This is a genomic window from Actibacterium sp. MT2.3-13A (assembly GCF_018139985.1).
Taxonomy (GTDB): domain Bacteria; phylum Pseudomonadota; class Alphaproteobacteria; order Rhodobacterales; family Rhodobacteraceae; genus JAGSOU01.
In genome coordinates, this window is record NZ_JAGSOU010000011.1 from 56,082 (window position 1) to 109,605 (window position 53,524).

The following is a 53,524-nucleotide window of genomic DNA, read 5'->3' on the forward strand; positions in this document are numbered from 1 at the left end:
GCGCGGATGCCACCGGCCGCCCCTTTCGCATCGCCGAGGTTCACCGCGACCGGCTGACCGGCCTCTCGCCCGAGGGCGAGGCGACGCTCATCTGCGGCGCCGGGCTCAGCACCGGCGACATCGCCGTGGGCGACTGGGTTCTCGCCGACGCGGCCGGGCGGATCACCCGCCTGCTCGACCGGCGGACCGAGATCAAGCGCCGCGCCGCCGGCACCGACGCCCAGGCGCAGCTGATCGCGGCCAATGTGGACGTGCTGTTCCTCACCTCTTCCTGCAACGCCGACTTCAACCCGGCGCGGTTGGAACGCTATCTGGCGCTGGCCCGCAACGCTGGCGCCTTTCCGGTGCTGTTGCTGACCAAGGCCGATCTGAGCGAGGACGCCCGCGACTACACCCAAAGGGGCGGGCGGCTGGACCCGATGTTGCCGGTGCTGACCATCGACGCGCGCAACCCGGCCGATCTGGCGCAGGTCGCTGCTTGGGTGCGGCCGGGACAGACGGCGGCACTGCTGGGATCCTCCGGGGTGGGAAAATCCACCCTGCTCACCGGGCTCACCGGGGTGGAAGCGCCGACCCAGGGCATCCGCGAGGATGACGCCAAGGGCCGGCACACCACCACCGCCCGGGCGCTGCGGCGGATGTCCAATGGCGGCTGGCTGATCGATACGCCCGGCATGCGGGCGCTTAGGCTGACCGATGCCGAAAAGGGCATCGGCGCGGTTTTCGGGGATATCGAGGCGCTGGCGCAAAGCTGCCGATTCTCCGATTGCAGCCATGAGACGGAGCCGGGCTGTGCCGTGCAAGCGGCAATCGCCACGGGCGATCTCGACCCCGCGCGACTGGACCGCTGGCGCAAGCTGCACAGGGAGAACGCTCGCAACAGCGAAACCCTGGCGCAGGCCCGCGCCCGCGACAAGGATTTCGGCAAGATGCTGCGCCGGGTGAAATCCGACCTCAAGGGGCGCAAGGGCCACTGACGCCCGCCGCCTCTTTTCCCCCGCGCCCGCCCCCGGGCGCGGGGGCCACTGGACCTCGCGCCGCCCAGCCAATAGATTCACCGGACAGAATCCCCGACCCACAGGTAGCCTCTTGTCCGACAGCCCCGCCTATCAGGTCCTCGCCCGCAAATACCGCCCCGCCACCTTCGCCGACCTGATCGGGCAGGAGGCGATGGTGCGCACGCTGGAAAACGCCTTCAAGGCCGACCGCATCGCGCAGGCCTTCATCCTGACGGGCATCCGCGGGACCGGCAAGACGACCACCGCGCGGATCATCTCCAAGGGGATGAACTGCATCGGGCCGGATGGCACCGGCGGCCCCACGACCGAGCCCTGCGGAGTATGCGAGCATTGCGTGGCCATCGCCGAAGGGCGCCATGTGGACGTGATGGAGATGGACGCGGCCTCGCGCACCGGCGTCGGTGACATCCGCGAGATCATCGACTCCGTGCATTACCGTGCGGCCTCGGCGCGCTACAAGATCTACATCATCGACGAGGTTCACATGCTCTCGACCAGCGCGTTCAACGCGCTGCTCAAGACGCTGGAGGAGCCGCCCGCGCATGTGAAGTTCATCTTCGCCACCACCGAGATCCGCAAGGTTCCGGTGACCGTGCTCAGCCGCTGCCAGCGCTTCGATCTGCGCCGGATCGAGCCCGAGGTGATGATCGCGCATCTGCAAAAGATCGCGGGGCTGGAGGGCGCCGAGATCGCCGAGGACGCGCTGGCGCTGATCACGCGCGCCGCCGAAGGCTCGGTCCGCGACGCGATGAGCCTTCTGGATCAGGCCATCGCCCACGGCGCAGGCGAAACCACGGCCGAGCAGGTGCGCGCCATGCTGGGTCTCGCCGACCGCGGCCGGGTGCTGGACCTCTTCGACATGATCATGAAGGGCGACGCGGCGGGCGCGCTGTCCGAGCTTTCGGCGCAATACGCCGACGGCGCCGACCCGATGGCGGTCCTGCGCGACCTGGCCGAGATCACGCACTGGATCTCCGTCATCCAGATCACGCCCGAGGCCGCCGACGACCCCACCGTCTCGCCCGACGAACGCGCGCGCGGGCAGGCCATGGCGCAGGCGCTGCCGATGCGGGCGCTGACGCGGACCTGGCAAATGCTTCTCAAGGCTCTGGAAGAGGTCGCGCAGGCCCCCAACGCCATGATGGCGGCCGAGATGGCGATCATCCGGTTGACCCATGTCTCCACCCTGCCCTCGCCCGAGGAACTGGTGCGCAAGCTGCAATCGACACCCCCGCCCCCGGCCCCGCCGTCGGGCGGCGGCGGCGCGCCCGCCCCGGGCCCGGCCATGGGCGGCGGTCCGGCCATGGCCAGGTCGCGCGCGCCGGTCTCCTCCGGCGGCGGCCCGGTGGCCGCGCTGGCGCAGGCGCCCGACACCTCGCTCGCCCGCTACGCGCGCTTCGAACAGGTGGTCGAGCTGATCCGCGCCCAGCGCGACGTGAAACTGCTGGTCGAGGTGGAAACCACCCTGCGGCTGGTCAGCTACTCCCCCGGCCGGATCGAGTTCGAGCCGACCGAGGACGCGCCGCGCGACCTCGCCGCCCGGCTGGGCAGCCGGTTGCAGGCCTGGACCGGCGTGCGCTGGGGCGTGTCGGTCGTGGGCTCGGGCGGGGCCGCCACCATCGCCGAGGAGCGCGACGCCGAACGCCTCGTGCTGGAGGAAAAGGCCAAGGAACACCCGCTGGTGCAGGCCGTCCTTGCCGCCTTTCCCGAAGCGAAGATCACCGATATCAGAACCCCCGAAGCCCTCGCCGCCGAAGCGCAGGCCGAAGCCCTGCCCGAGGTCGAGGATGAGTGGGACCCGTTCGAGGAAGATTAAGGAGAACGACATGTTCAAAGGTTTGGGCGCCATGGGCGACATGGCCAAGATGATGAAGGCCGCCAAGGAGATGCAGGGCAAGGTGGCCGAACTGCAGGAACAGCTGCATACCATGACCGTGGTGGGCGAGGCCGGCGCCGGCCTGGTCAAGGCCACGGCAACCGCCAAGGGCGATCTGACCGGGCTCGACATCGACCCGTCGATCTTCAACCCCGACGACAAGGAAGTGGCCGAGGACCTGATCCTCGCCGCCATCAAGGACGCCCAGGCCAAGGCGCATGAGCGCGCGCAGCAGGAGATGCAGAAACTGACCGAGGGCCTCGGCCTGCCCGCGGGCATGAACATCCCCCTCTGAGCGCCATGTCCGACGCCACCCGCGACATCGAGACCCTGATCGAGATGATGGCCAGGCTGCCCGGCCTCGGCCCCCGCTCGGCCCGTCGCGCGGTGCTGCACCTGATCAAGAAGCGCGAACTGCTGCTGACGCCGCTGGCCGACGCCATGCATGTGGTCGCGGCCACGGCGCGCGAATGCGCGCGCTGCGGCAATATCGGCACCACCGAGATCTGCGACATCTGCCGCGACGAACGCCGCGCCACCGGCGAGCTCTGCGTGGTCGAGGACGTGGCCGATCTCTGGGCGATGGAGCGCGGGCAGGCCTTCAAGGGCCGCTACCATGTGCTCGGCGGCACGCTCTCGGCGCTCGATGCCATCGGGCCGGACGAGCTGCGCATCCCTCGGCTTGTCCAACGGGTGAAGGACGAGGGCATAACCGAGGTTATCCTGGCGCTCAACGCCACAGTCGATGGTCAGACCACCGCCCATTACATCGCCGACCAGCTGGAGGGGGCGGGCGTGCGCGTGACCTCTCTCGCCCAGGGCGTGCCCATCGGCGGCGAGCTCGACTATCTCGACGACGGCACCATCTCGGCCGCGCTGAAGGCGCGCAAAAGCTTCTGATCCGCGTCCTCGCGGCCTCTGGGCCGTCCTTGGGATCGGGCCCGCCCGGACAGCGCGACCACCATCGTCACCGCCTCCATGAAAAAACCCGGGCGCAGGGGCCCGGGTTCTCGCAGACGCGCAAAGGCGGGGCGCGATCAATCCTCGTCTTCGTCCTCGTCCTTGTCGTTCGGCAGGTTGAAGAAGCTGTCCGCGTCGGGCAGTTTGTCTTCCTTCTCGTCCTCGTCCCGGCCGCCCAGGGTAAAGGTCTCCAGCCCCGAGATCGCAGTCGGGATCCGCGGCTCGGTCTCCATGCCCAGCGACTGCTCGGTCGAGACCAGCTTGCGCCGTTCGTCATCGGTCATCACCGCGCCCTCGGCGGCCTTCTTGGCGGCGGCCTTCTGCACGGCGGAGTCGAGCTCCGACTGCTTGCACAGGCCCAGCGCCACCGGGTCGATGGGCTGGATGTTGGAGATGTTCCAGTGGGTGCGCTCGCGGATCGACTGGATCGTCGGCTTGGTGGTGCCCACCAGCTTCGAGATCTGGCCGTCCGTCAGCTCCGGATGGAACTTGACCAGCCACAGGATCGCGGCCGGGCGGTCCTGCCGCTTGGACAGCGGCGTGTAGCGCGGGCCGCGGCGCTTTTCCTCGCCCACGGCGGCGGGGTTGAACTTCAGCTTCAGCTTGTGGAGCGGATCGGCCTCGCCCTTCTCGATCTCTGCCTCGGTCAGCTGGTTGTTGGCGATCGGGTCGAAGCCCTTCACGCCCGCGGCCACGTCACCGTCGGCGATCCCCTGGATCTCAAGCTCGTGCAGGCCGCAGAAATCGGCAATCTGCTTGAAGCTCAGCGTCGTGTTGTCCACCAGCCAGACGGCGGTTGCCTTTGCCATAATCGGTTTGGCCATCAAAGCACTCCTTCAGATACGTCTCTCCCGTGCCGGGAAAACGGCGGGTCCGCTGGACCTGATCCTCGTTTTCAGGGAGAGTTCGATCCGTATATAGTGTTCCCGGCCCCCGGAGAAAAGAGGAAATGCGCTGGCTTGCCCTTCTGTTACTGAGCGTCAGCCTCGCCCGGGCCGAGGGCGAGGAGGCCGGCGACTTCGACTACTACATCCTGTCGCTCAGCTGGTCGCCGACATGGTGCGTGCAGGAGGGCGCAGCGCGGAACGCTCCGCAATGCGACGAGGACGCCGATTTCGGCTGGATACTGCACGGGCTCTGGCCGCAATACGCCGAGGGTTGGCCCAGCTTCTGCCGCTCGCCCCAGCGCGACCCCTCGCGCGCCGCCACCCGCGCCATGGCCGACATCATGGGCTCGTCCGGCCTGGCCTGGCACCAGTGGAAGAAGCACGGCCGCTGCTCCGGCCTCCCGGCCGAGGACTATTTCGACGCCGCCCGCCGCGCCTTCGAGGCCGTGAACCGGCCCGAGGTCTTCCGCCGGCTCGACCGTGCCGTCAGGCTGCCCGCCGCGGTGGTGGAAGAGGCGTTCCTGCAGGCCAATCCCGATTGGGAACCCGACATGCTGACCGTCACCTGCAAATCCGGCCGCATCCAGGAGGCCCGCCTGTGCCTGACCCGCGACCTGCGCCCCCGCCCCTGCGGGCCGGACGTGGCGCGCGACTGCACGCTCGACGACGCGCTGCTTGAGAACATCAAATAGCCCCGCCGCCTTCTTCTTGGCAAAAATACTCAAGGCGCGCCGCCCGCCACAGGCGCCCGGCCGACACCTTACGCGACCTTCAACACGATTTTTCCGATATGCGCGCTGGCCTCGAGCCGGGCATGGGCCTCGGCCGCCTCTTCCAGCGCGAATTCCGAATCCATCACCGGCGCCACCCGGCCCGCCTCCAGCAGCGGCCAGACCTGCGCGCGCAGCTCCTCCGCGATGCGCGCCTTGGCGAGGTCCGACTGCGGACGCAGGGTCGAGCCGGTGATCGTCAGCCGCCGCGCCATGACCTGCGCGAAATTCAGCGCCACCTTCGGCCCCTGCAGGAAGGCGATCTGAACCAGCCGCCCATCGTCGGCCAGCGCCCGCACGTTGCGCGGCAGATACTCGCCCCCCACCATGTCGAGGATCAGGTCGGCCCCGCCCTCGGCCGCCAGCACCTCAACGAAATCCTCGTCGCGGTAGTTGATCGCGCGCTCGGCGCCGAGCCGGGCGCAGGCCGCGCATTTCTGCTTCGAGCCGGCGGTGGCGAAGACCCGCGCGCCGAAGGCACCGGCCAGCTGGATCGCCGTCGTGCCGATCCCGCTGGAGCCGCCATGCACCAGGAACCGCTCGCCGGCCCTCAGGCGCCCGCGCATGAAGACGTTGGACCACACCGTGAAGAAGGTCTCGGGCAGGCAGGCGGCCTGTTTCAGCCCCATGCCGGCCGGCACGGGCAGGGCATGGGCGCCGGGCGTCAGCGCGTATTCGGCATAGCCTCCGCCGGGCAGCAGGGCACAGACCCGATCGCCCAGCTTCCAGCCCGCGCCCGGCCCCGCGGCAACCACCTCGCCCGCGCCTTCCAGGCCGGGCAGGTCGCTGGCGGTGGGCGGCGGCGCGTAGGAGCCCGCGCGCTGCAGGGCATCGGGGCGGTTCACGCCGGCATAGGCCAGCCGGATCACGATCTCGCCCGGCCCCGGCTGCGGCACGGGCCGTTCGCACGGGCGCAGGACCTCGGGTCCGCCGGGCTCGGAAATCTCGATGGCGCGCATGGTCTTGGGAAGGGTCATTGCTTCTCCTGATGATGGGGGGTGAGCGAGCCGGGCAAGTCGTCTCGGAACGGTTTTCGCGGCGCCTTGACCTGGCCCAACGCCCAGAGCGGCCCGGCGAACAGGCCCTTGAGCAGCGGGCTCTTGCGGATCTGCGCCTTGGCCTTCTCGATCTGCATCACGTTGTCGATCCGGCGATCGAGAAAGGCCCAGGTGTTTTCATGGCCGGGGCTGTCATCGCCCAGCCAGTATAGAACCGTCGCGCTGTAGACGCCGGCCAGCGTGGCGCGCTTGGTGTACCAGTTGACGTCCTCCGAGGTGTCGCCCAGCGCGGTCCAGATCGCGTCGCAGGTCTCCCAGATCGCCTTGGCGCCGTCGGCAGCATATTGCGGCAGCGAAAACAGCGTGGTGCCGCGGCGCACCAGTTCGCGGTCCTCCACCGCCTCAAGGCGGAAGCGCACCGCCGCCGCGATTCGGTCGCGGAACCGCATCCCCGACAGATCCTCCGTCGCCAGCCGCCTCAGCATCTCGGCATCACCGCGCCTGTGAAAGGCCAGCGCCAGATCCACCGCGCCGCGCGGGCAGAGCACGCGGGCCAGCGCCGGCGCCACCCCCGAATCGGTGATCGCGGCCCGGAAGGTCGCATCCGTCCAGCCGTCGAAGGGCACATGGGGCAGGGCTGCCTCCAGCAGCGCCTCTTTCGGGTCGCGATCCGCATCGGTCATGGCGGGCCTCCTTTCCGGTTGCCGCGATAGTAGACAAGCTGACCGGGCTTTGCTATACGGCCACCTCCTGCAACTTGACCGAAACTCCAAACTAGAAAGGTGGTGAAAACCACATGCAGGTTAGCGTTCGCGACAACAACGTCGATCAGGCTCTTCGTGCTCTGAAGAAAAAGCTTCAGCGTGAGGGTGTCTTTCGCGAGATGAAGCTCAAGCAACATTTCGAGAAGCCGTCCGAGAAGAAAGCCCGCGAGAAGGCCGAGGCCATCCGCCGTGCCCGCAAGCTGGCGCGCAAGAAGGCCCAGCGCGAAGGTCTCCTCTGAGATCATCGACATGCGAACGGGCGTTTCGCCCAAGAACGACCCCCGCGGCCCGGCCTCGGGGGTTTGTTTTTTTCCGATCGTCTACAGATTCCGGGAAGAGGCCGCGCGCCGGTCAGCCCCGGCGCGCGGACGTGCAGAACGCCCGGCGGCGGTCGTCAGCGGGCGTCCTCGAGGATCATCTCGCTGGCCTTCTCGGCGATCATGATGGTGGGCGAGTTGGTGTTGCCGCTGGTTATGGTGGGCATCACGCTGGCATCGGCCACGCGCAGCCCTGCGACCCCGCGGAAGCGCAGCCGTTCGTCGAGCGGCGCGGCCTCCTCGGAGCCCATCCGCACCGTGCCGACCGGGTGGAAGATGGTGGTGCCGATGTCGCCCGCGGCGCGCGCCAGATCCTCCGGGTCGTCCGAGGCGATGCCCGGCTTGATCTCCTCGGGGCGGTAGCGCTGCATCGGCGCCTGGGCCATGATCGCCCGGGCCTGCCGGATCGCGTCGACCGCCACCTGTCGGTCGCCCTCGGTCGAGAGGTAATTCGGCGCGATGCGCGGGGCCTCTTTCGGGTCGGGCGAGGCGATCTGCACCGATCCGCGGCTTTCCGGGCGCAGGTTGCAGACGCTGGCGGTGATCGCCGGGAAGTCGTGCAGCGGCTGGCCGAATGCCTCGATCGAGAGCGGCTGCACATGGTATTCGAGGTTCGGCGTCTCAAGGTCCGGGCGCGACTTGGAAAAGGCGCCGAGCTGGCTGGGGGCCATCGACATCGGCCCGCTGCGGCTGAGCAGGTATTCCAGCCCGATCCGCGCCTTGCCCACCAGCGAATTGGCCAGCGTGTTCAGCGTCGTCGCCCCGGTCAGCCGCCAGGCGCAGCGCAGCTGCAGGTGGTCCTGCAGGTTGCCGCCGACGGCGGGCATGTCGCGCTGCACCGCGATGCCGTGCCGCTGCAACAGCTCCCCCGGGCCGAAGCCCGACAGCTGCAGGATCTGCGGGCTGCCGATGGCGCCCGCCGCGAGGATCACCTCGCCCCGCGCGCGCGCGGTTTTCACCGTGCCGCGCTGGTCGTATTCCACGCCCACGGCGCGCCCGTCCTCGACGATCACGCGGCGGGTATGCGCCTGCGTCTCCACCTTCAGCCCCTGCCCGGTGGCGGTGCGCAGAAAGGCCTTGGCCGTGTTCACCCGCCAGCCGTTGCGCTGGTTGACGCGGAAATAGCTGACGCCCTCGTTGTTGCCGGTGTTGAAATCGCTGACCTGCGGCAGGCCCCAGGCCTCGGCGGCCTCGGCCCAGTGGTCCAGCACATCCCAATGCAGGCGCTGGTTCTCGACCCGCCATTCGCCGCCCGCGCCGTGCATCTCGGATGGCCCCTCGACGTAATCCTCGGATTTCAGGAACAGCGGCAGCACGTCGTCCCAGCCCCAGCCGGTCAGCCCCATCTGCCGCCAGCCGTCGTAATCCGACGCCTGTCCCCGCAGATAGAGCATGCCGTTGATCGACGAACACCCGCCCAGCACCTTGCCGCGCGGATAGAGCAGCGAGCGACCGTTGAGCCCCGGCTCCTCAATGGTGCGGAACATCCAGTCGGTGCGCGGGTTGCCGATGCAATACAGATATCCCATCGGGATATGCACCCAGTGGTAATTATCCCTGCCGCCCGCCTCCAGCAGAAGAACCCGCTTGCCCGCCTCGCTCAACCGCTTGGCCAGCACGCAGCCCGCGCTGCCCGCTCCGACGATGATGTAATCCCAGTCCATTGGCCTCCCCCCCAATTCGGTCCTGCCGGGAATACCAGCAGATCGCACGGCGGGGAAACAGCATTTTTCCCTTGGGTCGGCAAGAGCGGCGTGGGTACGGAACGGTCGGGTCGGGCGGATCTCCGATCAACGCGCCCGGTCTCTTGTCACCGCGATCCTCACACCGGCAGGGCGGTCGTCTTGAACACCGTGCGCAGCGCGAATGATGACTGCATCTGCACCACGCCCGGCAGGCGCGACAGATATTGGCGGTGGATGCGGGCGAAATCCTCGCTGTCGCTGGCGACCACCTTCAGCAGGTAGTCCGACTTGCCCGCCATCAGGTGACATTCCAGCACGTCGGGCACCAGCGCCACCTCGCGCTCGAAGGCGTCGAGCACCTCGTCGGCCTGCCCCGAGAGCGTGATCTCGACGAAGACGGTGGTCGGGCAGCCCAGCTTGCGCGGATCCAGCAGCGCCACATAATCGCGGATATAGCCTTCCTCCTCCAGCCGGTGCACCCGGCGGTGACAGGCCGAGGGCGAGAGGTTCACGCTCTCCGACAGCTCGGCATTCGAGATCCGGCCGGTCTTTTGCAGAACCTCCAGGATTCGACGGTCAATTCGGTCCAGTTCCATATTTGCGCCAGTTTGTTCGAAGATTAACGCCGATCGCGCACGATTCTTCTCCCACCACAGCATGCCACAGGCCAAATTTCCAAGGAAATTCGTCTCGAAAACCGGCACACTCGGCGAAAGCATGCAGGGAGGAGCGGCATGAAGATCGGTTGTCCTAAGGAAATCAAGGCACAGGAATTCCGCGTCGGGCTGACGCCCTACGCGGTGCACGAGGCGGTGGTCCACGGTCACGAGGTGATGCTGGAGGCCGGCGCGGGCCTCGGCGCGGGTTTCCCCGACGAGGATTACGCCGCGGCCGGCGCGCGCATCGTGGACGGCGCCAAGGAGATCTTCGCCTGGGCCGACATGATCGTGAAGGTGAAGGAGCCCCAGGCGGTCGAGCGCAGGATGCTGCGCGAGGGACAGATCCTGTTCACCTATCTCCACCTCGCCCCCGACCCCGAGCAGACCCGCGACCTGCTGGCCAGCGGCTGCACCGCCATCGCCTACGAGACGGTGACCGACGCCCAGGGCGGGCTGCCGCTTCTGGCGCCGATGTCCGAGGTGGCGGGGCGGCTGGCGCCGCAGGTCGGCGCCTGGACCCTGCAGAAGGCCAACGGCGGGCGCGGCGTGCTGCTGGGCGGCGTGCCCGGCGTCGGCCCGGCCAAGGTGGTGGTGATCGGCGGCGGCGTGGTGGGCACCAACGCGGCGCGGATCGCCGCCGGCATGGGCGCGGACGTGACGGTGCTCGACCGCTCGCTGCCGCGGCTGCGCTATCTCGATGACGTGTTCGGCGGGCTGTTCTACACCCGCTATTCCAGCGCCGGCGCCACGGCCGACCTGGTGGCCGATGCCGACCTGGTGATCGGCGCGGTGCTGATCCCCGGCGCCGCCGCGCCCAAGCTGGTCACCCGCGCACAGCTCAGCACCATGCGTCCCGGCGCGGCCATCGTGGACGTGGCGATCGACCAGGGCGGATGCTTCGAGACCTCGCGCCCCACCACGCATGAGGATCCGATCTACGAGGTGGACGGCGTGATGCATTACTGCGTGGCCAACATGCCCGGCGCGGTGGCGCGCACCGCGACCATCGCGCTTGGCAATGCCACCATGCCCTTCATGCTGGCGCTGGCCGACAAGGGCTGGCGCAGGGCCTGCGAGGACGACCCGCATCTGCTGAACGGGCTGAACGTCCATGCCGGCCAGCTGACCCAGTACGAGGTCGGCAAGGCGCTGGGGATCGACGTGATCGCGCCGACCCTGGCGCTGAAGTCCTGAGGGGGCAGAGGGGAGGCGCCGGGTTCGCGCCCGGCGCGTTTTCCGCAGTGTTAGTGACTGTTTTCCCGCCAACGCGGCGCGGAATTCGGCCGACGGGGCGCGGGCCGTCCGATCGCGGGCGAATGCCCGCCGGAAAGGACGGCGCCGCACCGGTTCGGCGCGTTTTCCGCCGGGTTAGTGACTATTTCGTCACCAGCGCGTCGCGGATCTCGGCCAGCAGGTCCAGCTCGGTCGGGCCGGCGGGGGCCGCCTCGGCCGGGGCTGGCTCTTCCTTCTTCAGGGCCATGTCCTTGACCTTGTTGACATAGCGCACCAGCAGGAACACCACGAAGGCGATGATCAGGAAGTTGATCACCGCCGTCAGGAAGGCGCCATAGGCGAACACCGCCGCCCCCGCCCCACGCGCCGCCTCGAGCGTGTCGAATTCGCCCTCGCCCAGCACGACGAACAGATTGGTGAAGTCGAGCCCGCCGAGGAGCAGCCCCAGGATCGGGTTGATCAGGTCATCGACCATGGATTTCACGATCGCCGTGAATGCCGCCCCGATGATGATGCCCACCGCCATGTCCATGACATTGCCCTTGGCGATGAAAGCCTTGAATTCGTTGAGCACGGTCTGTCCCTCCTTGCCGTTGCGCCTCGGCGCAGTATCGCACAGCTCTGGGCATGGACGTGCAGGCTTTTTTCGGGGAAGAGAGGGAGAGACCCTTCCCCGGCCGCAGCGAGGAGCGCCATGACCGACCTGACCGATTTCCGCATCACCAAGCGCTGGCCGCCGCGCAACCCGGAGGCCATCCAGCTCTATTCCCTGCCCACGCCGAACGGGGTGAAGGCCTCGATCATGCTGGAGGAAACCGGGCTTCCCTACGACACCCATACCGTCTCGTTCGAGCGCGACGATCAGCACACGCCCGAATTCCTGTCGCTGAATCCCAACAACAAGATCCCCGCGATCATCGACCCCAACGGCCCCGACGGCCAGCCGCTGCCGCTGTTCGAAAGCGGCGCGATCCTGATCTACCTGGCCGAGAAGACCGGCCGGTTCCTGCCGCAGGAGCCCGCCCGGCGCTACGAGGTGCTGCAATGGCTGATGTTCCAGATGGGCGGCGTCGGTCCGATGTTCGGGCAGATGGGCTTCTTCGTGAAATTCGGCGGCAAGGATGTCGCCGACCCGATCCCGCGCGAACGCTATATCGGGGAATCCAGGCGCCTGATGCGCGTGCTGGACAACCAGCTTGAAGGGCGCGACTGGGTCTGCGGCGACTATTCCATCGCCGACATCGCCATCGCGCCCTGGCTGCGGACCGTGCTGGTCAGCTACGAGGCGGGCGATCTGGTGGGCTGGAGCGACTTCCGCAACCTGCCCGCCTATCTCGACCGTTTCCTCGCGCGCGACGCCGTGCAACGCGGGCTGGTTCAGCCGCCGCGCGCGTGATCGGCGCGGATCATCTCCGCGGCCTTTTCGGCGATCATGATCGTGGGGGCATTGGTGTTGCCCCCGATCAGCCGCGGCATGACCGAGGCATCAACGACGCGCAGCCCCGCCAGCCCGCGCACCTTCAACCGCGGGTCCACCACCGCCATGTCATCGGCCCCCATCCGGCAGGTGCCGACGGGGTGGTAGATGGTGTCGGCGCGAGCACGGATATCGGCCTCAAGCGCCGCGTCTGAGCCGTCATGGGGATAGAGCCGCGCGCCCCGCCAGGGCGTGAAGGCGTCGGCCTCCAGGATCCGCTCCAGCAGCCGCGCGCCGCGCATCAGGCCGTCAAGGTCGGACCGGGCGCCAAGGAATCCCGGGTCGATCCGCGGGACGGAGCGGGGATTGGCATCGGCCAGCCCCACATGCCCCCGGCTTTCCGGGCGCAGCAGGCAGACATGAGCGGAATAGCCATCGGCGAGGTGGAGCCTGCGCATATGCTCATCCACGATGCCCACGACGAAATGCACCTGGAGGTCCGGCCGGTCGCGCCCAGGGGCCGAGCGCAGAAAGGCCCCGCCCTCGGCGAAGGGCGTGGCGAACAGCCCCTCGCCGGTCTTCCGCCAGCGCAGCGCCGCCCGCGCCATCCGTCCCAGCCCGCGCGGGTTCAGCCCCACCACGTCGCGCCGCCGCGAGCGGTAGCTGACCGTGTAATCGAGGTGATCCTGCAGGTTCCGCCCCACCCCGGGCAGTTCGTGCACGGGCGCGATCCCATGCGCGCGCAACTCCTCCACCGGGCCGATCCCGGACAACAGCAACAGCTGGGGCGAGTTGAAGGTGCCGCCCGACAGGATCACCTCGCGTCGCGCCCCGATCCGCCGGCCGCCGAGCTGGACCGCGGTCGCCCGCCCCTCCTCGACGATCACCCTTTCCACGAGGCTGCGGGTCAGCACCGTCAGGTTCGCCCGCCCCATCGCCGGAAAGAGATAGGCCGAAGCGGCCGAGCAACGCTCGCCCTTCCGGGCGCCCTGAAAATGCTGCGTGACCTGGTAGAGGCCCGCGCCCTCCTGCCGTGGCCCGTTGAAGTCGCCGTTGCGGGGAATTTGCAGGCCGGCGCAGGCTTCGACGAAGGCACGCGCGATGGGGCGCGGCGCGCTCTGGTCGCGGACCTGCAAGGGACCATCGGCGCCGTGCAGCCCGTCCGCGCCGCGCTGGTTGCCCTCGGCGCGGCGGAAATAGGGAAGCACGTCGTCCCAGCCCCAGCCCTCGGCCCCCAGTTCGGCCCATTCGTCGTAATCGCGCGGGTGCCCGCGCACATAGAGCATGGCGTTGATCGCCGACGAGCCGCCCAGGCAGCGCCCGCGCGGCTGGAACCCGCGCCGCCCGTTCAGCCCTGGCTGCGGCACGGTGCGCAAGGCCCAGTTGTTGATCCTCGGCCGGCCCGAGACCATCGCCGCCACCAGCGCCGGCGCGCGCACGAAGAGGCCGTCCCCGCCGCCGCCGGCCTCGATCAGGCAGACGGAGGCGGCGGAATCCTCGCTCAGCCGCGCGGCCAGGGCGCAACCGGCCGAGCCGCCCCCGACGATGACGTAGTCGAACTCCATGCGCGCCAGCCTACATCGGGGCAGGTGGCGGCAAAGCGGAACCTCGCGTCAGCCCGGCAGTTCGCCGGTCAGGACGTAGCGCAGGATCTCCACCACCTGGCGCGGCTCCTCCGCGACGGCGAGCGCGGCGGCGTCCACTTCTTTCAAGGCGTGCTGATGCTCGGGGCCGTGCAGCACGATCAGAGATTTCCCCAGGGCCGCGGCATAGCCCGCGTCGAAGGCCGCGTTCCACTGCTTGTATTTCTCGCCGAAGCGCACGACGACGATATCGGCCTCCTCGATCCCCTTGCGGGTGCGGATGGCGTTGAGCTTGGCGCCCTTGTGGTCGTGCCAGAACTTGTTGGGCTCCTCGCCGAGGATCGCCACGCCGCAATCGTCGCTGGCGTCGTGGTCGGTGACCGGGCCGGTGAAACTCACCTGGAGTTTCGACGCCCCCTCGATGATCTGGTCGCGCCAGTCGGTGTGGATCTCGCCCGAGAGATAGACGTTCAAACTCATGGTCTTGGCCTCATTCTGTTTTGTCGGTGTCTTCGCCCCAGGCCGCGCGCATGGCGGCAGCGACCGCCGCGTCGCTGACCTGGTCGAAACGGGAATAATGTGCGCCCACCGCCCAGAAGGGGCTGGGGGTTTCGAGGCAGATCAGGCGGTCGACCAGCGCCTCGAACTCGGGCAGCGTATCGGCGGGCGCCACGGGCACCGCCAGCCAGATCGCGGCCGGCGCGCGCTTGCGCAGCGCCTTGAGCGCGGCCTTGACCGTGGCGCCGGTGGCGATGCCGTCATCGATCACGATGGCGGTGCGCCCGGTCACATCGACCGGCGCGTGATCGCCCAGATAGACGCGGCGGCGGCGCTCGATCTCGGCAAGCTGCTCCTCGATCGCGGGTTTGAAATCCTCCTCGGTCAGGCCGAAGGAGGCCAGCAATCCGCTGTTGAACACCACCTCATGTGCGGGGCCGTCGACCACCGCGCCGCCGGCGAGTTCGGGCTGGCCGGGCATGCCCAGCTTTCGCACCATCAGCAGGTCCAGGGGCGCGCCCAGCCGTTCGGCCACCGGCGCGGCCACCGGGACCCCGCCGCGCGGCAGAGCCAGAACCACGGGCGCCTCGGGGGCTGCGGCCTCCACCGCATCGGCCAGAAGCATTGCGGCATGATCGCGGTCACGGAACATGGCGTCCTCCCTCGCTGGCGAACCGGACCGCCCCAGTATGACGGGACGGCCGGCCCGTGGCTAGTGGATCAGCCGCGCAGCGTACCGCCGGTGGCCTTGGCGACCTTCTCGATGATCGAGGCCGCGACGGCCTCGATCTCTTCCTCGGTCAGGGTCTTGTCGGTGGGCTGCAGGCGCACGGTGATCGCCAGCGATTTCTTGCCCTCGCCCAGGCTGCCGCCGATGAACTCGTCGAAGACGCGCACATCCTCGATCAGCCTCTTGTCGGCGCCTGCGGCGGCGTTGACCAGCGTCAGCGCCTCGACATCCGCATCCACGACGAAGGCGAAGTCACGCTCCACCGCCTGCAGGTCGCGCAGCGCCAGCGCCGGCCGGGTGGAGGTCTTGGCGCGCGGGAAGGGCGGCTCTTCGAGGTAGATCGCGAAGCCCACCGCCGGGCCCTTCACGTCCATCTTCGCCAGCACCTTGGGGTGCAGTTCGCCAAAGATGGCCATGACCTTTTTCGGGCCGAGGCAGATCTTGCCGTGCCGCCCCGGATGCCAGTAGTCGGGCGCGCCGCGCAGGATCTGCACCTTGGCCGGCGCGCCGATCGCGGCCAGCGCCGCCTCGGCATCGGCCTTGGCATCATAGACATCGACGGCGCGGCGGCTGCCATGAACGTCCTTGTCGCCGGTGTGGCCCACCAGCAGGCCGGTGGCCAGCAGGTGCTGCTCCTCCGGCTCGGCGCCGTGGAAGGCCGGACCGACCTCGAACAACGCCAGATCCATGAAGCCGCGCGCCTGGTTGCGGGCGGCGGCCTGCAGCAGGCCCGGCAGCAGCGCCGGGCGCATGTGGCTCATCTCCGACGAGATCGGGTTGTCGAGCATGGTCGCGTCCCCGCCGCCGCCGAACAGCGCCGCGGAGGCCTGGTCGATGAAGCTGTAGGTCACGCATTCGTTGTAGCCCAGCGCCGCGATGGTGCGACGGGCGATCTGCTCGCGCTTCTGCATGGGCGTCAGGATGCCCTTGGGCACGCCCACATGGACGCGCGGCAGGCGCAGCGCCTGCAGCTTGGTCAGCGAGGCGATGCGGGCGACCTCTTCCACCAGGTCGGCCTCGCCCAGGACGTCGGGGCGCCAGCTCGGCGGGATGGCCATGTCGCCCTCCAGGGCGAAACCCAGCGCGGTCAGCGTCCGGCGCTGCTCCTCGGCGGGGATGTCCATGCCGACAAGGCTCTGCACCCGGTCGGTGTCCAGCTTGTAGGCGCGCCTTGTGTCGGGGATCTCGCCCGCGACCACGACCTCGGAGGGCTCGCCGCCGCACAGGTCGAGGATCATCCGCGTCGCCGCCTCGATGCCTGTGGGCGTCCAGGCCGGGTCGATCCCGCGCTCGAAACGATAGCGCGCGTCGGAGTTGATCTTCAGCGCGCGGCCGGTCATCGCGGTGCGGATCGGGTCGAAATAGGCAGCCTCGAGGAAGACATTCACGGTTTCCTCGGTGCAGCCGGTCTCCTCCCCGCCCATCACGCCGGCCAGCGATTCCACGCCCCGGTCGTCGGAGATGATCGTCATGCCGGGCTGCATGACATATTCCTTCTCGTCGAGGGCGAGGAACTTTTCGCCGCCCTCGGCGGCATGCACGCGCAGCCCGCCCGACACCTTGTCGGCGTCGAAGACGTGCAGGGGGCGGTTCATGTCATAGGTGAAGAAGTTGGTGATATCGACCAGCGCCGAGATCGGGCGCAGCCCGATGGCGCGCAGCCGGTCCTGCAACCAGGCGGGCGACGGCCCGTTCTTCACCCCGCGAATGACGCGGCCGTAGAAGACGGGGCAGGCTTTCTCCTGCGTCTCGTCGTCGATGGTCACCGGAATCGGGCAGGCGAAGGTGCCCGGCACCGCGGCCACCTCGCGCGTCTTCAGCGTGCCCAGGCCGCGCGCCGCCAGGTCGCGGGCGATGCCGTGCACGCCCAGCGCGTCGGGGCGGTTGGGGGTGATGGCGATTTCGATCACCGGGTCGACCTTGGCCGGATCGTTCTCGGCCAGCCAGTCGGTGAATTTCTGTCCTACCTCGCCCGACGGCAACTCGATGATGCCGGAATGCTCGTCGCTGAGTTCCAGCTCGCGTTCCGAGGCCATCATGCCGTGGCTTTCCACGCCGCGGATCGTGCCCACCGACAGGGTCACGTCGATGCCGGGCACATAGTCGCCGGGCTTGGCCAGAACCACGGTGATGCCGGCGCGCGCGTTGGGCGCGCCGCAGACGATCTGCCTGTCGCCCTCGTCGGTTTCCACCACGCAGACGCGCAGCCGGTCGGCATCGGGGTGCTGCTCGGCCGATTTCACCTTGGCGATGGTGAAGGGGGCCAGCCTGGCGGCGGGGTCCTCCACGCCTTCCACTTCCAGCCCGAGATCGGTCAGGGCGTAGAGGATCTCATCGAGGCTCGCCTGCGTGTCGAGGTGATCCTTCAGCCAGGAGAGGGTGAATTTCATATCACTGTCTCATCTCGTAGGGTGGGTGAAACCCACCGGAATTCGGAAAGGTGGGTGGCACCCACCCCACTATTACCGCGACAACCCGCCATGCAGCGTCGGCACGTCCAGCGCGGCAAAACCGTAATGCCGCAGCCAGCGCAGGTCGGAATCGAAGAAGGCGCGCAGGTCAGGGATGCCGTATTTCAGCATCGCCAGCCGGTCGATGCCCAGCCCGAAGGCGAAGCCCTGGAATTTCTCCGGGTCGATCCCGCCGGCCTGAAGCACCTTGGGATGCACCATGCCACTCCCGAGGATCTCCATCCAGTCGTCGCCCTCGCCCACCTTCAGCTGGCCGCCCTCCCAAGAGCAGCGCAGATCGACCTCGGCCGAGGGCTCGGTGAAGGGGAAATGCGAGGCACGGAAGCGCAACTCGACCTCGTCCACCTCGAAGAAGGCGCGGCAGAATTCCTCCAGCACCCATTTCAGGTTGGCCATGGAGATGTCCTCGCCGATGGCGAGGCCCTCGACCTGGTGGAACATCGGCGTGTGGGTCTGGTCGTAGTCGCAGCGATAGACCCGGCCCGGCGCGATCACCCGGATCGGCGCGCCCTGCGCCTGCATGGCGCGGATCTGCACCGGCGAGGTATGGGTGCGCAGCACATGCGGCGGGCGGTCGTCGCCCGCGGCGCGCGACATGAAGAAGGTGTCGTGCTCCTGCCGGGCGGGATGCTCGGGCGGGATGTTCAGCGCGTCGAAATTATACCAGTCGCTTTCGATCTGCGGCCCCTCGGCCACGGCGAAGCCCATGTCGGCGAAGATCGCCGTCACCTCTTCGGTGACCTGGCTGACCGGGTGGATGGTGCCCGCGCGGCGCGGCCGGCCGGGCAGGGTCACGTCCAGCCATTCGGCGCGCAGCCGCTGGTCCAGCGCGGCGTCGGCCAGTGCCTCCTTCTTGGCGGCCAGCGCCGAGGTGATCTCATCCTTCAGCGCATTCAGCGCGGGGCCGGCCGCCTTGCGCTCCTCGGGCGACATCTTGCCCAGCTCGCGCATTTTCAGGCTGATCTCGCCCTTTTTGCCGATCGCCTGCACGCGCAGATCCTCGAGCGCGGTCTCGTCGCCGGCGTTCGCGATGGCGTCCAGATATTTCTGCCGCAGATCATCCATTGCAGCGCCCCTCCAAATTCTTCCCCGTCCTGCTATCCACAAGCGCCGCCGAATGCAACCGGCGCCCGCCGCCCGGGCTCCGGCCCGGACTTGTCAGCGTGAGCGCCGGCGGGCGCTCTCCTCCTGAAAACCGGCCAAGAAAAAAGCCGCGCGCCCGACCGGGCCCGCGGCTTTTCCGAATTCTTAGCCGTCAGAGGCTCAGGCCAGCGCGGCTTTGGCTTTTTCGACGATCGCGCCGAAGGCCTCCGGCTCGTTCACGGCCAGATCGGCCAGAACCTTGCGGTCCACGACGATGCCGGCAGTGTTCAGGCCATTGATGAAGCGCGAATAGGTCAGCGCCTCGTCATGCGCGCGGACGGCTGCGTTGATCCGCTGGATCCACAGCGCGCGGAAGTTGCGCTTGCGCTGCTTGCGGTCGCGGGTCGCGTACTGGTTGGCCTTGTCGACAGCCTGCGTCGCGGTGCGGAAGGCATTGCCGCGGCGGCCGTAGTAGCCTTTGGCGGCCTTGATGACCTTCTTGTGACGGGCGTGGGTGGTGGTGCCGCCTTTAACTCGAGACATGTCCGTTCCTCCTTAGCGCGCGTAGGGCATCATCGACTTGATGATTTTCTCATCAGGAGCCGACAGGGTGGTGGTGCCGCGTGCGTTGCGGATGAACTTGGTGGTGCGCTTGATCATGCCGTGGCGCTTGCCCGCCTGGCCGGTCTTGATCCGGCCGTTGGCCGTCACCTTGAACCGCTTCTTGCAGCTCGACTTGGTCTTCATCTTGGGCATTTCCGTCTCCTTGAAGATGAACGGTTGTATGCGCGACTCGGCATGCCACTCGGCCGGTCGCGCGGTTCGAGAGGCGCTCGTATAAGCCCGGTGCCGCCCGATGGCAAGGGAAATCAGTTCAGGATCTCGCCCACCACCCGGATGAAGGCGCCGGGGACGTCGTTCAGGCGGTATCCCATCGGGCTGGACATGATCGCCAGCGCGATCAGCCCGCCGGAGACCAGAACAAGCAGCACCCCGCCCCGCGGCACGCGCCCGTCTGTCCAGGCGCTCACCAGGCTGGCGATGGCAAAACCGCCGATGACGATCCCCGCCACGAGGTAATAGTCGCTCTGCATCCCGGCCTCCGCGGCCAAACCGATACTGGATAACACCTATTCAGGATCGGTGCTGAAAATCAACCGCTCCTCGCAAGGGGCCACGCGCAGGATGTTGGTGGTTCCGGGCACGTTGAAGGGGATGCCCGCCATCACCACGATCTGGTCGTGCTCGGTGGCGAAGCCACCCGTCCGCGCCGCCCGCGCGGCGCCGACCACCGCCATCTTGAAGCGCTGCACATCGCCCGAGAAATAGCAGTTCACCCCCCAGGTCAGGCACAGCCGGCGCGCCGTCTTGGCAAAGGGCGTCAGCGCCAGGATCGGCACCCGCGGCCGTTCGCGCGCGGTCTTGGAGGCGGTGGTGCCGGAATGGGTGAAGCAGCAGATCGCCTTGATGTCGGCGGTCTCGGCGATCTCGCGGGCGGCGGCGACGATGCTGTCGGCCACCATCGCGTGCGCGGCCGGGCGCGCGGCGTCCAGGATCTGGCGGTAGGTCGGGTCGCTTTCGACTTCGATCGCGACGTTGTTCATCGTCGTCACCGCCTCGACCGGGTAATCGCCGGCGGCCGATTCCGCCGAGAGCATCACCGCGTCGGCGCCCTCGTAGATCGCGGTCGCCACGTCCGAGACCTCGGCGCGGGTGGGCACCGGGCTTTCGATCATGCTTTCCAGCATCTGGGTGGCCACGATCACCGGCTTGGCCGCGGCCCGGCAGCGGCGCACCAGGCGCTTCTGGATCGGCGGCAGATTCTGCACCGGCAGTTCGACGCCGAGATCGCCGCGCGCCACCATGATCCCGTCGGCGGCCTCGAGGATGCTCTCGAAGGCCGCAACGGCGGCAGGTTTCTCGATCTTGGCCAGCACCGCGGCACGGCCGGCGACCAGCTCGCGCGCCTCGGCCACGTCCTGCGCCCGCTGCACGAAGGACAGCGCCAGCCAGTCGACACCCAGTTCGCAGACGAATTCCAGGTCGCGCCGGTCCTTTTCGGTCAGCGCCGCCAGCGGCAGCACCACGTCTGGCACGTTCACGCCCTTGCGGTTGGAGATCGTCCCGCCCACCGCCACGGTGCACTCGGCGTAATCGGCGCCGCATTCATCGACCGTGAGGCGGATCTTGCCGTCATTGACCAGCAGGGTCGCGCCGGGCTCTAGCGCGGCGAAGATCTCAGGGTGGGGCAGGTTCACGCGGGCCGCGTCGCCCTCGGTCTCGTCCAGGTCGAAGCGGAATTTCTCGCCCTCGACCAGCTCCTCGCTGTCCCCCGAAAACACGCCGCAGCGCAGCTTGGGGCCCTGCAGGTCGGCGAGGATGGCGATCGGGCGCTCAAGATCCTCCTCGATCTGGCGGATGATCTGGTGGCGGGCGCGGATCTCGTCATGCGAGCCGTGGCTCATGTTGAGGCGGAACACGTCGGCCCCGGCCTCGAACAGGGCGCGTATCATCTTGTAATCATTGGAAGCGGGCCCCAGCGTGGCCACGATCTTGACGTTGCGAAGCCGTCTCATGTTCTCGCGTCTCTTTCGTTCTGGAAATGGGCGGGCGGGAGCGTCCTCTTAATGGACGAATTCCGCCAAGGTGACAACTGGCGCTTTCCCGGCGCTTGGCGTAGACCGGGATCTGACCGAAGAACATGACAGCGCCATGACCTACCAACCGTTTCACATCATCGGAGAGGACCGCCCTGCGCGCTGGGTGGTCACCTGCGACCATGCCGCCAACACCGTGCCCGATTTCGTCGGCGGCGGTTCTCTGGGCATCCATGACGAGGATATGGAGCGCCACATCGCCTATGACGTCGGCGCCGCGGGCGTCGCGACGCGGCTGGGCGCGCTGCTGGACGCGCCGGTCCTGCTGTCCAATTTCTCGCGCCTGGTGATCGACCCCAACCGGGGCGAGGACGACCCGACGCTCTTGATGCGGCTCTACGACGGCACCATCATCCCCGCCAACCGCCACGCCGACGCGCGTGAGCGCGAAAAGCGCCTCGCGCGCTGTTACCGTCCCTATCACGAGGCGCAGGACAGGCTTCTGTCGCGGCGCGGGGACAGCATCCTGCTGTCGATCCACTCCTACACCAAACAGCTGCGCGGCCGCCCGCCGCGGCCCTGGCATATCGGCATCCTGCACGCCGCCGACCAGCGGCTGGCGCGGCCGCTGATCTACCGGCTGCGCGAGGAGCACGATCTCTGCGTCGGCGAGAACGAGCCCTACGGCGGCCACCTGCCCGGCGACTCGGTCGATCGCCACGCCATCGCCTCGGGGCGCCACAATGTGCTGATCGAGCTGCGCAACGACCTGATCGAGGACGAGAAGGGCCAGGCCGCCTGGGCCGGGCGCCTGGCCCCGATCCTTCGCGAAGTTCTGGAGACCACAGGGTTTTAGGGAGGCATCCATGCCACATATCGTGATCGACTATTCCGAGGGTCTGGACGAGACCCACGACCTGCACGCGCTCTGCCGTTCGGCCTTCGAGGCCGCGGCGGCGACGGGGGTCTTCGCCGACCCTTCCGCCATCAAGGTGCGTGCGCGCCCCTGCCCCTATTTCCTGCTGGGCGCCGACCCGCAGAGCTTCGCCCATGTCGACGTGCACCTGCTGGACGGCCGCAGCCCCGAGCAGAAATCCACCGTCACCCACGCCGTGCTGAAGGCGCTGGAGACGCATCTGCCCACGGTCGGATCGCTGACCGTGGACATCCACGACATCGCGCGCGCAAGCTACGCCAAGCGCGCCCTTTGACCGGAGGCATTCATGGACGACCAGACCCGCATCGAGATCGAGGCCGCCGCCTTCCGTCGGCTCCGCAAACACCTGCTCGAAGACCGTCCCGACGTGCAGAACATCGACCTGATGAACCTCGCCGGCTTTTGCCGCAACTGCCTGAGCCGCTGGTATCAGGAGGCCGCCAACGAGCGCGGCATCGAGATGACCAAGGACGAAGGCCGCGAGGCGTTCTACGGCATGCCCTATTCGGAATGGAAAGAGAAAAACCAGACCGCGGCCAGCGCCGAGAAACAGGCCGCCTTCGAGGTCGCCTTCCGCGAGAACGTGGGCGAGGACAAGGGCTGAGCCCCGTCTGACCTGGATCAACGCGGGCGCCCCTTGCCATGCTATCCTTGCCCAAGGACAGGCGGGGGAGGAACCATGCGCCCGGCAGATCAGTTGGCCCATTTCGTGGCCGAGGCCCTGAAGGCGGGGCGCACGCGCGCGGAAATCTCCGCCGCCCTGCATGAGGCCGGATGGACCGGGACGGAGGTCGCCGGCGCATTGGATGCTTGGGCCGAGAGCGCCTTCTCGCCCCCGGTGCCGCGCCCGCGCCCCTATGTCTCGGCGCGCGAGGCGTTCCTCTATGCGCTGATGTTCCTGGCGCTGGCCATGACCGCCTGGAACATCACCACGCTGGGCTTCGAGCTGATCGAGCTCTGGCTGCCCGACGTGACCGACAGGTTCAGCCGCTACAACGCCCAGTCCGTCCGCTGGTCGATCTCGGTGCTGGTGGTGTTCTTCCCGCTGTTCCTGGTGATGAACGCCCGCGCCCAGCGCGCCGCCCATGCCGACCCCGGCCAGCGACGCTCAGCCGTGCGCAAATGGTTCGGCTACATCACCCTGTTTCTCGCCGCCATCGCGCTGCTGGGGGACCTGATCGCGGTGATCTACGCGCTGCTCAGCGGCGACCTGACCGCGCGCTTCCTCGCCAAGGCGGCGCTGGTGGCGCTGACCGCAGGGCTTATCTTCCTCTATTTCCGCGGCGAGATGGGGGAGGCCCGCGATGCGCACTGACAGGCTGGCCCAGATCGCGCTGGCCGCGCTGGTCGCGGCGCTGGTGGTGTTCGGACTGCTGACCGTGGGCGGCCCCGGCAAGGGTCGGATGGAGAGGCGCGACGCGACGCGCCTGTCGGACTTGCAGGATCTCGGCCAATACGTCCGCTGCGTGGCCAACACCCAGGACAAGACGTTGCCAGCGGGCCTCGCCCCGGTGGAGACCTGCCAGCGCGAACTGCGGCTGGCCGATCCCTTCACCGGCGCACCCTACCTTTATCAACGCGTCTCGGACACCGCCTACCGGCTCTGCGCCGGGTTCGAGGACACCGGCTGGGTGGCCGAGGCCCGCGAACGCGACCTCGACCCCGCCACCGGGTGCCTGCAATTCACCTACACGCCCTGAGGCGCGCGGCTCAGATCGCCGACTTGCGGCTTTCCTCGATATAGATCTCGCGCAGCCGCACCGCGACCGGGCCCGGCGCACCGCTGCCCACCTTGACCCCGTCGACCTCGACCACCGGCATCACGAAGGTCGAGGCCGAGGTGATGAAGGCCTCGTCGGCGCCCTGCGCCTCCGCGATGGTGAAGGCGCGCTCCTCCACCTCCATCTGCGCCTCGCGGGCGAAGCGCAGAACGGCGGCGCGGGTGATCCCGTGCAGGATGTCGTGGGAAAGGTCGCGGGTGACGATCTTGCCGCCCGTGACGATATAGGCGTTGTTGCTGGTGCCCTCGGTCACATGGCCGTCCTCGACCAGCCAGGCGTCGTCGACGCCCGCCGCCTTGGCCATCATCTTGCCCATCGAGGGGTAGAGCAGCTGCACCGTCTTGATGTCGCGCCGGCCCCAGCGGATATCGTCGATCGAGATCACCTTGATCCCGGTCCTGGCGGCGGGGCTGTCGGCGAGGCCCGGCTTGGACTGGGTGAACAGCACCAGCGTGGGCTTGACCACCTCGGGGTCGGGAAACACGAAATCCCGGTCGCCGGCCGAGCCGCGCGTCACCTGCAGGTAGACCCCGCCTTCGACCACGTTGTTGCGCGCCACCAGCTCGCGATGGATCTCCAGCAGGTCGTCGAACGCGGCCGGCTTTTCGATGTCCAGCTCGCTGAGCGAGCGTTCCAGCCGCGCCAGGTGGCCGTCGAAGTCCACCAGCTTGCCGTCGAGGACCGAGGTCACCTCGTAGACCCCGTCAGCCATCAGGAAGCCGCGGTCGAAGATCGAGACCTTCGCCTCCTCTTCCGGCAGGTAGTCCCCGTTCAGATATACGGTGCGGCTCATGGTCGTCTCCTATCCCCAGAGGCCGGGTTCCGATGGATGCACCCCGGCCGCGTCATAATGCAATGGCTCCGCCCGGTCTTCGGCCAGAAGTAGCGGTCCGTCAAGATCCGTCACCGCCGCGCCCTGCGCGACCAGCACCGCCGGCGCCATGGCCAGCGACGACCCCAACATGCAGCCCACCATGATGCCGTAGCCCTCGGCCCGCGCCGCCGTGCGCAGCGCCAGCGCCTCGGTCAGCCCGCCCGTCTTGTCGAGCTTGATGTTGATCAGGTCGTATTTGCCCTTCAGCCCGGGCAGCGAGGCGCGGTCGTGACAGCTTTCGTCGGCGCAGACCGGCAGCGGGCGGTCGATCTCGCCCAGCATGCCGTCCTGCCCCGCCGGCAAGGGCTGCTCCACCAGCGCCACCCCCAGCCGCACCAGATGCGGCGCCAGCTCGGCATAGACATCGGCGCTCCAGCCCTCGTTGGCATCGACGATGATGCGCGATCTCGGCGCGCCCGCGCGCACCGCCTCCAGCCGCGCCATATCGCCCTCGCCGCCCAGCTTGACCTTCAACAGCGGCCGCTGCGCGTTCCGCGCCGCCGCCGCGCGCATCTTCTCGGGGGCCTCCAGCGACAGGGTGTAGGCGGTGATCTCCGGCCCCGGCGCGGGCAGGCCGGCCAGCTCCCACACCCGCTTGCCCGCGCGCTTGGCCTCCAGGTCCCACAGCGCGCAATCCACCGCGTTGCGCGCCGCCCCCGCCGGCAGCGCCTGCTGCAGCGCCGCGCGGTCCGACGGCAGCGCCAGCCCCTCGATCTGCGCGGTCACGCTCTCCAGCGTCTCGCCATAGCGGGCATAGGGCACGCATTCGCCCCAGCCCTCGAAACCGCCGTCGCTCACCCGCACCGTCAACACCTTCGCCTCGGTCCGCGACCCGCGCGAGATGGTGAAGACCTGCGCCAGTCGGAACACCTCCGGCGTCACGCTGATCCGCATCGCACCACTCCCCTTCTTCTGGCCAAAAATATCCCCGCCGGAGGCATCCGCCCGCGCCGCGCGCGCTGCCGCCGGGGGCAGTATGATCAGATCGCCGCCAGCGCGTCCACCAGCCGCCCCGCGCCCTGCCGGAACGGGTCGACCGCGGGCAGGCCCATGCGCGCCTCGGTCTCGGCCAGATAGGCCAGCGCCTCCTCCTCCGACATGTGCTGGGTGTTGACCGAGATCCCCACCACCTGGCAGGCCGGGTTCACCACGCGCGCCAAGGTCAGCGCCACGTCGCGCAGCGCCTCGAGGCTGGGCAGGGAATGGCCCGGCAGCCCGCGCATATGCGCGCGCGTCGGCTCGTGGCTGAGGATCAGCGCATCGGGCTGGCCACCGTGGATCAGCGCCAGGGTCACGCCCGAATAGGAGGCATGGAAAAGCGATCCCTGCCCCTCGATCACATCCCAGTGGTCGGGGTCGTTGTCGGGCGTCAGCCACTCGATGGAGCCGGCCATGAAATCCGCCACCACCGCATCCAGCGGCACGCCGCCGCCGGTGATCAGGATGCCGGTCTGGCCGGTGGCGCGGAAACTCGATTTCATGCCCCGTTCGCGCATCTCGGCGTCCATCGCCAGCGCGGTATACATCTTGCCGACCGAGCAATCGGTGCCCACCGCCAGCACCCGCTTGCCGCTGCGCCTGACGCCGCCCGCGATGGGATAGTCCACCTCGGGCACCCGAACGTCGTGCAATTCGCGCCCGCAGGCCGCGGCCACGGCCACCAGGTCGGGCTCATCGCGCAGCAGGTTGTGCAGGCCGGAGGCCAGGTCGAAGCCCTCCTCCAGCGCCGCCACCAGCACCTTTTTCCACGCTTTCGAGATCACCCCGCCGCGGTTGGCCACGCCCACCACCAGGGTCTGCGCCCCGGCCGCGCGGGCCTCGGCCAGCGTCATGTCGGGCAGGCCGAGATCGGCCTTGCAGCCGTCCATGCGGAACTGGCCCACGGCATTCTCGGGGCGCCAGTCCTTGATGCCCTGGGCGACCTTGGCGGCCAGCGCATCGGGCGCGTCGCCCAGGAAAAGCAGGTAGGGGGTCTTGATCATGGCAGCGGCCCTCGATTGCGTTGCGTTTGCACCAGCTTAACGGAGAGGCCCGGAATGTCTTTTTGAAGTCTGGCGCGAAGGATACCAGAATTCGAATATTCTTCGACGTATCTCCTGGTTGATAGATTATTCTTGCGTGCGCTGGCCAGAGTGTCGCGGAATTCTCCGCACCGGCCTCGCCCATTCTGCGCCTGCAAAACACAGCTTGAAGCGAGGCGCGCAATATTCTACCAAACGCGCAATCCAAGGCGAAACATCATTACCGGAAAGGCCGCTCATGAGCTTCCGCATCCAGCCCCAGCCCCCTGCCCGCCCGAACCGCTGCCAGCTGTTCGGCCCCGGCTCGAACACCAAGCTGTTTCCGAAGATGGCCGCCAGCGCCGCCGACGTCATCAACCTCGACCTTGAGGATTCGGTTGCGCCTTCGGACAAGGACATGGCCCGCGCCAATGTGATCGAGGCGCTGAACAGCATCGACTGGGGCAACAAGACCATGTCGGTGCGGATCAACGGGCTGGACACGCCCTACTGGTACCGCGACGTGGTCGACCTGCTGGAACAGGCCAGCGAGCGGTTGGACCAGATCATGATCCCCAAGGTGGGCTGCGCGGCGGATGTCTATGCCGTGGACGCCCTTGTCACCGCGATCGAGGCCGCCAAGGGCCGGCAGAAGAAGATCGGCTTCGAGGTGATCATCGAATCGGCCGCCGGCATCGCCCATGTCGAGGAGATCGCCGCCGCCAGCCCGCGCCTGCAGGCCATGTCCCTGGGGGCGGCCGATTTCGCGGCCTCGATGGGGATGCAGACCACCGGCATCGGCGGCACGCAGGAGAATTACTACATGCTGCACGAGGGCCGGAAACACTGGTCCGACCCGTGGCACTGGGCGCAGGCCGCGATCGTGGCCGCCTGCCGCACCCATGGCGTGCTGCCGGTGGACGGGCCCTTCGGCGATTTCAGCGACGACGAGGGCTTCATCGCGCAGGCCCGCCGCTCGGCCACGCTGGGCATGGTCGGCAAATGGGCCATCCACCCCCGGCAGATCGCGCTCGCGAACCAGGTCTTCACCCCCTCGGACGAGGCCGTGTCCGAGGCGCGCGAGATCCTGGCCGCGATGGAAGCCGCCAAGGCCAAGGGCGAGGGCGCGACCGTCTACAAGGGCCGGCTGGTCGACATCGCCTCGATCAAGCAGGCCGAGGTGATCGTGCGCCAGGCCGAGATGATCGCCGCGGGCTGAAGCCGGGAAAAGGGCGCATGCGATGCGCATGACGTCCATATGCCTCTGATGCACGGGAACGGGGCCCGCGCGGGCCCGGTTTCTGCGCGGCGCGCAAAACGAACGGCATGGGCGAATTCGCCACGCGGCGCGGCGGCACGCAGGACGGGGGCGCCATGACCCTTTGGCCGGCCCTCGCACTCGACATTGCAAATCCGCCCCTGCGAGGTCATATAGCCTGCGACCACAGATGGAGCGCCGCGATGAACTATCTCGAGTTCGAAAAACCCCTGGCCGAGATCGAGGGCAAGGCCGAGGAACTGCGCGCCCTGGCGCGCGCGAATGAAGAGATGGATGTCGAACAGGAAGCGGCGGCGTTGGACAAGAAGGCCGCCGACCTGCTGCGCGACCTCTACAAGAACCTCTCGCCCTGGCGCAAATGCCAGGTCGCACGCCACCCCGACCGGCCGCATTGCCGCGACTACATCGAGGCGCTGTTCACCGAATACACGCCACTCGCCGGCGACCGGAACTTCGCCGACGACCACGCGGTGATGGGCGGGCTCGCCCGGCTGGGGGACCGTCCGATCATGGTGATCGGCCACGAGAAAGGGCACGACACCAAGACCCGGATCGAGCGTAATTTCGGCATGGCCCGCCCCGAAGGCTACCGCAAGGCGATCCGGCTGATGGAACTGGCCGACAAGTTCAAGCTGCCCGTCATCACCCTGGTGGATACTCCCGGCGCCTATCCCGGCAAGGGGGCCGAGGAGCGCGGGCAATCCGAGGCGATCGCGCGCTCGACCCAGAAATGCCTTGAGATCGGCGTGCCGCTGATCTCGGTCATCATCGGCGAGGGCGGCTCGGGGGGCGCGGTGGCCTTCGCCACGGCGAACCGTGTGGCGATGCTGGAGCATTCGGTCTATTCGGTGATCTCGCCGGAGGGCTGCGCCTCGATCCTGTGGAAGGATGCCGAGAAGATGCGCGAGGCCGCCGAGGCGCTGCGCCTGACCGCGCAGGACCTAAAGAAGCTGGGCGTGATCGACCAGATCATCGACGAGCCGCTGGGCGGCGCGCAGCGCGGCCGCAAGGCGGCGATCGCCAGCGTCGGCAAGGCGCTGGAGGCGATGCTGGCCGAGTTCGACGGCAAGGATCGCAAGGCGCTGATCAAGGACCGGCGCGAGAAATTCCTGAAGATGGGCGCCAAGGGGCTGGCGGCCTGAGCGGCCCGCACCTGACACGAATTTTCCGCGGAAATTCAAGCGATCTTGCGCAGAAAGATCGGCTTTCCACATGGTCTCTTCGGCGCGCCCGGCCCATTCGCGGTCGTCGCCGCGCCCGTCGATCTCGCCCGGCGCCGGTTGGCCGGCGTTGTCGTCGCGCCAGTCGGGCAGCAGCAGGGTCTGAGGGTCTCCTGAACTACCGCACGGTCATCGCCGCGCCGCCTTGTGCAGCGCAGGTTGGCCGGGGCGCCCGTGGAGCACCTCCGGCGTGACGGCATCCTCGATGAATTCCTGTCAGCCGATTTGCCGGAAACCGGCCTCGTCCATCAGCCGATCCGAGGCGGTCTCGATCTCGTCCTCAAGCCGCGCCATGAAGGCGCCGGTATCCATCCCCGCGGGGATGCGCGGCAGGAATTCCACCACCGCCAGCCCCGGCTTGCGGTAGATGCCGGTGCGCGGCCAGAACACGCCCACATTGGTGGCCGCCGGCACGCAATCCCGTCCCATCTCGGCATAGAGAACACCGGCGCCGATCTTGTAGGGCTTGTCCACGCCCGGGGCGACGCGGGTGCCTTGGGGATAGATGATCAGCTGTCCGGGCTTCTGCTTGCCATCCTTCACGCCGCGCATCATCTGGCGGATCGCCTCGGCCCGGCGGCCGCGGTTGACCGGAATGCAGCCGATGCGCAGGGCATACCAGCCCAGGAACGGCGCCCATTTGAGCGAACTCTTCATGATGAACTTGGGCCGGGGCGTGACGCTGACGATCAGGATGATGTCGAAGAAGCTCTGGTGCTTGGAGGCGATCAGCACCTCGCCAGAGGGCACCTCGCCCCGGATCTCCGAACGCAGCCCCACCATCCAGCGTGCCGTCCAGCGCACCCAGCGGCAATAGGCATGCGCCGCGTGGAAGGCCCATTTCCGCGAGACCAGCGCGAAGGGCGTGAAGGCGACGGCGTAGACCGCCATCATCAGATACATCTGCCCCACGAACAAAAGCGAGCGCAGCCATTGCACGGCGTATTTCATCAGGTGATCTCCCTTAGCACGCGAAGCGCGGCGGCGCGGGTGGCCCAGAAGGCGACGAAAGCGGCCGCCGGCGGGATCAGCAGCGGCAGCGCCCAGTCCGCCCCGGCAAAGCCGAGCCCGGTGAGGAAGCCACCCGCCGCGTCGGCCTCGGGCAGGAAGGCGATGGCCACCATGCCCAGCGCCGTGCCCGCCCCCGCGCCCTGCAGCGCCCGGCCGGCGAAGCGGCGCACGAAGGCGCGCGCGATATAGACGTCCCGCGCGCCGACCAGCCGCAACACGGCGATCACGCGGGCATTGGCGGCCAGCGCCGCCTTGGCCGAAAGTGTGATCATCGCCGCCGTGGCCAGCGCGATCAGCCCCAGCGAGATCATGCCCAGCGCGCGCAGCCGGCCCGCGGCCCGCACCAGCGGGCGGCGCCAGCGCGTGTGATCGTCGAACACCGCGCCCGGCGCCTCGCCCGCCAGCCGCAGGCGCAGCCCGGCGGCGTCGTAGCCCGCGCCGTCCTCCGTGACCTCGATCAGCTGCGGCACGGGCAGCTGCGCGACCGGCAGGTCGGGGCCGAACCATGGCTCGAGCAGCGCGCGCTGTTCGGCCTCGGGCAGGACGCGGGCGGTGGCGATGCCGGGGGTGGTGCGCAGGATCTCCATCACAGCGGCGACCTGCGCCTGCATCTGCCCCTCGGGGGCCGAGATGCGCACGGTGGCGGTGCGCGCCAGCGCCTCGGACCAGCGGTCGGCCAGCCGGCCCGTGGCCAGCGACAGCGCCAGCGCGAAAACCGCGAGGAACGCCATCGCGGCGGCGGTGAACACGGTCAGCCAGACGGTGAAGCCGGTCGGCGGCACCACCCGGTCGGCCTGCCGGTCGCCGGCCAGCAGCACGCGCAGGCGCTGCGCCGCGCTCACAGCTCGGCCCCCGCGAGATGCAGGCGGCGGTCCTTGATCCGCAGCACGCGGGCCGCGACCTGCGCCTTGGCGGCGCGGATCAGTGCAAGGTCGTGTGTGGCGATCAGCACCGCCTTGCCCATCTTGTTGAGCTCCACCAGCAGCGTCAGCAGGCGCTGCGACATCTCCCAGTCGACATTGCCGGTGGGCTCGTCGGCGAGGATCACGTCGGGGGCCATGATGACGGCGCGGGCCAGCGCGGCGCGCTGACGCTCGCCGCCCGACAGCTCGGGCGGCAGGGCGTTGGCGCGGGCGGTCAGCCCAACCCAGGCCAGCAGCTCGCGCAGGTTGCCCTCCTCGGACAGCCCGGCGCGGCCGGAGACGGTCAGCGGCAGGGCGACGTTCTCGTCCAGCGGCAGATGGTCGAGGAAGGCACAATCCTGGTGCACCACCCCGATGCGCTGCCGGGTGCGGGCGATGTCGTCGCGGCTCATGCCGCGCAGGTCGCGACCGAACAGGCCGACCCGGCCGGAGGTGGGCAGCAACTCGCCGTAGCAGAGCTTCAGCAACGTGGTCTTGCCCGCCCCCGATGGCCCGGTCAGGAAATGGAAGGACCCCGGCACCAGCTTGAGCGAGACGTCCGACAGCAGCTCCCCCCCGCCATAGCTGTGGGCGACGTTTTCCAGCTCGATCACATGCGCCTCCGATCCCGTTCGCAGCCGTTTTGCCCGTTCCGGGGCGCGGTTTCAATCGCGCGCGCGCAAATCCTTTGAATCCCCCGCCTTTCTGATACAACATGAGCCAAACAGAGACAGAGCCGAAGGCCCAAGGCTGGTCACGGACGAAAGGGACGAGATGCGGCTGGTTTGCCCGAATTGCGACGCGCAGTATGAGGTGGATGACGCACTGATCCCGGCCGGCGGGCGGGATGTGCAATGTTCGAATTGCGGCCATACCTGGTTCCAGCGCGCCGCCGGAGAGCCTGAGCCCGAAGCCGAAGAGATGGCCTGGGCGGAGGGGATCGCCGAAGAGCCGGATTACGAGGAAGAGGCCGAGGCCGCGCCGGAGCCTGAGGCCGAACCCGCGCCCGAAGAGGCGCCGGGCCCGCGCCGGCAGGTGCTGGACGAATCGCTGGCCGAGATCCTGCGCGAGGAGGCCGAGCGCGAGCGTCGCGCCCGCGAGACCGAGGCGCAGGCCGGCACCTGGGAAGAGCAGCCCGATCTCGGCCTCGACGAGACCACGCCCGCCCCGGGCCGCCAGCGCCCCGAGCCGCAGGAGCACGTCGCGCGGCTGCGCGGCATCGAGCCGGAGCGCGCCGAGGCCGGGCCGCGCCGCGACCTGCTGCCGGATATCGAGGAAATCAACTACACGCTGCGCTCGACCTCCGAGCGCAAGCGCGCCGGCGCCCCCGAAGGCGCCGAGGCGGAGGAGACCGCGCCGGACCGCGGTGGCTTCGGCCGGGGCTTCAGCCTGGTGGTCGTGCTGGCGGCGATGGCGCTGGCGGCCTACGTGCTGGCGCCGCAGATCGCCGAACAGGTGCCGCAGCTGAAACCGGTGCTGAACGGCTATACCGAGGCGGTGGACCGGATGCGGATCGGGCTGGAGGTGGTGACGAACCTGCTGATCGAGAAGATCGCCGCGCTTACCGGCTGATCAGAACCGATCCAGCAGCCGCCGCAGGTAATCGAGCTCGATCTCGGGACGGCCCTGCTCGGAGGAGCGGCGGCGGATCTCGTCCAGCAGTTCGCGCGCGCGGCCGTAGACATCCTCGCCCTGCAGCAGGTTTTCATCGGTGCCCAGCGGGCCCTGCGCGCCGCGCTCGCGGCCCAGCGGGTCGCGCTGCGCGTCCGAGCGGGCCTGGCCCGTCGCATCGCCCTGCTGGCCCTGCTGGCCCGGCTGGCCCTGCTGCTCGGCCAGCGCCTCGCCGAGGTTCCGCATGCCCTCGCGCAGCGCCTCCATCGCCTCGGCCTGGTTGTCCAGCGCGCCGGCAATGTCGTCGCCGCGCAGCGCCTCTTCGGCGCCGTCCATCGCCCGGCCTGCGCGGTCGAGCGCGTCGCGCGCCGCGCGGCCCGCTTCGCCGCCGAGGCCGGGCAACTGGCGCTGCTGGCGATCGAGTTCGCGGCGCAGGGCGCGCTGGCGGTCGGCGAGGCTCTGGTCGCCCGGCTGGCCGCCCGCGCCCGGCCGCTGCTGCCCCTCGGCCTGGCCCTGCCCCCCGGGGGCCTGACCGAGGCCGTCCTGGCCCTCGTTCTGGCCGGCATCGGCGCCGGGGTTGAACTGTTCCTGCAACTCGCGGAAGGCATCATCGGACAGGCCCTGCTGGTCGCGCAGGGTCTCGGCCAGTCCCTCCATGGCCTGCTGGCCCGGGCTCCGCTGGCCCTGCCCCTGGCCCTGGGTGACCTGCATGTTCTCCATCATCTGGCGGAGCTGGTCGAGAAGCTGCTGCGCCTCGGCCATGCGGCCCTGCTCCATCAGCTCCTGGATGCGGTCGAGCATCTGCTGGAGCTGGTCGGGGGTAATCTCCTGCATGTTCTGGTTCTCGGCCTGGTCGGTCTGCTGGCCTTCCTGCTGCGACTGTTCGGCCAACTGACGGATGTAGTCGCGCATGGCCTGCTGCAGTTCCTCCATCAGCTCGGCGATCTCGGCCTCGTCGGCGCCGCGCCGCATGGCCTCGGACAGGCGGTCCTGCGCGCGGTTCAGCCGTGCCAGCGCATCCGACAGGCCGCCATCCTCAAGCATCACCGCGATGTCCCACAGCACCTGCGCGATCTCGTCCCGTGTCCCGGCGTCGAGATCGTCCTGAACGACCGCAAGCCGCCGCATCGCCACGCGCAGCGGCAGGTAGGCCGCGCCGTTGCGGAACACCTCGTCGGGGCGGTGGGTGAGCGCGCGCAGGACCTGCACCACGCGCGGCGCGTTGGCGCGGGTCCAGAGCAGGTCGCGCCGCATCTCGATCAGCGCCGCCGCCATCGGGTCGAAAAACCGCCGCCCGCCGAGATCGGACTTGATCGGGCTGCTCTGCCCGGTCTGGCCCAGCGCGTCCTCGACCTCGAACAGCATCTCCACGGGCAGCCGCGCCCAGGGGTGCTGCGAGAAATTCTCGACCAGCGTCTCCTCGAAACCGGTGCGGTCGCCGGTGATCGGCATGGGCAGGTCCACCACGATCGCCGCGCGCGGCTCGGGCACGGCCGCGAGGCCGTAGCGGCGATCGACGGCGGCGAGATCGAGGGAGATCGTCACCCGGCCCGCGACCACGCCGTGATCATCCCGGGCCAGGAATTTCTGCTGGATCTCGCCGCCGCGGCCGCGCTCCATCCGGGCGGCGATGGTGACGGTGGGGGGGCGGTCCGGCTCCATCACCACGTCCCAGGCCTGCCCGCCGGGGCCGGCGATCTCAAGCGCGCCGCTTTGCGCCACATCGAAGCGGCGGGTCATCGCGTCCTCGCCGGGCGGCAGCGGCGCGCCTGAGACGGTTTCGCGGATCTCCAGCGCGCCGGGCTGGCCGTAAAGGCGCAGGGTGACGCGGCTGCCCTGTGGCACGCGCAGCCGCGCCTGGGCGATGTCGTTGAGATAGAGGCCGGGCTTTCCGGTGTAGGCCGGAGGCTCGACCCAGCCCTCCCAGGCCGGGCCGCCGGCCAGCGCCGCGCCCGGCGCGCCAAGGCTGTCGCCCACCGTGCCGACGCGCCAGAGCGAGCCGAAGATCAGCGCCACCGCCAGGCCGATCACCGCCACATAGCGCAGCCCGTAACGGTCGCGCGCGGACAGGCGCAGGTCGGGGCTGACGGCGCGGGCCATCTGCACGCGCTCGGCCATGCGGGCGACATGGGCGCGCCAGACATATTCCGAGCCCGCATCCCCCGCCCCGATCGCCTGCGCGTCGCTGAGCGCCGTGATCGGGCGGCCGGGCAAGGTGGCGTCGAGCCGGGCCAGAGCCTCGGCCCGCGCGGGAAAACGGAAGCCGCGCAGACCCGCGATCAGCGCCCAGAGCGCGGCCAGCCCCACCGCCGCCGCGGCGGCGATCACCGCCCCGCGCCCGGCGCTGTCGTGCCAGCCGAAGAGAAGCGGCACCAGAGCGGCGAAAACGATGGACCAGAGCGGCCAGAAGGCGCGGGTTGCACGCTCCGCCAGCATCCCCCACAGGGTCAACCGCAGCGGCCATTTCAGCCGCTTCAGCGCCATCTCCGGGGTGTGGGTCAGGTCGGTCATGCTCCGTTCCGGCAGGCCGGGAGCGGGATAGCCCCCCTTACAGCCATTCGGGAATGGTATCGCGGTTTATGATCTCGTCAAAGCTTGGCCGGGCGCGGATGACGGCGAATTGATCCCCGTTCACCAGCACCTCGGGCACCAAAGGCCGGGTGTTGTATTCCGACGCCATCACCGCGCCATAGGCCCCGGCCGAGCGGAAGGCGATCAGGTCGCCGGGGCCGACGGGGGGCAGGTTGCGCTGCTTGGCGAAGGTGTCGCCAGTCTCGCAAACCGGGCCCACCACGTCATAGGGGGCCTGCTCGGCGCCCGGGGCGGGCTCGATCACCGGCACGATGTCGTGGTGCGCGGCATAGAGCGAGGGCCGCAGCAGGTCGTTCATCGCCGCGTCCACGATCAGGAAATCGCGCCCTTCGCCCGATTTCAGGTAGATCACCTGGCTGACCAGGATCCCGGCATTGCCCGAGATTAGCCGGCCCGGCTCGATCTCCACCTCGCAGCCCAGATCGCCCACGGTGCGCTTGATCAGCTCGCCGTATTGCATGGGCAGGGGCGGCACCTCGTTGGACTGGGTGTAGGGAATGCCCAAGCCCCCGCCGAGGTCGAGCCGGCGGATTTCGTGACCGTCCGCGCGCAGCGCGCGGGTCAGTTCGGCCACCTTCAGATAGGCGGCCTCGAACGGCTCCAGCTGGGTCAGCTGGCTGCCGATATGCACGTCGATGCCGACGACCTCGATCCCCGGCAGGGCCGCGGCCTCGGCATAGACCTCGCGGGCGCGGGCGATGGGGATGCCGAACTTGTTCTCGGCCTTGCCGGTGGCGATCTTCTCGTGGGTCCTGGCGTCCACGTCGGGGTTGATGCGGATGGCGATGGGGGCGGCCACGCCCAGGCTGACCGCGACCTCGGACAGCGCCTGCATCTCGGGCTCGCTTTCGACGTTGAACTGGCGGATACCGCCCTCAAGCGCCACGCGCATCTCCTCGCGCGTCTTGCCCACGCCGGAGAACACGATCCTGTCGCCAGGCACGCCGGCGGCGCGGGCGCGGCGGTATTCACCGCCCGAGACCACGTCCATGCCGGCGCCCAGGTTGCCCAGCGTCCTGATCACCGCCTGGTTGGAGTTCGACTTCATCGCGAAGCAAACCACATGGTCGAGCCCCTCCAGCGCCTCCTCGAACAGGCGGTAATGGCGGGTCAGCGTGGCGGTGGAATAACAGTAGAACGGCGTGCCCACCGCCTCCGCGATTTGCGGGACGGGCACGTCTTCGGCGTGGAGAACGCCATTGCGGTAGAGGAAATGATCCATCAGTCGATCGGCCTTGAACGGAGGAAGAGATAGAGCGGCAGCCCGCAGGACACGCCGATGAGAAAGGTGGCGGGGATGGCGACGAGCGCGGCCCAGTTCCGGCGCACGGCGGTCTCGGCGATGATCCAGAGCGTCAGCGCCAGCGCGGCGATGGTCAGGTCCCACACCAGCCCGGAGGTCGCGGCGTTGGCATGCCAGGCCGCGATCATCGGGCCGAGTTGCCAGCCATGTTCCGAGAACCACGCGATGAAATAGCTCATCGGGTGGACCGCACCCCATATGGCCAGCGCCAGATAGGCCAGCCGCAGGCCGGACATCAGCCGTTGCCCCCGGTGATGCCGATCTCGGCACCTCCGGTCACGGTGAGGCCCGGCGCCGTGCCGGGCCGCTCGGGCGCGCCGTCGGCGCCGCAGGCGACCAGCAGGGCCAGCAGCCCGATCAGGGCGAGCGGTTTCATCCCAGCACCTCTTTCCACCGGGCGATCTGGGCGCGCACCTGCTCGGGCGCCGTGCCGCCATAGCTGGTGCGGCTTGCGACCGAGTTGTGCACGCCGAGAACGCCGAACACCTCATCGGTGATCTTAGCGCAAACCGACTGCATGTCATCCAGGCTGAGCTCGGGCAAGTCGCAGCCCTTCTGCTCGGCCAGCGCCACGAGGCTGCCGGTGACGTGATGCGCCTCGCGGAAGGGCATGTCGAGGGCGCGGACCAGCCAGTCGGCCAGATCGGTGGCGGTGGAGAAGCCGGAGGCCGCCGCAACCTCGAGCGCGGCGCGGTTGGCGGTCATGTCCTTGACCATGCCCTCCATCGCGGCCAGCGCCAGCATCAGGCTGTCGGCGGCGTCGAAGACCTGCTCCTTGTCCTCCTGCATATCCTTGGAATAGGCCAGCGGCAGGCCCTTCATCACCGTGAACAGCGCCACCATCGCGCCCATGATCCGGCCGATCTTGGCGCGGATCAGCTCGGCCGCGTCGGGGTTCTTCTTCTGCGGCATGATCGAGGAGCCGGTGGAGAAGCGGTCGGAGAGCACGACGAAGCGGAACTGGGCCGAGGACCAGATCACCAGCTCCTCGGCGAAGCGCGACAGGTGCATGGCGCAGATCGTCGAGGCGGCGAGGAATTCCAGCGCGAAATCGCGGTCGGACACGGCGTCGAGCGAGTTGGCGGAGGGCCGGTCGAAGCCCAGCGCCTCGGCCGTCATGTGCCGGTCGATGGGGAAGGAGGTGCCGGCGAGCGCGGCGGCGCCCAGCGGGCATTCGTTCATCCGCGCGCGGGCGTCGCGGAAGCGGCTCATGTCGCGGCCGAACATCTCTACATAGGCCATCATGTGATGGCCCCAGGTCACGGGCTGAGCGGTCTGCAGATGGGTGAAGCCGGGCATCACCCAGGCCGCGCCGGCCTCGGCCTGAACCAGCAGCGCGCGGATCAGCGCCTCGATGCCGGCGATGGCGGCGTCCATCTGATCGCGCACCCAGAGTTTGAAATCGGTCGCCACCTGGTCGTTGCGCGAGCGTGCGGTGTGCAGGCGGCCGGCGGGCTCTCCGATGATCTCCTTCAGGCGCGACTCCACATTCATGTGGATGTCCTCGAGCGCGGTGGAGAACTGGAATGTTCCCGCCTCGATCTCTGACAAGACCGTGAGCAGGCCTTCCCTGATCGCCTCGGCATCGCTATCGGTAAGGATACCGGCGCTGGCCAGCATCGCGGCATGGGCGCGGGAGCCCTGGATGTCTTGCGCGGCCAGCCGCTTGTCAAAGCCGATCGAGGCATTAATTGCCTCCATGATCGCGTCCGGGCCGGCGGCGAAGCGGCCGCCCCACATGGCGTTCGAGGTGTCTTTGGTCATCGGATCATCCCTGGAGGGAAACATATGAGCTGGTTCAGGTCTGCCGTCCTCTACACGGCCCTTGCGCTTGGTGCAAATGCCGCAATGGCGGACACGGCCGCGCTGGAGGCGCTGCGCGACGGCGACATGAAGAAACTCGTCCTCCACGAGGCGGCCAAACCGCTGCCCGACATCGGGCTGGTGGATGCCGAGGGCGGCGCGCGGAGCCTGTCGGAATACCGCGGCAAGGTGGTGGTGCTGAACTTCTGGGCGACCTGGTGCGCGCCCTGCCGGCAGGAGATGCCCTCGCTCGACCGGCTGGAGGCGGAACTGGGGGGCGATGATTTTGCGGTGGTGACGGTGGCCACGGGGCGCAACTCGGTCACCGCGATCCGAAAGTTCTTTGACGAGACCGGCATCACGCGGCTGCCGGTGCTGCGCGACCCGAACCAGGCGCTGGCGCGCGAGATGGCGATCCTCGGCCTGCCCATCACGGTGATCCTTGACCGCGAGGGCAACGAGATCGCCCGGCTGCGCGGCGACGCGCAATGGGACAGCGACAGCGCCAAGGCCATCCTGCGGGCGCTGGTCAGCGGCTGAGGACGCGCCTGCGGCGCGACGCCCTCGGGTGCCGCGCTGACGCGCGGCGACGCCTCCGGCGGGAGTATTTTCGCCAAGAAGAAGGGCTCAGCGCCAGGGGGCACCCGCGCCCATGGAGGCAACCCGGGCATGGGCGGGACAGGTCACGAGGTGGTCGTTCACCATGCCCACCGCCTGCATGAAGGCATAGGTGATGGTGGGCCCGCAGAAGCGGAAGCCGGCACCTTTCAGATCCTTCGAAATCCGCACCGAGAGCGGGGTCTGGGCGGGCACCTCGCCAGGCGTGGCGAATTTGTTCTGCACCGGCCTGTCGCCGACATGGGACCACAGGAAACGGTCGAAGCCCTGGCGCTCCTCGATCTCGATCCAGGCGCGGGCGTTGCCGATCGCCGCCTCGATCTTGCCGCGGTGGCGCACGATGCCGGGGTCGGCGAGGCAGCGGGCGATCTCGGCCTCGCCCCAGCGGGCGATGCGGTGCGGCGCGAACCCATCGAAGGCGGCACGGAAATTCTCGCGCTTGCGCAGAATGGTGATCCAGCTGAGCCCGGCTTGGAAGCCGTCGAGAATCAGCTTCTCCCACAGCGCGCGGCTGTCGTATTCGGGCACGCCCCATTCGCTGTCGTGATAGGCGGTGTAGAGCGGATCCTCTCCGCACCAGGCGCAACGCTGTTCCATTAGTCTTTCCGGTCAATGTCTTGGCTGTCAGGGCGCGGGTTTAGCACAATTAGAACAAAATGCGAATATTCATCGCGCATTAACCGCCGCGGCGGCAGTCTGGCCCGGGTTGAAACGGAGGGTGACAGGATGTTTGGCAACGGAGGCGCGGAGCAGGCGGCCCCGCGCGCGACCGCCGTGGCGGCGCAGGACGGCGGCACGCTCGCACGGGTCTGCGCGGCGCTGAAACGCAACGACGTGGCACTGGCCTATCAGCCGGTGGTGCTGGCCGTGCCGGGCCGGGCGCCGGCCTTCTACGAGGGGCTGGTCCGCATCCAGGACGAGGACGGCCGCCTCATCCCCGCGCGCGACTTCATGGCGGCGGTGGAGACCACCGAGGCGGGCCGGATCATCGACTGCCGCGCGCTGCAACTGGGCCTGCAGGCGCTGAGCCGGCAACCGGCGCTGCGGCTGGCGATCAACATGTCGGCGCGTTCGATCGGCTACCCGGCCTGGCGGAAGACGCTGCACGACGGGCTGGCCGCCGACCCGACCGTGGCTGAGCGGCTGATCCTGGAGATCACCGAAAGCTCGGCCATGCTGATGCCTGACCAGGTGACGGCGTTCATGGCCGACCTGCAGAGCCGCGGCATCGCCTTCGCGCTGGACGATTTCGGCTCGGGCTACACCGCCTTCCGCTACCTGAGGGAGTTCTTTTTCGACATCATCAAGATCGACGGGCAGTTCATCCGCGGCATCCACGCCGATGCCGACAACCAGGTGCTGACCCGCGCGCTGATCTCGATCGGGCGGCATTTCGACATGTTCACCGTGGCCGAAAGCGTGGAAACCGCCGAGGACGCGCATTTCCTGCAGGCCGCGGGAATCGACTGCATGCAGGGCTATTTCTTCGGCGCGCCCAGCGTCTCGCCGGCGTGGGACACGCTGGCGCCGCAATAAAAGACGGCCCGGGCCGCTGCATTTGCGCTAACATCGGCGAGCACTGTTGCAGTGCAGCATTTCACCCCTTACCACTTTGGACGGATATACCGGGCGCGTCGGGCGTCGAGACCGATTTCGGCTGTCCTGTGCGCGCCTCCGCCATTCTGAGGGGAAAGGACTGACCCATGACCAATGTAGTGATCGTTTCGGCGGCGCGCACGCCCGTCGGCAGCTTCAACGGCGCCTTCGCCAACACCCCCGCCCATGACCTGGGCGCGGCCGTGCTGGAAGCCGTGGTGGCGCGCGCCGGCATCGACAAGGCGGAGGTTTCGGAAACGATCCTGGGCCAGGTGCTGACCGCCGGCCAGGGCCAGAACCCCGCCCGCCAGGCGCATGTGAACGCCGGCCTTCCGATCGATTCGGCGGCCTGGAGCATCAACCAGGTCTGCGGCTCCGGCCTGCGCTCCGTCGCGCTGGCCGCGCAGCACATCCAGCTGGGCGACGCCGCCATCGTGGCCGCCGGCGGGCAGGAGAACATGTCGCTCAGCCCCCATGTGGCGCATCTGCGCGCAGGCCAAAAAATGGGCGACATGACTTTCATCGATTCGATGATCCGCGACGGCCTGTGGGACGCCTTCAACGGCTACCACATGGGCCAGACCGCCGAGAACGTGGCCGAGAAATGGCAGATCAGCCGCGAGATGCAGGACGAATTCGCCGTGGCCAGCCAGAACAAGGCCGAGGCCGCGCAGAAGGCCGGCAGATTCGCCGACGAGATCGTGGCCTTCACCGTCAAGACCCGCAAGGGCGACATCGTGGTCGACCAGGACGAATATATCCGCCACGGCGCCACTCTGGAGGCCATGCAGAAACTGCGTCCGGCCTTCACCCGGGACGGCTCGGTGACCGCGGCCAACGCGAGCGGCATCAATGACGGCGCCGCCGCCGTCCTGCTGATGACCGCCGAGGAGGCCGAGAAGCGCGGGCTTGAGCCGCTGGCGCGCATCGCCTCCTACGCCACGGCGGGCGTGGACCCCTCTGTCATGGGCACCGGCCCGATCCCGGCTTCGCGCAAGGCGCTGGAAAAGGCCGGCTGGCGGCCGGAGGATCTGGATCTGGTCGAGGCCAACGAGGCCTTCGCCGCCCAGGCCTGCGCGGTGAACAAGGACATGGGCTGGGATCCGGCGATCGTCAACGTCAACGGCGGCGCCATCGCCATCGGCCACCCGATCGGGGCCTCGGGCTGCCGCATCCTGAACACGCTGCTGTTCGAGATGAAGCGCCGCGATGCCAGGAAGGGCCTCGCCACGCTGTGCATCGGTGGCGGCATGGGCGTCGCCATGTGCCTGGAACGCCCCTAATTTCAGATCGGGCGCGCAATATTGTTGCGCGCCCGTGCAGCATTTCGTAACAGCATTACCGAACGATCATTGTCCTCGGAGGAATCATCATGGCAAGAGTTGCACTCGTCACCGGCGGAACCCGCGGCATCGGCGCCGCCATCAGCATCGCCCTGAAAGAGGCCGGCTACTCTGTGGCCGCCAACTATGCCGGCAACGATGCGGCCGCTGCGAAATTCACCGAGGAAACCGGCATTCCCACCTACAAGTGGTCGGTCGCCGATTACGACGCCTGCAAGGACGGCGCGGCGCGGGTCGAGGCTGATCTCGGCGCCATCGACATTCTGGTCAACAACGCGGGCATCACCCGCGACGCGCCGTTCCACAAGATGACCCGCGACCAGTGGAACGAGGTCATCAGCACCAATCTCAGCGGCGTGTTCAACATGACCCACCCGATCTGGCCCGGCATGCGCGAGCGCAAGTTCGGCCGGGTGATCACCATCTCCTCGATCAACGGCCAGAAGGGCCAGTTCGGCCAGGTGAACTATGCCGCGTCCAAGGCCGGCGACCTGGGCATCACCAAGTCTCTGGCGCAGGAAGGCGCCCGCTTCGGCATCACCGCAAACGCGATCTGCCCCGGCTACATCGCCACCGAGATGGTGATGGCGGTGCCGGAAAAGGTGCGCGATTCCATCATCGCGCAGATCCCGGCCGGCCGCCTGGGCGAGCCCGAGGAAATCGCCCGCTGCGTGGTCTTCCTGGCCGCCGACGAGGCCGAGTTCATCAACGGCTCGACCATCACGGCCAACGGCGCGCAGTTCTTCGTCTGAGGCCGCGCCCCGCGTCCCAGGCCGGCCCGCGTGGCCGGCCTCTTCTTGCCCTCTGACGCGGGCCGCCTCCGGCGGGGGAGTATTTGCGCCCAGAAGAAGACAGGTGTCCTTCCCCTTCTTCTTGGCAAAAATACTCAAATCCCGCAGCATCGGCCAACGCCGCGTTCTGGCCTTGGCGCGCGGGGGCGTCTATGGATCATCCATGACCAAGACCCGCGCCACCGCCATCGGATTTTCCGCCGTTCTGCTCTGGGCGCTGCTGGCGCTGTTCACCGTGGGCACGGCCCCGGTGCCGCCCCTGCAGCTCAACGCGATCTGCTTTGCCATCGGCGGCGCGATCGGGCTGGTCTGGACGGCGCGCACGGGCGCGGCGCGCGCGCTGCTCGGCATCGGCTGGAAGACCTACGCCTTCGGCACGGCGGGGCTGTTCGGCTATCACGCGCTCTATTTTTCCGCCCTGCGGCTGGCGCCGGCGGCCGAGGCGGGGCTGATCGCCTATCTCTGGCCGCTGCTGATCGTGCTGCTCTCGGGGCTGTTGCCGGGCGAGAGGCTGCGCCCGGGCCATGTGCTCGGCGGGCTCATCGGGTTTGCCGGCGCGGCGCTGATCGTGCTGAACGGGCGGGCCAGCTTCCAGCCCGGCGCCCTGCCGGGCTACGGGCTGGCCTTTCTCTGCGCGCTGACCTGGGCGGGCTATTCGGTGCTCTCGCGCCGGCTGGGCGCGGTGCCGACGGCCAGCGTGGCCGTGTTCTGCCTGGCCACGGCGGTGCTGTCGCTGCCGCTGCACCTGGCGCTGGAGGAAACCGTCTGGCCCGCCACGGCGCTGGGCTGGCTGTCCGGCCTGGCGCTGGGGCTGGGGCCGGTTGGGCTGGCCTTCTATGTGTGGGATATCGGGGTGAAGCGCGGCGACATCCAACTGCTCGGCGTCGCCTCCTACGCGGCGCCGCTGCTGTCGACGCTGGTTCTGGTGCTGGCGGGGATCGCACCCCTGACGGCCACGCTGGGCGCGGCGGCGGCGCTGATCACGGGGGGCGCTGCGCTGGCCGCCCGGGCCAGCGCAGGCCGGGCTCAGGACTGAGACAGACGCTCGATCTCTTCCTTGAGGCGCAATTTCTGTTTCTTGAGGTCGGCAATCACGAGATCATCGGTTCCGGGGGCGCGCTGCGCCTCTTCCACGCGTTCCGAGAGGGTTTGGTGTTTCCTGCGGAGTTCCTGGATATGCGAACTCATGGTCATGGCCGTCCTCCTCTGATGTGACATGTAACTGTTACAGTCGAGCACAGAACGCGAGTCGTGTCACGCGATCGAAGGAACGGATGCGGCGCATTTTCGCCGCAGGGTCCGCCGCTGGCGCCTCACGCTCCGGGCCAGGGAAAACCCGCCCCCCCGCGCAGGACGGCGGCGATGTCGGGGCGGTAATCCTCGGCGTCGGAGCCGTGTTCCGCCCCCTCGTGCAGCACCACGGGCGGCAGCAGCGCGAAGGGCGCGCGCCCGCCCTTGACCGCGCGCAGCAGCACCAGCTTGGCGCGGCGCCCGGCCCGGGGGGCGAGCGGCAGCAATTCGACCGAGCCGAGCCGGCCGTCGAGCGCGGACAGCATCTCGGGCACGCGCTCGGCGCGCTGAATCATGGTCAGCCGCCCGCGATGCGCCAGCCGCCGCGCGGCGGTGTCGATCCAGCGCGAAAGCGGCGTCGCCTCGCCGAGCGCGGTCTCTCGGCCGGTGTCCTGCGCGGCGAGGCTGCGGTCGCGGCGGAAATAGGGCGGGTTGGCGATGACATGGGTGAAGTGGCGCTGCTTCACCTGGGGCGGAAGCTGTGCGAGATCGCCCTCGACCACCTCGAGCGCCACGCCGTTTTCCGCAGCATTGCGGCGGGCGAGCGCGGCATAGGCGGGCTGGATCTCGACGCCCGTCAGGCTCAACCCCTCCACACGCTTGCCGAGGCACAGGCTGGCCGTGCCGACGCCGCAGCCCAGTTCCAGCACGCTGTCGCCGGGGCGCGCGGGCACGGCGGCGGCAAGGAACACCGCGTCCACCCCGGCGCGGAAGCCCTGCCGCGGCTGCCACAGCGCCAGATCGCCGCCGAGAAAGAAATCGCGTGTCAAGTCGTCCACCGCTCAGCGCTCCGGCAAGGAGATGTCGTTGTCGCGCAGGATGGCGCGGGCGCGGAACAGATCCGTGTCGCGCACCATGATCCTGCGCGGCAGGACCCCGATGGAGCCTTCGAGGACGCTCATGTAGACATCCATTTCAAAGCAGTCTATCTCCTCGCCCTGAAGGAGCGCCGAGACGAAGGCCGTAAGCGTCGGATCGTTGGTGCGAATAAGCTCTTTCATGATCAGTGAGATAAGGGCAAGCCGCCCCGCTTGTCGAGCCGAGTGACGAGAGCGTGATGAGCCTGGATACCGCCGCAACCAAACCGCATGAGCGCCTGAGCACCCTGCTCGCCCCCGAGATGGAGGCCGTCAACGCGCTGATCCGCGCGCGCATGGCCAGCGAGCACGCGCCGCGCATCCCCGAGGTTTCGGCGCATCTGATCGAGGCCGGCGGCAAGCGCCTGCGCCCGATGCTGACGCTGGCGGCGGCGCGGCTCTGCGGCTACGAGGGGCCCTATCACATCCATCTGGCCGCGACGGTGGAGTTCATCCACACCGCCACGCTGCTGCATGACGACGTGGTGGACGAAAGCGGCCAGCGCCGCGGCCGGCCCACGGCGAACCTTCTGTGGGACAACAAGTCGAGCGTTCTGGTGGGCGACTACCTGTTCGCGCGCTCCTTCCAGCTGATGGTGGAGACCGGCAGCCTGCGGGTGCTGGACATCCTCGCCAATGCCTCGGCCACCATCGCCGAGGGCGAGGTTCTGCAGCTGACCGCGGCGCAGGATCTGCGGACCGACGAGGGCATCTACCTGAAGGTCGTGCGCGGCAAGACGGCGGCGCTGTTCTCGGCCGCGACCGAGGTCGGCGGCGTGATCGCCGGCGCGCCGGAGGCGCAGGTCAAGGCGCTTCACACCTATGGCGACGCGCTGGGGATCAGCTTCCAGATCGTGGACGACCTGCTGGATTACGCCGGCGACGCCAAGGCCACCGGCAAGAACGTCGGCGACGATTTCCGCGAGCGCAAGCTGACCCTGCCGGTGATCAAGGCGGTGGCCAAGGCCGACAGCGAGGAGCGCGCCTTCTGGACGCGCACCATCGAGAAGGGCAAGCAGGAAGAAGGCGACCTGGAGCACGCGCTGGCGCTGCTCGACCGCCACAACGCGCTGGAGGACACCCGCGCCGAGGCTCTGGGCTGGGCGGAGAAGGCCAAGGGAGCGCTGGAGGTCCTGCCCGACGCGCCGGTGCGCCAGATGCTGCTGGATCTGGCCGATTACGTGGTCGCCCGCGTCAACTGAGCGCGCAGGGCACCACCCACCAACCCGGACGATCCCGGTGCAGCGCCTGCGCGGCGGCCTCGGCCGCGGCGCAGGTCTCGAACAGCGCGAAACAGGTGGCGCCAGAGCCCGACATGCGGGAGAGCAACTGGCCCGGCAACGCGGAAAGATCCTTCAGCACCTCGGCGATCACGGGCTGTTCGGCGATGGCCGGGGCCTGGAGGTCGTTGCGCTGGGTGGCGAGCCACGCGGCCAGATCGCGGGCGGTGGCAAACTCCGGCAGGGTTTCGGGCATCGGCGGGTTGGTCTTGCTGGCAAGGCGCCTGAACACCGCGGGGGTGGAGACCGCCGCGCCCGGATTGGCCAGAACGGCGAAAAGCGCGGGCAGGCCGCCGACCGGGGTCACCTTTTCCCCGATCCCCTCCATCCTTGCGGCGCGGGCCAGCAGGCAGACCGGAACATCGGCGCCGAGCGGCGAGACGTCCTCGGGCAGGTCCAGCCCGCTCAGCTCTGCCACCGCGCGCAGGGCAGCAGCCGCGTCCGAAGTGCCCCCACCGATGCCCGCGGCCGTGGGCAGCACCTTGGTCAGCGTGAAATGCAGGTCCTCAGCGCCGAGAAGCCGGGCCGCGCGAAGGATCGAATTGCTGTCGTCCGTTGGCACCCCGGCGGCCAGCGGCCCCGCCACCGTCAGGCGCAGCCCCGGCCCCCGCTCCACCCGCAGCCGGTCGCCGAGGTCGGCGAACAGCACGAGGCTGTCGAGCAGGTGATAGCCGTCGACCCGCTGGCCGGTGACATGCAGCGTCAGGTTGACCTTGGCCGGCGCGCGGGCCTCAATTGCCATTGACCACCTTCAGCGGCGCGGCGCCCTCCTCCTCCAGCACCTTGTCGAGCCCCAGTTCCAGCTTGCGCCGGATGCGGGCGGGATCGACATCCTCGCTCGGCTCGTCGGGGTCGATGAAGGACAGCGCGCGGCGCCACTGGAACTCGGCCTCCAGCCTGCGGCCCACGGCCCAGAGCACGTCGCCGAGGTGATCGTTGACCACCGGGTCGATCGGCATCAGCTCGGTCGCGCGCTCCATGTAGGGCACGGCCTCCTCGTAGCGGCCGAGGCGGAACAGCACCCAGCCCAGCGAGTCGGTGATGTAGCCGTCGTCGGGGCGCGCGGCGACCGCGCGCTCGATCATGTCCAGCGCCTCGTCGAGGTTGGTTTGCTTCTCGACATAGGAATAACCGAGGTAGTTCAGCACGCGCGGCTGGTCGGGTTCCAGCTCAAGCGCCCTGCGGAAATCGGCCTCGGCCTCGGGCCACATGTCCAGCCGCTCATGGGCGATGCCACGGGCGTAATAGACGATCCATTGCGGGCGCTGCGGCTCATCGAACAGGGCGATGGCGCGGTCATAGGCCTGCCGAGCCTCGTCATAGCGTTTCAGCCGGCGCAGCATGTCGCCCATGGAGACATGCACAACGGGCACGCGTGCGTGGCTCTTGGACAGCTGGGTCAGAACCTCGATCGCGGCCTCGGACCGGCCGTCGCGCTCCAGCGTGTCGGCGCGGCCCAGCTCGGCCGCGTAGAAGGCCGGATCGTCGGCGGGCACGCGCAGATAGGCCTCGGTGGCGAGGTCGTAGCGCCCCTGCGCCTCCAGCAGCGAGGCGGTCAGCAGCATCGCATCAACATGGTCGGGGCGGAGAAACTCGGCGGTGCGGGAATAGAGCAGCGTGTAGGCGTCGACCGCCTCGCCCTCCAGCGCGCCGGCCACGGTGAAGAACACCTCCGCCGCGCCGTCCTGCGCTGAATTGACGATGTTGAAGGGCAGCATCTCGCCCTTTTCCAGTTCAGCGCGCAGCTGCGCAACGCCGGGATCGGGCTCCGGCCCGAACACCTCGTCCAGCAGCGCCACGGCCTCGGCGTTGCGCTCCAGCTGGCTGAGGATCTCAACATGGGCGAGGACGCCGCGCCGGGTCGAGTGCAGCGTCTGCCCCTCCGCGCTGGCGAACAGCGCCTCGGCCCCCTCGAAATCGCCGACCAGGGAGAGCGCCAGCGCCTTGTGATACATGCCGAACACCGCCAGCCCGGTCTCCTCGGCGGCGGCGTCGAAGGCGTCGAGCGCCTGCGCCATGCGACCGGCGCCGAGATGGCTCCAGGCGCGCGCCAGCCCGTCCACCAGCGGCCCGACGGACCGCCCGGCCTCGATATCCTCGAGCGCCTGCTCATAGGCGCCGCGCTTGAACTGGTCGGCCAGCAGCACCAGGTTCGCGGCCTGGCTGTCGAATCCAGCCGATTGCAGGCGCCGCGCGATCGGCACCGCGCCGTTGACCTGCCCCAGCCCGATGAAGGCCAGAACCGCGTTTTCCAGCAGTCCGGGATTGGAGGGATCGCGCGCCAGTGCCTGGCTGTAATAGGCCGCCGCGGCCTTGTAGTCGTTCTCCTCGCTGGCGTGACGCGCGGCGAGATAGGCCCCGGCCAGGCCGTTCTGGGCCTGCACAGGCGCGGCGAAACCGGCGGCGGCCGCGATACAGGCGGCGAAAGCCGTCAGGCGGATGGGGAAAAGGGACAAGGGCACTCTCCGACTAGACCTGGGCGAAACCTAGCCCCGCCGGCGCCCGGTGGCAATGCGGGGCGGTGCATTCGCCGCCCCGCCGCACGCAGCCGTTACATGTTGGGATAATTCGGCCCGTCTCCGCCCTGCGGCGTAACCCAGTTGATGTTCTGGCTGGGGTCCTTGATGTCGCAGGTCTTGCAGTGCACGCAGTTCTGGAAGTTGATGACGAAGCGCGGCTCCTTGCCCTCTTCCTCGACCACCTCGTAGACGCCGGCCGGGCAGTAGCGCTGCGCGGGCTCGGCGTATTTCGGCAGGTTCACCCTGATCGGGACCGAGGGATCCTTGAGCTGCAGGTGGCAGGGCTGACTTTCCTCGTGGTTGGTCATCGAGAAGCTGACATTGGTCAGCCGGTCGAAGCTGAGCTTGCCGTCGGGCTTGGGATAGTCGATCGGCTGGAACTTCGCCGCCTCGCCGGTGGCCGCCGCATCCGATTTGCCGTGGCGCAGCGTGCCCAGAGGGTTCCAGCCGGTGAGATTGGCCACCCACATGTCGAAGCCCCCCAGCGCCAGGCTGGCGGCCATGCCGAGCCTGGACCAAAGCGGCTTGACGTTGCGGACCCGCTTGAGGTCCTTGCCGATCGCACCCTTGCGGACCGCATCCTCATAGGCCGTCAGCTCGTCGCCCGCGCGGCCGGACTTGAGCGCTTCATGGGCCGCCTCGGCCGCAGCCTTGCCCGAGAGCATGGCGTTGTGATTGCCCTTGATGCGCGGCACGTTCAGCAGTCCGGCGGAACAGCCCAGCAGCGCGCCGCCAGGGAACACCATCTTCGGCACCGACTGCCAGCCGCCCTCGGAAATCGCGCGGGCGCCATAGGCCACGCGCTTGCCGCCCTTCAGCAGTTCGGCCACCATCGGGTGGTGCTTGAACCGCTGGAATTCCATGTAGGGGAAGAGATAGGGGTTCTCGTAGTTCAGGTGCACCACGAAGCCCACATAGACCTGGTTGTTCTCCAGGTGATAGATGAACGAACCGCCGCCGGCGTTGCCGCCCAGCGGCCAGCCCATGGTGTGGGTGACGCTGCCCTCGCGGTGCTTTTCCGGATCGATCTCCCAGATCTCTTTCATCCCGAGGCCGAATTTCTGCGGGCAATGGCCCTTGGACAGCTCGTATTTCGCCATCACCTCCTTGGACAACGAGCCGCGCACGCCCTCGCCCAGCAGCACATATTTCCCGTGCAGCTCCATCCCCGGCTCGTAGGCCGGGCCGGGGGTGCCGTCGGGGTTCTTGCCGAACTCGCCCGCGACCACGCCCTTGACCTCGCCATTCTCGCCATAGACCAGCTCGGAACAGGCCATGCCGGGGAAGATCTCGACGCCCAGGCCCTCGGCCTGCTCGGCCATCCAGCGGCAGACATTGCCCATCGAGACGATGTAGTTGCCGTGGTTGTTCATCAAGGGAGGCATCGGCCAGTTCGGGATGCGCATCTGCCCGCCCTCGCCGAGGATGTAGAAATTGTCCTCCCTGACCGGGGCGTTCAGCGGCGCGCCCTTTTCCTTCCAGTCGGGGATCAGCGCGTTCAGACCGATCGGGTCCAGCACCGCGCCCGACAGGATATGCGCGCCCACCTCGGAGCCTTTTTCCAGCACCACCACGCCCAGATCGGGGTCGAGCTGCTTCAGGCGGATCGCGGCCGACAGCCCCGCGGGCCCCGCGCCCACGATCACCACGTCATATTCCATCGATTCCCGTTCGATCTCGGCCATCTGCGATCCCCTCTTCGCGCCGCCGCGGCGCTTTCCTCCGTTGAACATCCCGAAAAGCGTTATCTGACAGGGCTTGGCCGCGTCAATTGTAACCCAACACCATCATGTCGCATTGCAGCATTTGGCGCTGTTTCCCTTGCAATTGGCCGCCCCCTCGGTTCAGGTATGGCAATCCATTCACCGGCGGCACGCCGATTTTCGCGCGCGCCGCACCCAACCGTCCGATGAGAGAGATGGAAAAGATACCGATGACCCGCGCGGGCCATGCCGCGCTTGATGCAGAGTTGAAGCAGCTGAAATCCGTCGAGCGACCGGCCGTCATCCGGGCCATCGCCGAGGCCCGCGAACATGGCGACCTGTCGGAAAACGCCGAATACCACGCCGCCCGCGAGAAGCAGAGCTTCATCGAGGGCCGGATCAAGGAACTGGAGAGCCTGCTGTCGCTGGCCGAGGTGATCGACCCGACGAAACTGTCCGGCTCGATCAAGTTCGGCGCCACGGTCGAACTGGTCGACGAGGACACCGACGAGGAAAAGACCTACCAGATCGTGGGCGAGGCCGAGGCCGATATCGAAAAGGGCCTGCTGAACATCAAGTCGCCGCTGGCGCGCGCCCTGATCGGCAAGGAAGAAGGCGACAGCGTCGAGGTGGCAACGCCCGGCGGCGGCAAGAGCTACGAAGTGCTCAGCGTGAAATACGTCTGAGCCGGGAAACGCAACCGGGGACCGGGGCGGATGGGTGACAAGCAGCCACAGCAGCCGATCGACCTTGGGATCTTCGGCAAGACCCAGGGCGCGCGCGGCCTGGGCGCGGCGGAGGTCGTCGCCATCGTGCTGAGCGTGCTCTGGCTGGGCGGGGCGGGGCTGTTCCTCGTTCTGGCGCCCGGCGGCGCCGAGGGCGGGGCCGATCCCACGGGCTTCGTCATGACGCTGCTTGCGGTGGCGATGCCCGTGGCGCTGATCTGGGTCGCCGCCTCGGCGGCCAAGAGCGCGCGCATCATGCGCGAGGAATCGGCGCGGCTGCAGGCCGCGATCGACGCCATGCGCCATGCCTATATCCAGCAGCAGCAGGGCGCCGGCTCGGGGGTGAAACCCTCGGTCGAAAGGAAGCTCGACGAGATCGCCGCGGCCCAGAAACAGGCCGAAAGCGCCATCGCCACCTTCGCCACCAGCCGCGACCGCGAGCATCCGCCGCGCGTCAGGCCGACCGCGCCCGGGGCCGACGACGCCCAGCCCTCGCTGGCGCTGGGCACCACCGCCGAGGAGATCGCGCCGCCGATCTCGGCGGCCGATTTCATCCGCGCGCTGAACTTTCCCGAGACCGCCGAGGACCGGGAGGGCTTCCGCGCCCTGCGCCGCGCGCTGGAGGACCGCAGCGCGGCCAAGCTGGTGCGCGCGGCGCAGGACGTGCTGACCCTGCTCAGCCAGGACGGCATCTACATGGACGACCTGAGCCCCGACCGCGCCCGCCCGGAGATCTGGCGCAAGTTCGCCGCCGGAGAGCGCGGCCCGACGGTGGCCGCGCTGGGCGGGGTGCGCGACCGCTCCTGCCTGGCGCTGACCGCCGGACGCATGCGGCAGGACCCGATCTTCCGCGACGCCGCGCATCATTTCCTGCGCCAGTTCGACCGCAGCCTCGTGGCATTCGAATCGTCCGCCAGCGACCAGGAACTCAGCAAGCTGGCCGAGACCCGCACCGCGCGCGCCTTCATGCTGCTGGGCCGGGTGACCGGCGCCTTCGACTGATCACGCGCCGTTCCTCCGACCGATTGCATCTTGCCCGCCAAGCCCCTAATGGCTGACGCGAACGCGTTTTCCGGGAGCGGCAGATGGCATCGAGCGGCACAAGATCCGCCTATTGGCTGGGCCTCAGGCATGGCGCGCCCTTCGTGCTGGTGATCGTGCCCTTCGCGCTGCTGTTCGGCGTGGTGGGCACCGAGGCGGGGCTGAACCTGGCCGAGGTCATGGGCTTCACGGTGCTGGTGATCGCGGGCGCCTCGCAATTCGCCGCGCTGCAACTGATGACCGAAAACGCCCCCACTGTGATCGTTCTGGCCACGGCGCTGGCGGTGAACCTGCGGATGGCGATGTATTCGGCCTCGCTGGTGCCGCACCTGGGTGCGGCGCCGCTGTGGAAACGCGCGCTGATCGCCTATCTGCTGGTCGATCAGTCCTACGCCGTGGGCCACGCCTATTTCGAGAAACACCCCGAGATGCCCCTCTCCGCCCGGATGGCCTATTATTTCGGCGTGGTCAGCCCGGTCTTTCCACTGTGGTACGCCTTCACCCTGGTCGGCGGCCTGGTCGGGCAGAGCATCCCGCCCGAATTCGCACTGGATTTCGCGCTGCCGATCACCTTCCTCGCGCTGATCGCGCCGGCGCTGCGGACGGTCGCGCATGTGGCGGCGGCGGGGGTGTCGGTGGCGCTGGGTCTGGCGCTGGCGGGGCTGCCCTACAACAGCGGCCTGCTGATCGCCGCGCTGGGCGCGATGATCACCGGCGCGCAGGTCGAGCTTTGGATGGAAAGGCGGGTCAAATGACGCAGAGCGCGGGCGAAATCTGGTTCATCATCGCGGCGCTTGGCGTCGGCACCTTCCTGATCCGGTTTTCCTTTCTGGGTCTTATCGGCAACCGCAGCCTGCCGCCCTGGGTGCTGCGCCACCTGCGCTATACGCCGGTGGCGGTG

59 protein-coding genes (2 of these 59 only partly in view) are annotated in these 53,524 nt (G+C 68.7%); 26 read left to right on the top strand and 33 right to left on the bottom strand.

The window, feature by feature from the left end; all coding sequences use genetic code 11:
- From rsgA to recR, 4 genes are all read left to right on the top strand, one after another.
- A protein-coding gene (gene rsgA / locus KCI33_RS11290) for a ribosome small subunit-dependent GTPase A (protein ID WP_212524895.1) crosses the window boundary here: on the top strand, positions 1-977 show its 3' portion. Its footprint begins 52 nt before the window's first position; 977 of the gene's 1,029 nt are visible here — the last part of the coding sequence; its start codon lies off the left edge, out of view; the stop codon is at positions 975-977.
- A 112-nt stretch (positions 978-1,089) separates the two neighbouring features.
- Complete coding sequence (locus KCI33_RS11295) at positions 1,090-2,835, top strand: DNA polymerase III subunit gamma/tau (protein ID WP_212524896.1); 1,746 nt, start codon at positions 1,090-1,092, stop codon at positions 2,833-2,835.
- Between the two features lie 10 nt (positions 2,836-2,845).
- Positions 2,846-3,190 (top strand): YbaB/EbfC family nucleoid-associated protein, encoded by a 345-nt coding sequence (locus KCI33_RS11300; protein WP_212524897.1) that lies wholly within the window; start codon positions 2,846-2,848, stop codon positions 3,188-3,190.
- Positions 3,191-3,195: 5 nt separating this feature from the next.
- On the top strand, positions 3,196-3,795 hold the full coding sequence (gene recR, locus KCI33_RS11305; protein WP_212524898.1) for a recombination mediator RecR: 600 nt from the start codon (positions 3,196-3,198) through the stop codon (positions 3,793-3,795).
- 137 nt (positions 3,796-3,932) lie between these two features.
- Here the strand turns inward: recR and KCI33_RS11310 are convergent, their stop codons facing one another.
- Positions 3,933-4,679 (bottom strand): cell cycle transcriptional regulator TrcR, encoded by a 747-nt coding sequence (locus KCI33_RS11310; RefSeq protein ID WP_212524899.1) that lies wholly within the window; start codon positions 4,677-4,679, stop codon positions 3,933-3,935.
- A gap of 125 nt (positions 4,680-4,804) precedes the next feature.
- Here KCI33_RS11310 and KCI33_RS11315 point away from each other — a divergent pair, with 125 nt between their 5' ends.
- Entirely contained in the window at positions 4,805-5,434 is a 630-nt protein-coding gene (locus KCI33_RS11315; protein ID WP_212524900.1) for a ribonuclease T2, read from the top strand.
- A gap of 68 nt (positions 5,435-5,502) precedes the next feature.
- Here the strand turns inward: KCI33_RS11315 and KCI33_RS11320 are convergent, their stop codons facing one another.
- Together KCI33_RS11320 and KCI33_RS11325 are read right to left on the bottom strand one after the other, a co-directional pair.
- Positions 5,503-6,489 carry an NAD(P)H-quinone oxidoreductase gene (locus tag KCI33_RS11320; protein ID WP_212524901.1) on the bottom strand — a complete coding sequence of 329 codons (987 nt, stop codon included), beginning with the start codon at positions 6,487-6,489 and terminating at the stop codon, positions 5,503-5,505.
- Positions 6,486-7,193 carry a COQ9 family protein gene (locus KCI33_RS11325; RefSeq protein ID WP_212524902.1) on the bottom strand — a complete coding sequence of 236 codons (708 nt, stop codon included), beginning with the start codon at positions 7,191-7,193 and terminating at the stop codon, positions 6,486-6,488. The genes KCI33_RS11320 and KCI33_RS11325 overlap by 4 nt, the downstream gene beginning before the upstream one ends.
- A 113-nt stretch (positions 7,194-7,306) precedes the next feature.
- On the opposite strand from KCI33_RS11325, the gene rpsU reads away from it, so the two are divergent.
- On the top strand, positions 7,307-7,513 hold the full coding sequence (rpsU, locus tag KCI33_RS11330; RefSeq protein ID WP_005614280.1) for a 30S ribosomal protein S21: 207 nt from the start codon (positions 7,307-7,309) through the stop codon (positions 7,511-7,513).
- Positions 7,514-7,668: 155 nt separating this feature from the next.
- Here rpsU and KCI33_RS11335 read toward each other — a convergent pair whose 3' ends face one another.
- Both KCI33_RS11335 and KCI33_RS11340 read right to left on the bottom strand, forming a co-directional pair.
- Positions 7,669-9,255 carry a GMC family oxidoreductase N-terminal domain-containing protein gene (locus KCI33_RS11335; RefSeq protein WP_212524903.1) on the bottom strand — a complete coding sequence of 529 codons (1,587 nt, stop codon included), beginning with the start codon at positions 9,253-9,255 and terminating at the stop codon, positions 7,669-7,671.
- A 158-nt stretch (positions 9,256-9,413) separates the two neighbouring features.
- On the bottom strand, positions 9,414-9,872 hold the full coding sequence (locus KCI33_RS11340; RefSeq protein WP_212524904.1) for an Lrp/AsnC family transcriptional regulator: 459 nt from the start codon (positions 9,870-9,872) through the stop codon (positions 9,414-9,416).
- 138 nt (positions 9,873-10,010) lie between these two features.
- On the opposite strand from KCI33_RS11340, the gene ald reads away from it, so the two are divergent.
- Positions 10,011-11,129 (top strand): alanine dehydrogenase, encoded by a 1,119-nt coding sequence (ald, locus tag KCI33_RS11345; protein WP_212524905.1) that lies wholly within the window; start codon positions 10,011-10,013, stop codon positions 11,127-11,129.
- 181 nt (positions 11,130-11,310) lie between these two features.
- On the opposite strand, the gene mscL is transcribed toward ald, so the two are convergent.
- Positions 11,311-11,742 (bottom strand): large conductance mechanosensitive channel protein MscL, encoded by a 432-nt coding sequence (gene mscL, locus KCI33_RS11350; RefSeq protein ID WP_212524906.1) that lies wholly within the window; start codon positions 11,740-11,742, stop codon positions 11,311-11,313.
- A gap of 120 nt (positions 11,743-11,862) precedes the next feature.
- On the opposite strand from mscL, the gene KCI33_RS11355 reads away from it, so the two are divergent.
- Positions 11,863-12,564, top strand: a complete 702-nt coding sequence (locus tag KCI33_RS11355) for a glutathione S-transferase N-terminal domain-containing protein (RefSeq protein ID WP_212524907.1) — start codon at positions 11,863-11,865, stop codon at positions 12,562-12,564.
- Here KCI33_RS11355 and KCI33_RS11360 read toward each other — a convergent pair.
- The 9 genes from KCI33_RS11360 to pyk form a co-directional block, all read right to left on the bottom strand.
- Complete coding sequence (locus tag KCI33_RS11360) at positions 12,546-14,150, bottom strand: GMC family oxidoreductase N-terminal domain-containing protein (RefSeq protein WP_212524908.1); 1,605 nt, start codon at positions 14,148-14,150, stop codon at positions 12,546-12,548. The genes KCI33_RS11355 and KCI33_RS11360 overlap by 19 nt on opposite strands.
- A gap of 48 nt (positions 14,151-14,198) precedes the next feature.
- Positions 14,199-14,648 carry a YtoQ family protein gene (locus tag KCI33_RS11365; protein WP_212524909.1) on the bottom strand — a complete coding sequence of 150 codons (450 nt, stop codon included), beginning with the start codon at positions 14,646-14,648 and terminating at the stop codon, positions 14,199-14,201.
- 10 nt (positions 14,649-14,658) lie between these two features.
- Complete coding sequence (locus KCI33_RS11370; RefSeq protein ID WP_212524910.1) at positions 14,659-15,318, bottom strand: phosphoribosyltransferase family protein; 660 nt, start codon at positions 15,316-15,318, stop codon at positions 14,659-14,661.
- Positions 15,319-15,386: 68 nt separating this feature from the next.
- Positions 15,387-17,786, bottom strand: a complete 2,400-nt coding sequence (gene pheT / locus KCI33_RS11375) for a phenylalanine--tRNA ligase subunit beta (RefSeq protein WP_212524911.1) — start codon at positions 17,784-17,786, stop codon at positions 15,387-15,389.
- A 72-nt stretch (positions 17,787-17,858) separates the two neighbouring features.
- Positions 17,859-18,932 (bottom strand): phenylalanine--tRNA ligase subunit alpha, encoded by a 1,074-nt coding sequence (gene pheS / locus KCI33_RS11380; protein ID WP_212524912.1) that lies wholly within the window; start codon positions 18,930-18,932, stop codon positions 17,859-17,861.
- A 198-nt stretch (positions 18,933-19,130) separates the two neighbouring features.
- Positions 19,131-19,493, bottom strand: coding sequence for a 50S ribosomal protein L20 (rplT, locus tag KCI33_RS11385; protein WP_212524913.1), 363 nt, complete (start codon positions 19,491-19,493; stop codon positions 19,131-19,133).
- Between the two features lie 12 nt (positions 19,494-19,505).
- On the bottom strand, positions 19,506-19,706 hold the full coding sequence (gene rpmI / locus KCI33_RS11390) for a 50S ribosomal protein L35 (RefSeq protein ID WP_212524914.1): 201 nt from the start codon (positions 19,704-19,706) through the stop codon (positions 19,506-19,508).
- A 113-nt stretch (positions 19,707-19,819) separates the two neighbouring features.
- Positions 19,820-20,044 carry a hypothetical protein gene (locus tag KCI33_RS11395; RefSeq protein WP_212524915.1) on the bottom strand — a complete coding sequence of 75 codons (225 nt, stop codon included), beginning with the start codon at positions 20,042-20,044 and terminating at the stop codon, positions 19,820-19,822.
- 36 nt (positions 20,045-20,080) lie between these two features.
- Positions 20,081-21,526, bottom strand: a complete 1,446-nt coding sequence (pyk, locus tag KCI33_RS11400) for a pyruvate kinase (protein ID WP_212524916.1) — start codon at positions 21,524-21,526, stop codon at positions 20,081-20,083.
- A 136-nt stretch (positions 21,527-21,662) separates the two neighbouring features.
- Between pyk and KCI33_RS11405 the strand changes: the two genes are divergently transcribed.
- The 5 genes from KCI33_RS11405 to KCI33_RS11425 all read left to right on the top strand — a co-directional run bounded on the left by KCI33_RS11405 (position 21,663) and on the right by KCI33_RS11425 (position 24,184).
- Entirely contained in the window at positions 21,663-22,403 is a 741-nt protein-coding gene (locus KCI33_RS11405; RefSeq protein WP_212524917.1) for an N-formylglutamate amidohydrolase, read from the top strand.
- Between the two features lie 10 nt (positions 22,404-22,413).
- Positions 22,414-22,758 (top strand): 5-carboxymethyl-2-hydroxymuconate Delta-isomerase, encoded by a 345-nt coding sequence (locus KCI33_RS11410; protein ID WP_212524918.1) that lies wholly within the window; start codon positions 22,414-22,416, stop codon positions 22,756-22,758.
- A 12-nt stretch (positions 22,759-22,770) separates the two neighbouring features.
- The gene (locus KCI33_RS11415; RefSeq protein ID WP_212524919.1) at positions 22,771-23,088 is read left to right on the top strand and encodes a DUF1244 domain-containing protein; all 318 of its coding nucleotides are present in this window, start codon (positions 22,771-22,773) and stop codon (positions 23,086-23,088) included.
- 75 nt (positions 23,089-23,163) lie between these two features.
- Positions 23,164-23,799: a DUF5671 domain-containing protein gene (locus tag KCI33_RS11420; RefSeq protein ID WP_212524920.1), complete on the top strand. Its 636-nt coding sequence runs from the start codon at positions 23,164-23,166 to the stop codon at positions 23,797-23,799.
- Positions 23,789-24,184, top strand: a complete 396-nt coding sequence (locus KCI33_RS11425) for a hypothetical protein (RefSeq protein ID WP_212524921.1) — start codon at positions 23,789-23,791, stop codon at positions 24,182-24,184. Before KCI33_RS11420 ends, KCI33_RS11425 begins: the two co-directional genes overlap by 11 nt.
- Positions 24,185-24,194: 10 nt before the next feature.
- Here KCI33_RS11425 and KCI33_RS11430 read toward each other — a convergent pair whose 3' ends face one another.
- From KCI33_RS11430 to dgcN, 3 genes are all read right to left on the bottom strand, one after another.
- The gene (locus tag KCI33_RS11430) at positions 24,195-25,058 is read right to left on the bottom strand and encodes a D-amino-acid transaminase (protein ID WP_212524922.1); all 864 of its coding nucleotides are present in this window, start codon (positions 25,056-25,058) and stop codon (positions 24,195-24,197) included.
- Between the two features lie 9 nt (positions 25,059-25,067).
- Complete coding sequence (gene dgcA / locus KCI33_RS11435) at positions 25,068-26,033, bottom strand: N-acetyl-D-Glu racemase DgcA (RefSeq protein ID WP_212524923.1); 966 nt, start codon at positions 26,031-26,033, stop codon at positions 25,068-25,070.
- 86 nt (positions 26,034-26,119) lie between these two features.
- Positions 26,120-27,121: an N-acetyltransferase DgcN gene (gene dgcN / locus KCI33_RS11440; protein ID WP_212524924.1), complete on the bottom strand. Its 1,002-nt coding sequence runs from the start codon at positions 27,119-27,121 to the stop codon at positions 26,120-26,122.
- Between the two features lie 277 nt (positions 27,122-27,398).
- On the opposite strand from dgcN, the gene KCI33_RS11445 reads away from it, so the two are divergent.
- Positions 27,399-28,358 carry an L-malyl-CoA/beta-methylmalyl-CoA lyase gene (locus KCI33_RS11445; protein ID WP_212524925.1) on the top strand — a complete coding sequence of 320 codons (960 nt, stop codon included), beginning with the start codon at positions 27,399-27,401 and terminating at the stop codon, positions 28,356-28,358.
- Between the two features lie 242 nt (positions 28,359-28,600).
- On the top strand, positions 28,601-29,560 hold the full coding sequence (locus KCI33_RS11450; RefSeq protein WP_212524926.1) for an acetyl-CoA carboxylase carboxyltransferase subunit alpha: 960 nt from the start codon (positions 28,601-28,603) through the stop codon (positions 29,558-29,560).
- 294 nt (positions 29,561-29,854) lie between these two features.
- Here KCI33_RS11450 and KCI33_RS11455 read toward each other — a convergent pair whose 3' ends face one another.
- Genes KCI33_RS11455 through KCI33_RS11465 form a run of 3 tightly spaced genes read right to left on the bottom strand, consistent with a single transcriptional unit; the run spans position 29,855 to position 32,165 of the window.
- Positions 29,855-30,589, bottom strand: coding sequence for a lysophospholipid acyltransferase family protein (locus KCI33_RS11455; RefSeq protein ID WP_212524927.1), 735 nt, complete (start codon positions 30,587-30,589; stop codon positions 29,855-29,857).
- Positions 30,589-31,491 (bottom strand): cell division protein FtsX, encoded by a 903-nt coding sequence (locus KCI33_RS11460; protein WP_212524928.1) that lies wholly within the window; start codon positions 31,489-31,491, stop codon positions 30,589-30,591. Before KCI33_RS11460 ends, KCI33_RS11455 begins: the two co-directional genes overlap by 1 nt.
- Positions 31,488-32,165: an ATP-binding cassette domain-containing protein gene (locus KCI33_RS11465; protein WP_212524929.1), complete on the bottom strand. Its 678-nt coding sequence runs from the start codon at positions 32,163-32,165 to the stop codon at positions 31,488-31,490. The genes KCI33_RS11460 and KCI33_RS11465 overlap by 4 nt, the downstream gene beginning before the upstream one ends.
- A 160-nt stretch (positions 32,166-32,325) precedes the next feature.
- On the opposite strand from KCI33_RS11465, the gene KCI33_RS11470 reads away from it, so the two are divergent.
- Entirely contained in the window at positions 32,326-33,123 is a 798-nt protein-coding gene (locus tag KCI33_RS11470) for a zinc-ribbon domain-containing protein (RefSeq protein WP_212524930.1), read from the top strand.
- Here the strand turns inward: KCI33_RS11470 and KCI33_RS11475 are convergent, their stop codons facing one another.
- From KCI33_RS11475 to argH, 5 genes are read right to left on the bottom strand one after another with little or no spacing between them, the layout of a single operon-like run.
- Positions 33,124-35,673 (bottom strand): TIGR02302 family protein, encoded by a 2,550-nt coding sequence (locus KCI33_RS11475; protein WP_212524931.1) that lies wholly within the window; start codon positions 35,671-35,673, stop codon positions 33,124-33,126.
- Positions 35,674-35,710: 37 nt separating this feature from the next.
- Positions 35,711-36,976 (bottom strand): diaminopimelate decarboxylase, encoded by a 1,266-nt coding sequence (gene lysA / locus KCI33_RS11480; RefSeq protein ID WP_212524932.1) that lies wholly within the window; start codon positions 36,974-36,976, stop codon positions 35,711-35,713.
- Positions 36,976-37,293: a DUF2834 domain-containing protein gene (locus KCI33_RS11485; RefSeq protein WP_212524933.1), complete on the bottom strand. Its 318-nt coding sequence runs from the start codon at positions 37,291-37,293 to the stop codon at positions 36,976-36,978. The genes lysA and KCI33_RS11485 overlap by 1 nt, the downstream gene beginning before the upstream one ends.
- The gene (locus KCI33_RS11490) at positions 37,293-37,433 is read right to left on the bottom strand and encodes an argininosuccinate lyase (protein WP_212524934.1); all 141 of its coding nucleotides are present in this window, start codon (positions 37,431-37,433) and stop codon (positions 37,293-37,295) included. Before KCI33_RS11490 ends, KCI33_RS11485 begins: the two co-directional genes overlap by 1 nt.
- Positions 37,430-38,821: an argininosuccinate lyase gene (gene argH / locus KCI33_RS11495; protein ID WP_212524935.1), complete on the bottom strand. Its 1,392-nt coding sequence runs from the start codon at positions 38,819-38,821 to the stop codon at positions 37,430-37,432. The genes KCI33_RS11490 and argH overlap by 4 nt, the downstream gene beginning before the upstream one ends.
- 24 nt (positions 38,822-38,845) lie before the next feature.
- On the opposite strand from argH, the gene KCI33_RS11500 reads away from it, so the two are divergent.
- A complete protein-coding gene (locus KCI33_RS11500) occupies positions 38,846-39,400 on the top strand; it encodes a TlpA disulfide reductase family protein (protein WP_212524936.1) in 555 nt (184 codons plus the stop codon).
- Between the two features lie 87 nt (positions 39,401-39,487).
- Here KCI33_RS11500 and KCI33_RS11505 read toward each other — a convergent pair whose 3' ends face one another.
- Positions 39,488-40,075 (bottom strand): DNA-3-methyladenine glycosylase I, encoded by a 588-nt coding sequence (locus KCI33_RS11505; protein WP_212524937.1) that lies wholly within the window; start codon positions 40,073-40,075, stop codon positions 39,488-39,490.
- Positions 40,076-40,204: 129 nt separating this feature from the next.
- On the opposite strand from KCI33_RS11505, the gene KCI33_RS11510 reads away from it, so the two are divergent.
- From KCI33_RS11510 to KCI33_RS11525, 4 genes are all read left to right on the top strand, one after another.
- A complete protein-coding gene (locus tag KCI33_RS11510) occupies positions 40,205-41,014 on the top strand; it encodes an EAL domain-containing protein (RefSeq protein WP_212524938.1) in 810 nt (269 codons plus the stop codon).
- 167 nt (positions 41,015-41,181) lie between these two features.
- Positions 41,182-42,357 (top strand): acetyl-CoA C-acetyltransferase, encoded by a 1,176-nt coding sequence (locus KCI33_RS11515; protein ID WP_212524939.1) that lies wholly within the window; start codon positions 41,182-41,184, stop codon positions 42,355-42,357.
- An 89-nt stretch (positions 42,358-42,446) separates the two neighbouring features.
- Positions 42,447-43,169, top strand: a complete 723-nt coding sequence (phbB, locus tag KCI33_RS11520; RefSeq protein ID WP_212524940.1) for an acetoacetyl-CoA reductase — start codon at positions 42,447-42,449, stop codon at positions 43,167-43,169.
- A gap of 202 nt (positions 43,170-43,371) precedes the next feature.
- On the top strand, positions 43,372-44,244 hold the full coding sequence (locus tag KCI33_RS11525; protein ID WP_212524941.1) for an EamA family transporter: 873 nt from the start codon (positions 43,372-43,374) through the stop codon (positions 44,242-44,244).
- Here KCI33_RS11525 and KCI33_RS11530 read toward each other — a convergent pair.
- The 3 genes from KCI33_RS11530 to KCI33_RS11540 all read right to left on the bottom strand — a co-directional run bounded on the left by KCI33_RS11530 (position 44,235) and on the right by KCI33_RS11540 (position 45,499).
- Positions 44,235-44,402, bottom strand: a complete 168-nt coding sequence (locus tag KCI33_RS11530; RefSeq protein ID WP_212524942.1) for a DUF465 domain-containing protein — start codon at positions 44,400-44,402, stop codon at positions 44,235-44,237. The genes KCI33_RS11525 and KCI33_RS11530 overlap by 10 nt on opposite strands.
- Positions 44,403-44,521: 119 nt before the next feature.
- Complete coding sequence (locus KCI33_RS11535) at positions 44,522-45,277, bottom strand: methyltransferase (RefSeq protein WP_212524943.1); 756 nt, start codon at positions 45,275-45,277, stop codon at positions 44,522-44,524.
- A 3-nt stretch (positions 45,278-45,280) separates the two neighbouring features.
- The gene (locus KCI33_RS11540; RefSeq protein WP_212524944.1) at positions 45,281-45,499 is read right to left on the bottom strand and encodes a DUF2007 domain-containing protein; all 219 of its coding nucleotides are present in this window, start codon (positions 45,497-45,499) and stop codon (positions 45,281-45,283) included.
- 56 nt (positions 45,500-45,555) lie between these two features.
- Between KCI33_RS11540 and KCI33_RS11545 the strand changes: the two genes are divergently transcribed.
- Complete coding sequence (locus tag KCI33_RS11545; protein ID WP_212524945.1) at positions 45,556-46,557, top strand: polyprenyl synthetase family protein; 1,002 nt, start codon at positions 45,556-45,558, stop codon at positions 46,555-46,557.
- Here KCI33_RS11545 and KCI33_RS11550 read toward each other — a convergent pair.
- The 3 genes from KCI33_RS11550 to KCI33_RS11560 form a co-directional block, all read right to left on the bottom strand.
- Complete coding sequence (locus KCI33_RS11550) at positions 46,550-47,377, bottom strand: 4-(cytidine 5'-diphospho)-2-C-methyl-D-erythritol kinase (protein ID WP_212524946.1); 828 nt, start codon at positions 47,375-47,377, stop codon at positions 46,550-46,552. The two genes, KCI33_RS11545 and KCI33_RS11550, sit on opposite strands and share 8 nt — an antisense overlap.
- Positions 47,367-49,091, bottom strand: coding sequence for a tetratricopeptide repeat protein (locus KCI33_RS11555; RefSeq protein WP_212524947.1), 1,725 nt, complete (start codon positions 49,089-49,091; stop codon positions 47,367-47,369). The genes KCI33_RS11550 and KCI33_RS11555 overlap by 11 nt, the downstream gene beginning before the upstream one ends.
- 95 nt (positions 49,092-49,186) lie before the next feature.
- Entirely contained in the window at positions 49,187-50,839 is a 1,653-nt protein-coding gene (locus tag KCI33_RS11560; protein WP_212524948.1) for an electron transfer flavoprotein-ubiquinone oxidoreductase, read from the bottom strand.
- Between the two features lie 233 nt (positions 50,840-51,072).
- On the opposite strand from KCI33_RS11560, the gene greA reads away from it, so the two are divergent.
- The 4 genes from greA to KCI33_RS11580 all read left to right on the top strand — a co-directional run.
- Positions 51,073-51,543, top strand: coding sequence for a transcription elongation factor GreA (gene greA / locus KCI33_RS11565; protein WP_212524949.1), 471 nt, complete (start codon positions 51,073-51,075; stop codon positions 51,541-51,543).
- 30 nt (positions 51,544-51,573) lie between these two features.
- Positions 51,574-52,584, top strand: coding sequence for a hypothetical protein (locus KCI33_RS11570; protein WP_212524950.1), 1,011 nt, complete (start codon positions 51,574-51,576; stop codon positions 52,582-52,584).
- 83 nt (positions 52,585-52,667) lie between these two features.
- The gene (locus KCI33_RS11575) at positions 52,668-53,378 is read left to right on the top strand and encodes an AzlC family ABC transporter permease (RefSeq protein WP_212524951.1); all 711 of its coding nucleotides are present in this window, start codon (positions 52,668-52,670) and stop codon (positions 53,376-53,378) included.
- Positions 53,375-53,524 carry the 5' end (the start) of an AzlD domain-containing protein gene (locus KCI33_RS11580; RefSeq protein WP_212524952.1) on the top strand. The gene runs 180 nt beyond the window's last position, so 150 of the gene's 330 nt are visible here — the first part of the coding sequence; the start codon lies at positions 53,375-53,377; its stop codon lies off the right edge, out of view. The genes KCI33_RS11575 and KCI33_RS11580 overlap by 4 nt, the downstream gene beginning before the upstream one ends.

Bases quoted from the DNA above. Each gene is read 5' to 3' on its own strand.
- KCI33_RS11425 (WP_212524921.1), top strand. From the start codon at position 23,789: ATGCGCACTGACAGGCTGGCCCAGATCGCGCTGGCCGCGCTGGTCGCG.
- phbB (WP_212524940.1), top strand. From the start codon at position 42,447: ATGGCAAGAGTTGCACTCGTCACCGGCGGAACCCGCGGCATCGGCGCC.
- dgcA (WP_212524923.1), bottom strand. From the start codon at position 26,033: ATGCGGATCAGCGTGACGCCGGAGGTGTTCCGACTGGCGCAGGTCTTC.
- KCI33_RS11490 (WP_212524934.1), bottom strand. From the start codon at position 37,433: ATGAAACCGCTCGCCCTGATCGGGCTGCTGGCCCTGCTGGTCGCCTGC.
- dgcN (WP_212524924.1), bottom strand. From the start codon at position 27,121: ATGATCAAGACCCCCTACCTGCTTTTCCTGGGCGACGCGCCCGATGCG.
- KCI33_RS11540 (WP_212524944.1), bottom strand. From the start codon at position 45,499: ATGAAAGAGCTTATTCGCACCAACGATCCGACGCTTACGGCCTTCGTC.
- KCI33_RS11455 (WP_212524927.1), bottom strand. From the start codon at position 30,589: ATGAAATACGCCGTGCAATGGCTGCGCTCGCTTTTGTTCGTGGGGCAG.
- KCI33_RS11395 (WP_212524915.1), bottom strand. From the start codon at position 20,044: ATGCAGAGCGACTATTACCTCGTGGCGGGGATCGTCATCGGCGGTTTT.
- rplT (WP_212524913.1), bottom strand. From the start codon at position 19,493: ATGTCTCGAGTTAAAGGCGGCACCACCACCCACGCCCGTCACAAGAAG.
- KCI33_RS11550 (WP_212524946.1), bottom strand. From the start codon at position 47,377: ATGGCAATTGAGGCCCGCGCGCCGGCCAAGGTCAACCTGACGCTGCAT.
- KCI33_RS11515 (WP_212524939.1), top strand. From the start codon at position 41,182: ATGACCAATGTAGTGATCGTTTCGGCGGCGCGCACGCCCGTCGGCAGC.
- KCI33_RS11500 (WP_212524936.1), top strand. From the start codon at position 38,846: ATGAGCTGGTTCAGGTCTGCCGTCCTCTACACGGCCCTTGCGCTTGGT.
- KCI33_RS11340 (WP_212524904.1), bottom strand. From the start codon at position 9,872: ATGGAACTGGACCGAATTGACCGTCGAATCCTGGAGGTTCTGCAAAAG.
- KCI33_RS11505 (WP_212524937.1), bottom strand. From the start codon at position 40,075: ATGGAACAGCGTTGCGCCTGGTGCGGAGAGGATCCGCTCTACACCGCC.
- lysA (WP_212524932.1), bottom strand. From the start codon at position 36,976: ATGGATCATTTCCTCTACCGCAATGGCGTTCTCCACGCCGAAGACGTG.
- KCI33_RS11405 (WP_212524917.1), top strand. From the start codon at position 21,663: ATGACCTACCAACCGTTTCACATCATCGGAGAGGACCGCCCTGCGCGC.
- KCI33_RS11485 (WP_212524933.1), bottom strand. From the start codon at position 37,293: ATGTCCGGCCTGCGGCTGGCCTATCTGGCGCTGGCCATATGGGGTGCG.
- KCI33_RS11445 (WP_212524925.1), top strand. From the start codon at position 27,399: ATGAGCTTCCGCATCCAGCCCCAGCCCCCTGCCCGCCCGAACCGCTGC.
- KCI33_RS11530 (WP_212524942.1), bottom strand. From the start codon at position 44,402: ATGACCATGAGTTCGCATATCCAGGAACTCCGCAGGAAACACCAAACC.
- KCI33_RS11450 (WP_212524926.1), top strand. From the start codon at position 28,601: ATGAACTATCTCGAGTTCGAAAAACCCCTGGCCGAGATCGAGGGCAAG.
- pheT (WP_212524911.1), bottom strand. From the start codon at position 17,786: ATGAAATTCACCCTCTCCTGGCTGAAGGATCACCTCGACACGCAGGCG.
- KCI33_RS11320 (WP_212524901.1), bottom strand. From the start codon at position 6,489: ATGACCCTTCCCAAGACCATGCGCGCCATCGAGATTTCCGAGCCCGGC.
- KCI33_RS11470 (WP_212524930.1), top strand. From the start codon at position 32,326: ATGCGGCTGGTTTGCCCGAATTGCGACGCGCAGTATGAGGTGGATGAC.
- KCI33_RS11365 (WP_212524909.1), bottom strand. From the start codon at position 14,648: ATGAGTTTGAACGTCTATCTCTCGGGCGAGATCCACACCGACTGGCGC.
- KCI33_RS11335 (WP_212524903.1), bottom strand. From the start codon at position 9,255: ATGGACTGGGATTACATCATCGTCGGAGCGGGCAGCGCGGGCTGCGTG.
- pheS (WP_212524912.1), bottom strand. From the start codon at position 18,932: ATGGATGATCTGCGGCAGAAATATCTGGACGCCATCGCGAACGCCGGC.
- KCI33_RS11415 (WP_212524919.1), top strand. From the start codon at position 22,771: ATGGACGACCAGACCCGCATCGAGATCGAGGCCGCCGCCTTCCGTCGG.
- KCI33_RS11315 (WP_212524900.1), top strand. From the start codon at position 4,805: ATGCGCTGGCTTGCCCTTCTGTTACTGAGCGTCAGCCTCGCCCGGGCC.
- KCI33_RS11325 (WP_212524902.1), bottom strand. From the start codon at position 7,193: ATGACCGATGCGGATCGCGACCCGAAAGAGGCGCTGCTGGAGGCAGCC.
- KCI33_RS11545 (WP_212524945.1), top strand. From the start codon at position 45,556: ATGAGCCTGGATACCGCCGCAACCAAACCGCATGAGCGCCTGAGCACC.
- argH (WP_212524935.1), bottom strand. From the start codon at position 38,821: ATGACCAAAGACACCTCGAACGCCATGTGGGGCGGCCGCTTCGCCGCC.
- KCI33_RS11420 (WP_212524920.1), top strand. From the start codon at position 23,164: ATGCGCCCGGCAGATCAGTTGGCCCATTTCGTGGCCGAGGCCCTGAAG.
- KCI33_RS11525 (WP_212524941.1), top strand. From the start codon at position 43,372: ATGACCAAGACCCGCGCCACCGCCATCGGATTTTCCGCCGTTCTGCTC.
- KCI33_RS11560 (WP_212524948.1), bottom strand. From the start codon at position 50,839: ATGGCCGAGATCGAACGGGAATCGATGGAATATGACGTGGTGATCGTG.
- KCI33_RS11360 (WP_212524908.1), bottom strand. From the start codon at position 14,150: ATGGAGTTCGACTACGTCATCGTCGGGGGCGGCTCGGCCGGTTGCGCC.
- rpsU (WP_005614280.1), top strand. From the start codon at position 7,307: ATGCAGGTTAGCGTTCGCGACAACAACGTCGATCAGGCTCTTCGTGCT.
- KCI33_RS11300 (WP_212524897.1), top strand. From the start codon at position 2,846: ATGTTCAAAGGTTTGGGCGCCATGGGCGACATGGCCAAGATGATGAAG.
- ald (WP_212524905.1), top strand. From the start codon at position 10,011: ATGAAGATCGGTTGTCCTAAGGAAATCAAGGCACAGGAATTCCGCGTC.
- KCI33_RS11410 (WP_212524918.1), top strand. From the start codon at position 22,414: ATGCCACATATCGTGATCGACTATTCCGAGGGTCTGGACGAGACCCAC.
- KCI33_RS11355 (WP_212524907.1), top strand. From the start codon at position 11,863: ATGACCGACCTGACCGATTTCCGCATCACCAAGCGCTGGCCGCCGCGC.
- KCI33_RS11370 (WP_212524910.1), bottom strand. From the start codon at position 15,318: ATGTTCCGTGACCGCGATCATGCCGCAATGCTTCTGGCCGATGCGGTG.
- recR (WP_212524898.1), top strand. From the start codon at position 3,196: ATGTCCGACGCCACCCGCGACATCGAGACCCTGATCGAGATGATGGCC.
- KCI33_RS11575 (WP_212524951.1), top strand. From the start codon at position 52,668: ATGGCATCGAGCGGCACAAGATCCGCCTATTGGCTGGGCCTCAGGCAT.
- greA (WP_212524949.1), top strand. From the start codon at position 51,073: ATGGAAAAGATACCGATGACCCGCGCGGGCCATGCCGCGCTTGATGCA.
- KCI33_RS11475 (WP_212524931.1), bottom strand. From the start codon at position 35,673: ATGACCGACCTGACCCACACCCCGGAGATGGCGCTGAAGCGGCTGAAA.
- KCI33_RS11310 (WP_212524899.1), bottom strand. From the start codon at position 4,679: ATGGCCAAACCGATTATGGCAAAGGCAACCGCCGTCTGGCTGGTGGAC.
- KCI33_RS11510 (WP_212524938.1), top strand. From the start codon at position 40,205: ATGTTTGGCAACGGAGGCGCGGAGCAGGCGGCCCCGCGCGCGACCGCC.
- KCI33_RS11570 (WP_212524950.1), top strand. From the start codon at position 51,574: ATGGGTGACAAGCAGCCACAGCAGCCGATCGACCTTGGGATCTTCGGC.
- rpmI (WP_212524914.1), bottom strand. From the start codon at position 19,706: ATGCCCAAGATGAAGACCAAGTCGAGCTGCAAGAAGCGGTTCAAGGTG.
- pyk (WP_212524916.1), bottom strand. From the start codon at position 21,526: ATGAGACGGCTTCGCAACGTCAAGATCGTGGCCACGCTGGGGCCCGCT.
- KCI33_RS11430 (WP_212524922.1), bottom strand. From the start codon at position 25,058: ATGAGCCGCACCGTATATCTGAACGGGGACTACCTGCCGGAAGAGGAG.